General features: G+C 67.0%; 51 protein-coding genes and 1 tRNA gene (2 of these 52 only partly in view). 8 read left to right on the top strand and 44 right to left on the bottom strand.

From position 1 onward, the window contains the following. The 5 genes from WDU99_RS03655 to WDU99_RS03635 form a co-directional block, all read right to left on the bottom strand. Positions 1–549, bottom strand: the 5' portion of a protein-coding gene (locus WDU99_RS03655) for an ABC transporter ATP-binding protein (protein WP_337331076.1). 183 nt of this gene lie to the left of the window's left edge; 549 of the gene's 732 nt are visible here — the first part of the coding sequence; it begins with the start codon at positions 547–549; its stop codon lies beyond the left edge, outside the window. Further along, positions 549–1,364, bottom strand: coding sequence for an ABC transporter permease (locus tag WDU99_RS03650; protein ID WP_337331075.1), 816 nt, complete (start codon positions 1,362–1,364; stop codon positions 549–551). The genes WDU99_RS03655 and WDU99_RS03650 overlap by 1 nt, the downstream gene beginning before the upstream one ends. Before the next feature lies 1 nt (position 1,365). Continuing rightward, entirely contained in the window at positions 1,366–2,514 is a 1,149-nt protein-coding gene (gene glf / locus WDU99_RS03645) for a UDP-galactopyranose mutase (protein ID WP_337331074.1), read from the bottom strand. 49 nt (positions 2,515–2,563) lie between these two features. Further along, positions 2,564–3,859 carry a nucleotide sugar dehydrogenase gene (locus WDU99_RS03640; RefSeq protein ID WP_337331073.1) on the bottom strand — a complete coding sequence of 432 codons (1,296 nt, stop codon included), beginning with the start codon at positions 3,857–3,859 and terminating at the stop codon, positions 2,564–2,566. A 141-nt stretch (positions 3,860–4,000) separates the two neighbouring features. Further along, positions 4,001–4,402, bottom strand: coding sequence for a hypothetical protein (locus WDU99_RS03635; RefSeq protein ID WP_337331072.1), 402 nt, complete (start codon positions 4,400–4,402; stop codon positions 4,001–4,003). Positions 4,403–4,549: 147 nt separating this feature from the next. On the opposite strand from WDU99_RS03635, the gene WDU99_RS03630 reads away from it, so the two are divergent. Together WDU99_RS03630 and WDU99_RS03625 are read left to right on the top strand one after the other, a co-directional pair. After that, positions 4,550–5,746: a glycosyltransferase family protein gene (locus WDU99_RS03630; RefSeq protein ID WP_337331071.1), complete on the top strand. Its 1,197-nt coding sequence runs from the start codon at positions 4,550–4,552 to the stop codon at positions 5,744–5,746. Further along, the gene (locus WDU99_RS03625) at positions 5,743–6,195 is read left to right on the top strand and encodes a hypothetical protein (protein ID WP_337331070.1); all 453 of its coding nucleotides are present in this window, start codon (positions 5,743–5,745) and stop codon (positions 6,193–6,195) included. Before WDU99_RS03630 ends, WDU99_RS03625 begins: the two co-directional genes overlap by 4 nt. A 21-nt stretch (positions 6,196–6,216) precedes the next feature. Here the strand turns inward: WDU99_RS03625 and WDU99_RS03620 are convergent, their stop codons facing one another. Genes WDU99_RS03620 through WDU99_RS03590 form a run of 7 tightly spaced genes read right to left on the bottom strand, consistent with a single transcriptional unit; the run spans position 6,217 to position 14,214 of the window. Continuing rightward, positions 6,217–7,368, bottom strand: coding sequence for a glycosyltransferase family protein (locus WDU99_RS03620; protein ID WP_337331069.1), 1,152 nt, complete (start codon positions 7,366–7,368; stop codon positions 6,217–6,219). Further along, positions 7,365–8,591, bottom strand: a complete 1,227-nt coding sequence (locus tag WDU99_RS03615) for a glycosyltransferase (protein WP_337331068.1) — start codon at positions 8,589–8,591, stop codon at positions 7,365–7,367. Before WDU99_RS03615 ends, WDU99_RS03620 begins: the two co-directional genes overlap by 4 nt. Beyond that, positions 8,588–10,372 (bottom strand): ABC transporter ATP-binding protein, encoded by a 1,785-nt coding sequence (locus WDU99_RS03610; protein WP_337331067.1) that lies wholly within the window; start codon positions 10,370–10,372, stop codon positions 8,588–8,590. The genes WDU99_RS03615 and WDU99_RS03610 overlap by 4 nt, the downstream gene beginning before the upstream one ends. A gap of 3 nt (positions 10,373–10,375) precedes the next feature. Further along, positions 10,376–11,362: a Gfo/Idh/MocA family oxidoreductase gene (locus WDU99_RS03605; RefSeq protein WP_337331115.1), complete on the bottom strand. Its 987-nt coding sequence runs from the start codon at positions 11,360–11,362 to the stop codon at positions 10,376–10,378. After that, positions 11,359–12,456, bottom strand: a complete 1,098-nt coding sequence (locus WDU99_RS03600) for a DegT/DnrJ/EryC1/StrS family aminotransferase (RefSeq protein ID WP_337331066.1) — start codon at positions 12,454–12,456, stop codon at positions 11,359–11,361. Before WDU99_RS03600 ends, WDU99_RS03605 begins: the two co-directional genes overlap by 4 nt. Continuing rightward, entirely contained in the window at positions 12,453–13,064 is a 612-nt protein-coding gene (locus tag WDU99_RS03595; RefSeq protein WP_337331065.1) for an acyltransferase, read from the bottom strand. Before WDU99_RS03595 ends, WDU99_RS03600 begins: the two co-directional genes overlap by 4 nt. Before the next feature lie 52 nt (positions 13,065–13,116). After that, positions 13,117–14,214, bottom strand: coding sequence for a glycosyltransferase family 4 protein (locus WDU99_RS03590; protein WP_337331064.1), 1,098 nt, complete (start codon positions 14,212–14,214; stop codon positions 13,117–13,119). A gap of 136 nt (positions 14,215–14,350) precedes the next feature. Here WDU99_RS03590 and WDU99_RS03585 point away from each other — a divergent pair, with 136 nt between their 5' ends. Together WDU99_RS03585 and WDU99_RS03580 are read left to right on the top strand one after the other, a co-directional pair. After that, positions 14,351–15,049: a glycosyltransferase family 2 protein gene (locus tag WDU99_RS03585; protein ID WP_337331063.1), complete on the top strand. Its 699-nt coding sequence runs from the start codon at positions 14,351–14,353 to the stop codon at positions 15,047–15,049. A gap of 3 nt (positions 15,050–15,052) precedes the next feature. Next, the gene (locus WDU99_RS03580; protein WP_337331062.1) at positions 15,053–15,424 is read left to right on the top strand and encodes a DUF2304 domain-containing protein; all 372 of its coding nucleotides are present in this window, start codon (positions 15,053–15,055) and stop codon (positions 15,422–15,424) included. Between the two features lie 14 nt (positions 15,425–15,438). Here WDU99_RS03580 and WDU99_RS03575 read toward each other — a convergent pair whose 3' ends face one another. The 22 genes from WDU99_RS03575 to WDU99_RS03470 form a co-directional block, all read right to left on the bottom strand. Further along, on the bottom strand, positions 15,439–17,334 hold the full coding sequence (locus WDU99_RS03575) for a DUF6541 family protein (RefSeq protein WP_337331061.1): 1,896 nt from the start codon (positions 17,332–17,334) through the stop codon (positions 15,439–15,441). Continuing rightward, entirely contained in the window at positions 17,331–18,065 is a 735-nt protein-coding gene (locus WDU99_RS03570; RefSeq protein ID WP_337331060.1) for an ABC transporter ATP-binding protein, read from the bottom strand. The genes WDU99_RS03575 and WDU99_RS03570 overlap by 4 nt, the downstream gene beginning before the upstream one ends. Continuing rightward, entirely contained in the window at positions 18,062–18,997 is a 936-nt protein-coding gene (locus WDU99_RS03565; protein ID WP_337331059.1) for an ABC transporter permease, read from the bottom strand. Before WDU99_RS03565 ends, WDU99_RS03570 begins: the two co-directional genes overlap by 4 nt. A gap of 46 nt (positions 18,998–19,043) precedes the next feature. Then, positions 19,044–20,465: a hypothetical protein gene (locus WDU99_RS03560; RefSeq protein WP_337331058.1), complete on the bottom strand. Its 1,422-nt coding sequence runs from the start codon at positions 20,463–20,465 to the stop codon at positions 19,044–19,046. 41 nt (positions 20,466–20,506) lie between these two features. Continuing rightward, entirely contained in the window at positions 20,507–21,205 is a 699-nt protein-coding gene (locus WDU99_RS03555; protein ID WP_337331057.1) for an acylneuraminate cytidylyltransferase family protein, read from the bottom strand. After that, positions 21,202–22,245, bottom strand: a complete 1,044-nt coding sequence (locus tag WDU99_RS03550; RefSeq protein ID WP_337331056.1) for a nucleotidyltransferase family protein — start codon at positions 22,243–22,245, stop codon at positions 21,202–21,204. The genes WDU99_RS03555 and WDU99_RS03550 overlap by 4 nt, the downstream gene beginning before the upstream one ends. Then, positions 22,242–22,886, bottom strand: a complete 645-nt coding sequence (locus tag WDU99_RS03545) for an acetyltransferase (protein ID WP_337331055.1) — start codon at positions 22,884–22,886, stop codon at positions 22,242–22,244. The genes WDU99_RS03550 and WDU99_RS03545 overlap by 4 nt, the downstream gene beginning before the upstream one ends. After that, entirely contained in the window at positions 22,879–23,976 is a 1,098-nt protein-coding gene (gene neuB, locus WDU99_RS03540) for an N-acetylneuraminate synthase (RefSeq protein WP_337331054.1), read from the bottom strand. Before neuB ends, WDU99_RS03545 begins: the two co-directional genes overlap by 8 nt. After that, a complete protein-coding gene (gene neuC / locus WDU99_RS03535; protein ID WP_337331053.1) occupies positions 23,966–25,135 on the bottom strand; it encodes a UDP-N-acetylglucosamine 2-epimerase in 1,170 nt (389 codons plus the stop codon). The genes neuB and neuC overlap by 11 nt, the downstream gene beginning before the upstream one ends. Further along, positions 25,132–26,289 carry a LegC family aminotransferase gene (locus WDU99_RS03530; protein WP_337331052.1) on the bottom strand — a complete coding sequence of 386 codons (1,158 nt, stop codon included), beginning with the start codon at positions 26,287–26,289 and terminating at the stop codon, positions 25,132–25,134. The genes neuC and WDU99_RS03530 overlap by 4 nt, the downstream gene beginning before the upstream one ends. Continuing rightward, positions 26,286–27,281, bottom strand: coding sequence for a GDP-mannose 4,6-dehydratase (locus WDU99_RS03525; RefSeq protein ID WP_337331051.1), 996 nt, complete (start codon positions 27,279–27,281; stop codon positions 26,286–26,288). The genes WDU99_RS03530 and WDU99_RS03525 overlap by 4 nt, the downstream gene beginning before the upstream one ends. Before the next feature lie 30 nt (positions 27,282–27,311). Then, positions 27,312–30,188: a hypothetical protein gene (locus tag WDU99_RS03520; RefSeq protein ID WP_337331050.1), complete on the bottom strand. Its 2,877-nt coding sequence runs from the start codon at positions 30,186–30,188 to the stop codon at positions 27,312–27,314. A gap of 114 nt (positions 30,189–30,302) precedes the next feature. Continuing rightward, positions 30,303–31,376, bottom strand: coding sequence for a glycosyltransferase (locus tag WDU99_RS03515; protein ID WP_337331049.1), 1,074 nt, complete (start codon positions 31,374–31,376; stop codon positions 30,303–30,305). 123 nt (positions 31,377–31,499) lie between these two features. After that, positions 31,500–32,975 (bottom strand): LCP family glycopolymer transferase, encoded by a 1,476-nt coding sequence (locus tag WDU99_RS03510; RefSeq protein ID WP_337331048.1) that lies wholly within the window; start codon positions 32,973–32,975, stop codon positions 31,500–31,502. Beyond that, positions 32,972–33,439 (bottom strand): 5-(carboxyamino)imidazole ribonucleotide mutase, encoded by a 468-nt coding sequence (gene purE / locus WDU99_RS03505; protein WP_337331114.1) that lies wholly within the window; start codon positions 33,437–33,439, stop codon positions 32,972–32,974. The genes WDU99_RS03510 and purE overlap by 4 nt, the downstream gene beginning before the upstream one ends. A gap of 112 nt (positions 33,440–33,551) precedes the next feature. Next, positions 33,552–34,784, bottom strand: a complete 1,233-nt coding sequence (locus WDU99_RS03500; RefSeq protein WP_337331047.1) for a type II toxin-antitoxin system HipA family toxin — start codon at positions 34,782–34,784, stop codon at positions 33,552–33,554. Further along, the gene (locus WDU99_RS03495) at positions 34,774–35,115 is read right to left on the bottom strand and encodes a helix-turn-helix transcriptional regulator (protein ID WP_337331046.1); all 342 of its coding nucleotides are present in this window, start codon (positions 35,113–35,115) and stop codon (positions 34,774–34,776) included. The genes WDU99_RS03500 and WDU99_RS03495 overlap by 11 nt, the downstream gene beginning before the upstream one ends. Before the next feature lie 59 nt (positions 35,116–35,174). After that, positions 35,175–36,302 carry a 5-(carboxyamino)imidazole ribonucleotide synthase gene (locus WDU99_RS03490; RefSeq protein ID WP_337331045.1) on the bottom strand — a complete coding sequence of 376 codons (1,128 nt, stop codon included), beginning with the start codon at positions 36,300–36,302 and terminating at the stop codon, positions 35,175–35,177. Positions 36,303–36,359: 57 nt separating this feature from the next. Further along, positions 36,360–36,902 carry a PH domain-containing protein gene (locus WDU99_RS03485; RefSeq protein WP_337331044.1) on the bottom strand — a complete coding sequence of 181 codons (543 nt, stop codon included), beginning with the start codon at positions 36,900–36,902 and terminating at the stop codon, positions 36,360–36,362. A 61-nt stretch (positions 36,903–36,963) separates the two neighbouring features. Beyond that, the gene (locus WDU99_RS03480; RefSeq protein WP_337331043.1) at positions 36,964–37,713 is read right to left on the bottom strand and encodes a biotin--[acetyl-CoA-carboxylase] ligase; all 750 of its coding nucleotides are present in this window, start codon (positions 37,711–37,713) and stop codon (positions 36,964–36,966) included. Then, entirely contained in the window at positions 37,713–38,996 is a 1,284-nt protein-coding gene (locus WDU99_RS03475; RefSeq protein ID WP_337331042.1) for a CDP-glycerol glycerophosphotransferase family protein, read from the bottom strand. Before WDU99_RS03475 ends, WDU99_RS03480 begins: the two co-directional genes overlap by 1 nt. A 22-nt stretch (positions 38,997–39,018) precedes the next feature. Further along, positions 39,019–40,248, bottom strand: coding sequence for a CDP-glycerol glycerophosphotransferase family protein (locus tag WDU99_RS03470; protein ID WP_337331041.1), 1,230 nt, complete (start codon positions 40,246–40,248; stop codon positions 39,019–39,021). A 72-nt stretch (positions 40,249–40,320) separates the two neighbouring features. On the opposite strand from WDU99_RS03470, the gene WDU99_RS03465 reads away from it, so the two are divergent. Further along, positions 40,321–41,385 carry a glycosyltransferase family 2 protein gene (locus WDU99_RS03465; protein ID WP_337331040.1) on the top strand — a complete coding sequence of 355 codons (1,065 nt, stop codon included), beginning with the start codon at positions 40,321–40,323 and terminating at the stop codon, positions 41,383–41,385. Between the two features lie 9 nt (positions 41,386–41,394). Here the strand turns inward: WDU99_RS03465 and WDU99_RS03460 are convergent, their stop codons facing one another. The 3 genes from WDU99_RS03460 to WDU99_RS03450 are packed head-to-tail and all read right to left on the bottom strand — an operon-like array spanning position 41,395 to position 45,666. After that, positions 41,395–42,831 carry a CDP-glycerol glycerophosphotransferase family protein gene (locus WDU99_RS03460; protein WP_337331039.1) on the bottom strand — a complete coding sequence of 479 codons (1,437 nt, stop codon included), beginning with the start codon at positions 42,829–42,831 and terminating at the stop codon, positions 41,395–41,397. Further along, positions 42,828–44,081, bottom strand: coding sequence for a CDP-glycerol glycerophosphotransferase family protein (locus WDU99_RS03455; protein ID WP_337331038.1), 1,254 nt, complete (start codon positions 44,079–44,081; stop codon positions 42,828–42,830). Before WDU99_RS03455 ends, WDU99_RS03460 begins: the two co-directional genes overlap by 4 nt. A gap of 49 nt (positions 44,082–44,130) precedes the next feature. Further along, a complete protein-coding gene (locus tag WDU99_RS03450) occupies positions 44,131–45,666 on the bottom strand; it encodes a S1C family serine protease (RefSeq protein WP_337331037.1) in 1,536 nt (511 codons plus the stop codon). Between the two features lie 97 nt (positions 45,667–45,763). Between WDU99_RS03450 and WDU99_RS03445 the strand changes: the two genes are divergently transcribed. Beyond that, positions 45,764–46,966 carry a pyridoxal phosphate-dependent aminotransferase gene (locus tag WDU99_RS03445; protein WP_337331036.1) on the top strand — a complete coding sequence of 401 codons (1,203 nt, stop codon included), beginning with the start codon at positions 45,764–45,766 and terminating at the stop codon, positions 46,964–46,966. A gap of 12 nt (positions 46,967–46,978) precedes the next feature. On the opposite strand, the gene WDU99_RS03440 is transcribed toward WDU99_RS03445, so the two are convergent. The 5 genes from WDU99_RS03440 to WDU99_RS03420 all read right to left on the bottom strand — a co-directional run bounded on the left by WDU99_RS03440 (position 46,979) and on the right by WDU99_RS03420 (position 52,390). After that, a complete protein-coding gene (locus WDU99_RS03440; RefSeq protein WP_337331035.1) occupies positions 46,979–47,785 on the bottom strand; it encodes a carbon-nitrogen hydrolase family protein in 807 nt (268 codons plus the stop codon). Between the two features lie 86 nt (positions 47,786–47,871). Continuing rightward, positions 47,872–47,948, bottom strand: a tRNA-Met gene (locus WDU99_RS03435). A gap of 55 nt (positions 47,949–48,003) precedes the next feature. Further along, positions 48,004–48,237, bottom strand: a complete 234-nt coding sequence (locus WDU99_RS03430; RefSeq protein WP_337331034.1) for a DUF1918 domain-containing protein — start codon at positions 48,235–48,237, stop codon at positions 48,004–48,006. 78 nt (positions 48,238–48,315) lie between these two features. Beyond that, positions 48,316–51,240: a UPF0182 family membrane protein gene (locus WDU99_RS03425; protein WP_337331033.1), complete on the bottom strand. Its 2,925-nt coding sequence runs from the start codon at positions 51,238–51,240 to the stop codon at positions 48,316–48,318. Positions 51,241–51,301: 61 nt separating this feature from the next. Continuing rightward, positions 51,302–52,390: a YlbL family protein gene (locus WDU99_RS03420; RefSeq protein ID WP_337331032.1), complete on the bottom strand. Its 1,089-nt coding sequence runs from the start codon at positions 52,388–52,390 to the stop codon at positions 51,302–51,304. 120 nt (positions 52,391–52,510) lie between these two features. On the opposite strand from WDU99_RS03420, the gene WDU99_RS03415 reads away from it, so the two are divergent. Next, the gene (locus WDU99_RS03415) at positions 52,511–53,962 is read left to right on the top strand and encodes a zinc-dependent metalloprotease (RefSeq protein WP_337331031.1); all 1,452 of its coding nucleotides are present in this window, start codon (positions 52,511–52,513) and stop codon (positions 53,960–53,962) included. Positions 53,963–54,877: 915 nt separating this feature from the next. Here WDU99_RS03415 and WDU99_RS03410 read toward each other — a convergent pair. Next, a complete protein-coding gene (locus tag WDU99_RS03410; protein ID WP_337331030.1) occupies positions 54,878–56,599 on the bottom strand; it encodes an ATP-dependent helicase in 1,722 nt (573 codons plus the stop codon). After that, entirely contained in the window at positions 56,596–57,480 is an 885-nt protein-coding gene (nudC, locus tag WDU99_RS03405) for an NAD(+) diphosphatase (RefSeq protein WP_337331029.1), read from the bottom strand. The genes WDU99_RS03410 and nudC overlap by 4 nt, the downstream gene beginning before the upstream one ends. Before the next feature lie 113 nt (positions 57,481–57,593). On the opposite strand from nudC, the gene WDU99_RS03400 reads away from it, so the two are divergent. After that, positions 57,594–57,671 carry the 5' end (the start) of a phosphotransferase gene (locus WDU99_RS03400; protein ID WP_337331028.1) on the top strand. The gene runs 1,347 nt beyond the window's last position, so 78 of the gene's 1,425 nt are visible here — the first part of the coding sequence; it begins with the start codon at positions 57,594–57,596; the stop codon falls past the right edge of the window.

The following is a 57,671-nucleotide window of genomic DNA, read 5'->3' as shown; positions in this document are numbered from 1 at the left end:
GCGGAACGCTTTGTCACCGACGGCGAGCACCTCGTCGACGAGCATGATGGGCTCGTCGAGCTGTGACACGACGGAGAATGCCAGGCGCACCTTCATTCCGTTGGACAGGTGCTTATAGGGCGTGTCCTGGAAATCCTGCAGCTCGGCGAACTCGATCATCTCGTCGTAGCGCGAGGTGACTTCAGCCTTCGACATGCCGTGCAGGCCGGCCGTGAGGCGCACGTTCTCGCGCACGGTCAGATCGCCGACGAATCCGCCGGTGAGTTCGATCAGGGGTGCAACGCCTCCGTTGACCTGCACCTCCCCCTCGTCGGGCAGCAGCACGCCGGCGACGAGGCGCAGCAGCGTGGACTTGCCCTGTCCGTTCCTGCCGACGACGCCGATCGACTCGCCGGGCTCGACGGTGAAGGAGACATCGCGCAGTGCCCAGAACTCCCCCGGCCGTGATCTGCGGCTGACACCGGCGAACAGGTCCTTGAACGTGCGCGTGCCGCGACGGTTGCGACGGAAGAGGACGCCGAGTCCCCGCACCTCGATGGCGGCGTTCATCACAGCTCCTTCAGGACGGGGCGCTCGAGGGTGCGGAAGACCCAGATTCCCAGCACGAGGATGATCAGGCTCATGGCGACGCTGATCAGCACGACCCGTGGATCCCACTGGTCGGGGAAGAAGGCCATACGATACAGGGTCATGATGCCGGCGAGCGGGTTGAACATGCCGATGGTCTCGAACGGGCCCGGCAGGTCCTTGACGCTGTAGATGATCGGCGTCGCATAGAACAGTGCGCGAAGGATGAGTGCGGTGGTGCGCTCGAGGTCGGTGTAGAGCGCGCACAGGGGCGCCACCAGCAGGCCGAGCCCGATCAGCAGCACCGCCTGAAGCACGATGGCCACGGGGAACCACAGGATGCCCCAGCCGATGTGCGCGACCTTGGAGGGGTCGGTCTCGGTGAGCAGATTGACGACCACGAAGGTGACCAGCACGGGGATGGAGAACAGGAACTCGAGCCCCTTGCTCAGCACGATCCGGTTCACCCAGATGGACCGCGGGATGGCGGTGGAGCGCACGAGCCGCGCGTCCTTCTTGAAGGCGCGGGTGAAGTCTCCGACGGCGGCGTTGAACCATACCCACGGCAGCAGGGCGCTGATGAGGAAGATGATGTACGGCTGTTCGCCCACTGTGCGCTGGAACACCTGCGTGAAGACGAACCAGTAGATCGCGCTCATCACCAGTGGGTCGAGCACAGACCACAGGTAGCCGAGGGCGCTGGTCGAGTACCGCACTTTCAGATCGCGCGCGGAGAGCAGCCAGAGCGAATGGAAGTAGCGCCGGGCGGTTCCCGGCGCGCCCGCCGTCGTCGCCACGTCAGTCGCTCTCGCCGGAGAACTGGTTGCGCCACATCGACAGCGCGGAGCCGATGGCCATGTGCATGTCGAGGTACTGGTAGGTGCCCAGCCGTCCGCCGAAGTGCACGTCGTTCTCGCCCTTGGCGAGTTCACGATAGGCCAGCAGCCCGTCCCGGTCGGCGGGGGTGTTGACCGGGTAGTAGGGCTCGTCGTCACGGTTGGCGAATCGTGAGAACTCGCGCATGATGACGGTCTTGTCGCCGTTGAAGATGTCCTTGCGCTCGGGGTGGAAGTGCTTGAACTCGTGGATGCGGGTGTAGGGCACGTCCAGATCGGGATAGTTCATGACGCTGGTGCCCTGGAAGTCAGCGGTGTCGAGCACCTCCTGCTCGAAGTCGAGCGTGCGCCAGCTGAGTGCGCCCTCGGCGTAGTCGAAGTAGCGGTCGACCGGCCCGGTGTACACGACGGGAACCTGCCCGACTGTCGCCGACTTGTTCAGCGGCTGCGATGCGTCGAAGTAGTCGACCCCGAGCTTGACCTCGATGTTGTCGTGATCGGCCATGCGCTCGAGCCACGCGGTGTAGCCGTCGGTGGGAAGCCCCTCCCAGGTGTCGTTGAAGTAGCGGTTGTCGTACGTGTAGCGCACGGGAAGACGGCTGACGATGTCGCCCGACAGCTTGTGCGGATCGGTCTGCCACTGCTTGGCGGTGTAGTCGCGGAAGAACGCCTCGAACAGTGGGCGGCCCACCAGTGCGATGCCCTTCTCCTCGAAGTTCTGCGCGGTCTTGACGTCGAATTCCCCCGCCTGCTCGCGCACGAGCGCACGCGCCTGATCGGGGGTGTACGCGGCCTGGAAGAACTGATTGATCGTGCCGAGGTTCACCGGCATCGGGAAGACGACGCCCTTGTGTGTCGTGTAGACCCGGTGCACGTAGTTCGTGAAGGTCGTGAACCTGTTCACGTACTCCCACACGGTGGGGTTGGAGGTGTGGAACAGGTGCGCTCCGTAGCGGTGCACCTCGATGCCGGTCTGGGACTCCGCCTCGCTGTAAGCGTTTCCGCCGATGTGCGGACGGCGATCGATGACGGTCACCTTGCGGCCGGCAGCTGCGGCGCGCTCAGCGATGGTGAGGCCGAAGAAACCCGACCCTACGACGAGAAGATCCATAGTTCAATCGTATCGGCGGGATGCTGTGAGGCTCGGACGCCGTGCTCGCTCAGCCTGCGGTTCCGACGACGATGCGCGGCGTGCCGGCCCATAGGCCTGCGTCGGAGGCATTGCGGCCGTCGACGAGCAGCTTGACACCGGGGATCTGCGCCGGGCTGAGGGCGCGGTAGTCGGCGTGGTCGGTCTGCAGGATCGCGAGGTCGGCAGCGTCGCCGATCGTGTACGGCTCAAACCCGAATCCTCGCAGCTCGTCGTCGGTGTAGAGCGGATCGTGAACGACGACCTGAGCCCCGCGCGACTGCAGCGCTTTTACCGTGGGGAAGACACCGGAGAACGCCGTCTCCTTGACGCCCCCGCGGTAGGCGGCGCCGAGCACGACAGCGCGCTGACCGGTGAGGTCACCGAGGATGCCCTCGGCCTGCGCGACCAGTCGCTCCGGCATCGAGGCGTTCAGCTGGCGGGCGACGCGCACGATGTCGGCGTCGGGGTCGGTCGACAGGTAAAGACGCGGGTAGACCGGAATGCAGTGGCCACCAACGGCGATGCCGGGCCGGTGGATGTGGCTGTAGGGCTGCGAGTTGCACGCCTCGATCACCTTGTAGACGTCGATGCCGTGCGAGGCGGCGAACAGACCGAACTGGTTCGCCAGGCCGATGTTGACGTCACGGTAGGTCGTCTCCGCGAGTTTGGCCATCTCGGATGCCTCTGTGGATCCCAGATCCCACACGCCGTTCGGACGGTGCAGGTCGGGGCGCTCGTCGAACTGCAGCACCGCTTCGTAGAACTCGCGAGCCCTGCGGGTGCCCTCCGGCGAGAGCGCGCCGATCAGCTTGGGATACTTGCGCAGGTCTTCGAAGACACGGCCGGTGAGGACGCGCTCGGGCGAATAGACGACGTGGAAGTCGACCCCCTCGGTGAGGCCGGACCCATCCTCGAGCATCGGCTTCCACCGGGTGCGGCTGGTGCCCACCGGCAGCGTCGTCTCGTACGAGACGAGCGTGCCCGGGGTGAGATGCTCGGCCAGCGACTTCGTGGCCGAATCCATGTACTTGAAGTCAGGCTCCCACGTCTCGTCGTTCACGAAGACGGGTGCGACCAGCACGACAGCATCCGCGCCCGGAATCGCCTCCGCGTAGTCGGTCGTCGCCCGAAGGCGACCAGCGGGGATCAGCTCTTCGAGCCGCTCCTGCAGGTGCGCCTCACCGGGGAACGGCTCCGTCGCGGCGTTGATCAGATCGACCGTCTTCTGGTTGACATCGACACCGATCACATCGTGACCGGAGGAGGCGAACTGGACGGCGAGGGGAAGCCCGATCTTTCCGAGGGCCACGACGGCGATACGCATGAGATCCAGTCTACGGGCGCTGGCGGGCCCGCCGCTCATGAGAAGGCCCACCATGCGCGTCTCAGTTGCTCCCGCGTATCCGGACGAACCATCGATCATCCGGTTGCGGATCGTTCAGACCACGATGCCCTGATCGCGCAACTAGAATGGGCTGCCTATGGTTAGCGCAACCGTCACGAAGGCACGGACGTACCGACTGGGCTCACTGACCAGCTTTCGGTGGTGGGTCGCGCTCGCCACCTGCTTCTTCCATGTTCGAAACGTAGTCCCGCTGCCGGGCATCATCAGGGAGTGCTCGGTACGGCAGTTTGGCGTGGCGTTCTTCTTCACCCCGTCCAACACGGACCCATCGGACTGGGGTGGATCGTGATCTTTCTGGGAGTGTCGATCCTCGCTGCCTGGGCCTTGCGCATCCTCCTCGAACGGCCGGTCGAAGAGCATCTGGGATGCTTGGCAGAACACACACATTGAGCGGCGTCGGGCGCGGCTGGACCGCGCGACGGCCTCGACCACGGCGAGGATGATCGAGGAGTAGGCGAGCATGATCGAGGAGTACAAGTGACCATGAAACGGCCCCATCTGCTCTACGTCGCGTGGGGATACCCCCCGTCCCGTGGAAGCGGTGTGTACCGCGCGTGGGCGACTGCAAATGCCTTCGCTGCAGCCGGGTGGAAAGTTACCGTCCTTACCGTGCCCCGTGAAGTCTTCGAGATGTCCACAGGTGTCGACCTGACGCTGGAAGCGCAGGTAGACCCGTCGATCGAGATCGTACGTGTGCCGTTCACGTCCGGCGCCTTCGCGAACGACCTGAGCGACTGGTCCTGGCTCCGTGCTCACGCGCCGGAGGTCTGGAACACGATTCAGTCGGTACGGGAGCAACGTGCGTTCCCTGAGCGCAACTACGGCGGATGGCGCCCGGTACTCGAAGAGGCCGCGAGGCGCATACATCTCAACGCTCCGGTCGACCTGACGATCGGTACCGCCAACCCTAATGTTGATTTCATCCCCGGGTATGTATTGAGCACGGAATTCGGGGTTCCGGCGATCATGGATCACCGCGATGCCTGGTCCGTCGATATCTACTCAGGACGCCGTGTGATCGAACCCAGCAGTCGAGCCGGAAGATGGGAGCGGACACTCGTCCAGGACGCGGCCGAGGTCTGGTTCGTCAACAGACCCATCCGCGACTGGTACGCCCGGGAATATCCGGAGTTCGCCGATCGCTTGCTCGTAGTCGAGAACGGCTACGATCGGGCACTGACGTTCCCGGTGCGAGAACGCGGCGAGAGCCCTCTAGTGTTCGGGTACATCGGAACCATCTCAGGAGCTATTCCACTGCAGGAGCTGGTTGCAGGATGGGCGCTGGCGCGCGAGCGCAGTCCGCTGGTCCGCGATGCACGCATGGATCTCTACGGGTACTTGGATCACCTCGGCGTGCCAGGTGCGAATATGGTGCAAGCCATGGAGCACTTCGCCGACAACGACATCCGATACCTCGGACCAGTCGGCCGCGGCGATATCGAAGCGACGTACGCATCGTTCGATGCTCTCGTTCTGACGTTCGGAGCAGGACGATTCATCACAGGAGGCAAGGTGTACGAGTACGCGTCGACAGGACTGCCAATCGTCTCCGTGCACGACCCCGAGAATGAAACCTCCAGCACACTCGCCTCATACCCCGGTTGGCATGGCGCATCGTCCATGACGACTTCGGCGATCGCTGATGCGATCATCACCACGGCCATCGATGCGGCTGCGCAGACCGACAAGAACCGCGAGACGGCCCGCGCTTATGCCGAACGATTCTCGCGCGCGGCGCAGCTCACTCCCCGCATCGAGGATTGGACCAGCCGCCTAGCCCCCGATCTCTCCGAGGAGAAGCAATGAACATCCTGCTGTTCTCCCAGACGGGCGCGTTCACCGCGGCTCTGGAATCGTTACAGATCGATCTCGTGTGCGACCAAGCGACGCTTGTCACCGCTACGGCCACCGACGTGGACGCGGCGATGCCGACAACGATCACCCTCGGCGCGAAAGCCCTACCAGCGCGCGGACGAATGTCCGTGGCGCTCGACCGATCTGTGATCGGCCGCAACGTCAAACGTCTGACGCCCCTCGACGGCGGACGGCGGTTCACCCGCGCGGCTAGGCGAAATGCAGACCTCCGGCGCGCCGCTTCGAACGCCGACCTCATCGTCGCGCTTGAGCGCGACACGGTCCTGGCTGCGTGGACTGCCCTGCACAAATGGTCACGTCCGGGAACACGAGGTGTATACGGCCTAGCCCCCGCGCGCGCACTACTCACTTCGCGGCGCAGCCGCAGCGACACGGACTGACCCGCGAGGGTGCCGCTGCGTTCAAGACGGGGGCGGCGCCAGCCGCGTGAGGATCGCCCGCTCCACCGCGACGTCACGATCGGACGAGAGATCCTTTGCCGCGACATCCGCCGCGTTCTTGAACGCCGCGATGTCAGACCTCGACACCCCAGCGATCGCTGCGGCGACATCTTGGCCTGAATAGCCTGCTGTGACCACGCCCAGCTGTTGGGCTTCAATCAATCGGTCGGTCACCGCAGACGGTCCGAACACCAGGCCCAGCCGCGCTTGGACGAAGTCGAAGAACTTGTTCGGCAGCATGTATCGATGGTTCGCAGTGTGGGGAGGAAGGACGAATACTCCGAGATCGTGGTCATTCAGCGTGTCCGGGAGCCGATCCGGTGACACCGGCGGGTGAAGTGTCGTACGCGGGCTCTCGTCGATGCGCTTTTGTAGCTTCAGCCAATAGGAGTCCGCCTGGCGCGATGCGATCAGGTATAGGTCGAGGGTGTATCCGGCCCCTAGGATGTCTACGGCATCTATGATTGCTTCGATGTTCCGGCCCGGCACGGCTCCACCGCTGTGCACGAGGCGTACGACGCCGTCCAGCATCGGCGTCGGCTCGAGATCTGCGCGATGAGCGATCGCGTTCCGGACGATCTCCGGTTCGATGTCGAATGCGTCCTGATACATGGTCGCGATCGCATCATTGATTGTCGTCGACACGTCAACCTGCGGAAGATACTCGGCGCAGACCCAGCGCATGAACGGCGCGACGAGTATCTTCCAGGCCAGGACATGCGTCCGCTCACCCGGCGCCCACTCGTGGAGGTCACACCAGATCCGGGGAACGCCGTCGACCCGAAAAGCGATCGGCAGGGCGCGTGCTTCGTTCGCCACGACGATGTCGAACTCGCGGTCACCGAGCAGACGGCGCGACTCCGCGAGAGCCGGAGCCTGCATCTCTACTGCGCGGAACCTCCGCAGTACCAGATTTAGAATGCCCGTCGGCGTCTGCGGGAGAGAGGGGAGGCTCCGCGGGATCTCGAGATGATGTGCGGCGCCCATCGGCCGCGTGCCGTACGAGAGTGTGGTCACCTCGCCGAACTCGCGCAGCACGTCCAGTTGCCGCAGAACACGCGAATCGGAGTTAATGTCCGAGAACGAGATGCAGAGGATCCGCGGGGTGGTCATCGTGTCTCCTCCTGGTATACAGCGCCGAGAAATTCCGAGAGCGCCTGCGCGGCCATCCTGCCGTCGTGCACGGCCCGGACAAAGTCCGCCCCGGACGAACCCTGCTCCGACCACACCGCCCGGTCGGCGGCTATCTGCCTGATCGTTTCCCCGACCTCGTGAAAGCGCGATTCCACGACAGGAAGCGGCATTCCGGTGAGCTCGCGTACCCGAGAACGAACCTCGTCGTGCACGTGCCCGACCACGATTCGCCCTGCTGCCATCGCTTCGCACGCCGCGACACCGTAGTCACCGAGTCGGAACTGGTCCAGAACCACGTCAGACCCTCGGTATAGAGCAGACATCTCCCTGTACGGAACGTTCTGGACTCGCCTGTACTCGATGATCCCTTCAGCCTCCAGCTCGCTCAGCTGAGTGTCGATGCTGGGATCGCCCTTCATAGGCGAGTTGCTTGGTGCGTACGCCACGATGGGTCGCGTCCGCTGCAGAGGAGCTTCATCGACACGCCAGATCTCCGGGTCGACGACCACGGGCAGCCAGCGGGATCCCTCGAGATCGAGCAGGCCCGGAGTCGATACGAAGACGGGCATGCCGCTGTCGCTAAACATCCGGCGACGATCGTGTGAGTTGCGCTCCAGCACGCGGGTCGCTTCTGCTGGATACGCGCCGCGGGAACCGAACGGTGAGTCCCGCTCCCAGCTCGCGTGTTCGCTGGGCACGCGAATGTCGGAGCCGTGCCAGAGCAGAGCGACCGGGACTCCGCGATCCCGCACGTAATCAGCAACTCTTCGCGGAGAAGATCCCGGACGAGAGCCATACATGAACTGACCCGACTCCAGCAGGACGTGAGTAAATTCCTTGAGGATCACGTCTCGCTGGCGCCGTTGCCACGCACCAGAGAACACGAATCCGCTGTCAGGCACCATGACATCCGATGGAAAGCCGAAGAGCCGCGCCCTGGCCGTCGCGCTCATCAAGTTGACTGCCGCGACATCCGCGAGATGTGACTGCGCGGCACGCGCCCACCGGTACGCCTGGCCAGCAGAGTTCGCCGGGGTGATGAGCAACCGGATCCGGCTTCGGTTCGCCGGGCGGGCGATACCCATCTCGTCGGGGTCCCACCGAAGGGAAGGCGGCATTGATCTGGCGAGCAGGCGATCGGGGACGAACCCCAGCGCCGCGCGTGCGATTCCGACCGCGTTGGCCCGTGACAGGATGCTCACGCGAGTCCTGCAAGCCGGGCCTGGGCTGCGAAGGCCCGGTTCGATGCGACGACCTCCGAGAAGGTGCCGTTGGCCGCGACGGTACCATCCTGCATAAACAGGATCTGATCGGAGTCACGGATCGTGCTGAGCCGATGCGCGACAGCGATCACCGTGACATCACCACGGAGACCACTGATCGCGGCAGCGACATCGGCCTCTGTCTTGGTGTCGAGCGCGCTGGTCGCCTCGTCAAGCACAAGCACAAGGGGGTCGCTGTACAGCGCACGTGCTATCCCGAGCCGTTGACGCTGGCCGCCTGAGAGTGTGAGGCCCCGCTCTCCGACTCGCGCCTGCAGCCCCTCCGCGCGCCCTTCGATGACGTCCCAGAGTTGCGCGCGCCGCGCCGCGAGCTCGACCCGCACCTGATCGATGTCATCTCCCCAGGTCAGCGCAATGTTCTGGGCGATAGTCCCGTCGAACAGCGTGACCTCCTGAGGCACATAGCCAACGTGTCTGCGCCATGAGCCCAGCACATCGTCGAGCGGCTTGTCATCGATACGAATCTGCCCCACACTCGGCGTAAGCAATCCTAGTAGCAAGTCCACCAGAGTCGATTTACCGGCGCCCGAGGCTCCGGCAATGCCAACGGTCGTTCCCATCGGTATCCGGAGGCTCACATCATGGACTGCAGGGACATCGGCACCGGGGAACGTGAAGCCGACCTCGTCCAACTCAAGTAGTGATGGCGCTCCCGGCAAATCCTCGCGGCTCAGATGCTCCCTGTCAGCAAGGAACCGCTTGGAATCCTCGATGTCGGCGAGCACGACGTCAACGTATGCCGAGGACGTAATGGTGCGGGTCACGACGCCCTGAAAGCCGGTGAGTGCCGGTACCAGCCGGAAGCCGGCGATACCGAACATGGCCACGGCTGAGATCGTGGCGTTCATGTCTCCATTGGAGCTCAGCATCGCCGCTCCGCCGACGACGACGAAACCGCCGATGATCGCTGAATCGAAAATGAAGCGCGGAACGGCGGCCAGGAAGCTTGAGTTTGCGCGCGCCCTAGCCGTCTGTGCGCGGTTGCGTGCCACCACCGCGCTGACCTCGTCGGCCTTGTCGCGAAGGGTGATCTCCTTAAGCGAGGCAACCATGCCGGATATCAGCGCCGCAACGTGCAGGGCCGAATTGCGTGCGACACGCGCCGCTTGCCGGGTCTTACCACTGAGCACGTAGTACTGCAGAACAGCGATCCCCCCGAGATAGACGATCGTCACAGCAGCGGTGACCGGCTGTGAGACGACCAGCACTGCCACGACGCCGAAGGACGTTACGAGGAGGCCGGGGAGCGTCGTAATCGGGAGCAGGAATCCAGCGACGACCTGGGCGATGCCACTGTCCGACATCGACACGATCTGCGCGCTATTGCGCGACATCCGGTCGGTCCATGAAGCCCGGATGTACGCATTGAAGAGCTCCTGGCCCACACTGAGCTCGTAGCTGGCGAACCGACGGGTCGCAATCCATTGCAACCAGACGTTGGCTGCCGACTTCAGGATCACGATCGCTGCCAGCACGAGGATCAGCCATACCACGTTCTGCGAGCCCACCGCCCCGATCAGCGGGAGTACGATGCCCTCACCGGTCACACTCGAAGCGAGCGTCAATGCAAGCAACATGAGCGCCAGCACGTCGACGATCGCCAGCACCGAGGAGACGATCGCATAAACGATGAGGAATCGGCGCCCGGACGCAGGCAGGTACGGCGACAGCCGACGGAGCGTGGAGACGATGAGCTTCATGACTCAGATGAAGATGGCGCTGCCGGTTCTCGCCGACTCGAGTGCCGCTTCTACGACCGCAAGCGTACGCTGCCCCTGCTCCATAGTCACGACGTCGGTCTTCTCGCCTAGCACCGCATCGCGGAACGCCTCATGCTCGACACGCAGCGGCTCGCGCTTCGCGAACGCGTAACGGGTGACATCGCCTTCGGAGACGCCCCGGAAGCTCGACACCGACTCCCACTCGAGCGGGATAGTGCCGTTCGCGTAGAACGTCAGGTCGCCAGTGGAGGTGTCCGCGACGAAGGCGCCCTTCTCCCCCGTCACGACAGTGATCCTCTCCTTCATCGGCGAGAGCCAATTCACGATGTTGTTCACGATAACGCCCGATGCAGTGCGCCCGGTGATCGTGATCATGTCCTCATGCTCGCGGCCGCTCTTGAATGCCGTCTGAGCGAACACCCTCTCGTAGTCGGACTGCACGACCCAGGCCGTGAGGTCGACATCATGGGAGGCGAGATCCTTCGCGACCCCCACATCAGCGATCCGAGACGGGAACGGCCCCTGCCGGCGCGTCGCGACCTGATAGACGGCGCCGAGTTCGCCCGCTTCGATCCGGCGGCGCAGTTCTTGCAGCGCCGGATTGAAACGCTCGATGTGCCCGACTGCTCCCACGAGGCCCGCGTCCACGAAGGCGTCGACCATCCGCTGTCCAGCCTCCAAGCTGTGCGCGATCGGCTTCTCCACCAGCGTGTGCACCCCGGCCGCGGCGAGCTTCAGAGCGGCATCTTCGTGGAAGCGCGTCGGCACTGCAACTATCGCGATGTCGATCCCCTCACCGATCAATGCATCGATATCGGGCAGGATGTGCAGATCGCCGGCCACACCGTGTGGGTCGCCGCCGGGGTCGGCGATCGCGACCAGGTCCACGCCGTCAACCTCGCGCAGCACGCGGGCGTGATGACGGCCCATCATCCCGACGCCGAGCAGGCCGGCCCGCAGGGCCATCAGGCGCCCGCCCTGACGACGGTGTTCACCGCGGCGACGATCTGGTCGAGATCGTTCTGCGACAGCGAGGGGTGCACCGGCAGCGAGACGACCTCGCGCGCGGCGCGCTCGGTCTCGGGCAGGTCGAGTCCCGGCGCGTAGGACGCGAGCGACGGTAGGCGGTGGTTCGGGATCGGGTAGTACACGCCGGCACCCACGTTGTGCTCGGTCTTCAGCGCGGCGACGAACCCATCCCTGTCGTCGGGCACGCGGACGGTGTACTGGTGATACACGTGCACAGCTCCCTCGGCGACCGGCGGCACGACGACACCCTGCAGGTTCGCGTTGAGGAAGGTGGCGTTCGACTGGCGCTGCGCGGTCCAGGCATCCACCTTCGTCAGCTGCACGCGACCGATGGCGGCATGGATGTCGGTCATCCGCGCATTGAAACCGATGACCTCGTTCTCGTACTGGCGCTCCATACCCTGGTTGCGCAGCAGTTTGAGCATGCGGGCGATCTCGTCGTTCTCGGCGGACACCATGCCGCCCTCGCCGCTGGTCATGTTCTTCGTCGGGTAGAGGCTGAACATCGCGAACTTACCGAACGTTCCAACGGGACGGCCGTCCAACGACGCACCGTGCGCCTGCGCTGCATCCTCGTAAAGCGTGACACCGACCTTGGCGGCAAGCGCCTCGAGAGCTCGCATATGCGCCGGGTGGCCGTACAAGTGCACGGGGAGGATGCCACGGGTCTTCGGCGTGATGGCGGCAGCGACTGCCTCGGGGTCGAGTGTGAAGGTCTCCGGCTCGATGTCGACGAAGACCGGAGTCGCCCCGGTCAGTGCGACGGAGTTGCCGGTGGCGGCAAACGTGAACGATGGAACGATCACCTCGTCTCCGGGCCCTACCCCTGCCGCCAGAAGCCCCAGGTGCAGTCCCGCGGTACCACTGTTCACCGCGACCGTCGGACGTCCCTGCACGAAATGGGCGCCGAACTCACTTTCGAACGCGGCTACCTCAGGGCCTTGGGCGACCATCCCACTGCGAAGCACGCGGTCGACAGCCTCGCGCTCCTCATCGCCGATGATCGGCTTCGCCGGGGGAATGAACTCACTCACGCGGTCTCCTTCGTCAGGGTTCCATTGGTTTCGATAAAGACATCGCCCGTCGCCGGGCAGACCCATGTCATCTCGGTCTCACCTGGTGTCAACGGCATGCCAGACTCTCCCACCCAGCCAATGCGTCGCGCTGGCACACCTGCGACCAGCGCGTACGCTGGTACGTCCTTGACTACGACCGCTCCGGCCGCGACCGTGGCCCACGATCCGATGGTCACCGGGGCGACGCACGTCGCGCGCGCGCCGATGGATGCCCCCTTCTCGATTGTCACCCCAACAGGCTCCCAATCATGAGCGTTCTTGAGCGTGCTGTCGGCGTTGATCGCCCGAGGGTAGGTGTCGTTGGTGAGTACGACAGCCGGACCGATGAAGACGCCATCCGCAAGCTTTGCCGGTTCATATACGAGGGCATAGTTCTGCACCTTGCAGTTATCGCCCATAACGACACCGGTGCCGATGTAAGCGCCCCGGCCGACGATGCAGTTCCGGCCCATCTGCACGCCTTCACGCACCTGAGCGAGGTGCCAGATCGCGGATCCATCGCCGATCGCGGCTTCTGCGGAGACATCGGCGGAACCGACGATGCGCACGGTGTTTTCCACTGTCACGTGATTGACTCCTGAGAAGGGGTGGGCGGCTTTCTGATGACCTTCTGACAGTCTACTTGCGCGCTTGCACGCTGCCTGGACGCGCGACGCGGACGATCGTCTGAACGGCCCGCTCGGCGACGGCCACAGATGAGATATTCTCACCGGCCCACCGCACCAGGTCCTCGTCGGCACCCCGGGTTTCCGACAGTAGCGAACCAATCGCCTGGGCGTAGGCAGCGGGCTCGTAGTGCGTTGCCGCGCCGAGCCCCTCGTCGATGATCAAACGACGAACCGGGTCCGGCCCGGCATACGCTACAGGAGTGCCTACGGCCACCGAGGAGTACAACTTCGTCGGTACTGCAAAGTCATAGCCTTGTCCTGGAGCGAGAGTCGCGAGGCTGACTCGTGCTGTGCGGAGCCAAGCAGCGGCTTCCTCGGCCGCGACTGTTGGCAGGAAACGGATCCGCGACTGCAGCCCCAGCTCGTCCACACGCCTTTTCAACCCATCCCACTCACTACCTTGCCCGACGAACGCGGCAGTGACCGTCTCATCTGTACCCATCACCTGTGACAGCGCCTCAATTGCGAGGCCCGCACCGTGCCATTCGCTCGCCGTTCCGACATATACGATGTCGACCGGCTCTTCGACGCACGGACCGTCCGGCGCGAAGGTGTTGAGATCTACGCCGTGTCCCACCACAGATGTCGGCACATCCGGTGCGAGCGCGGTAACACGCTGACGTACTCCCTCCGACACGACGAGCACCGTGTGCGCACCGCGCAATGCGACCTGCTCAAGACCACGAACCACCCTCAGCACGATTCTCGGTGCGCCTGTGGCTGCGGACGCGTCGGACCAGATATCCGCACCGTAGTAAACATACGGCGTCCGGCGGAGCTGTGCCGCGACACGCAGGAGGAATCCGGTGGTCGGCGGCGGCTCGCATACGTACACGTCTGCCTTGCGACCAAAGAGGACCCGGAAGAACAACGGCAGGTCGAAGCTGAGATACGGCAGGTACCCGCGCACGTACCCTGATCGATTTCGCAGTACGGGCCAGCGCCGCACATCGACGCGGGGGTCATCGTCTGCCCGGCGAGCCGAGCGCGGAGGCGAGGTAGTGAGGACTCTCACGTCAGCGCCGACATCCGCGAGGGCCGAGACCATCGCGGATAGGCGCAATGAGGCCGCAGATGGTTCAGGCGAATAGATCCTCGTCACCACTGTCACACGGGGGCTATCAGACATCCTGCCTCACGGGTCGGTGCGCGGCGGCCGAATGGACACCTGACACAATGGAATCATGTCATCGAGCGTCCCCGCGCCTTCCGCGCCAGATCGGAGTACGTGGATCGTAATTCCGCTGTACAACGAAGCATCTGTCGTCGGCCCGGTCATCGCAGACCTGCGCGCCGAATTCGTGAATGTCGTTTGCATCGATGACGGGTCCAGCGATGACTCAGCAAGGGTCGCCAACGAAGCCGGAGCACACCTCGTGCAGCACCCAGTCAATCTCGGACAAGGTGCCGCACTGCAAACCGGCATCGAGTTCGCATTGGCGCACGACGAGTGCGAGTACATCGTCACGTTCGACGCCGACGGGCAGCATCGGATCATCGATGCTCTGGGGATGCTGGAACTCGCACGCGCCCAGGACTTGGCCATCGTGTTCGGTTCACGCTTCCTGGATGACAGGACGAATCCGGGCTGGATCAAGAAAGTCGTACTGAAGACCGCAGTGTGGGTGACGAATCTGACCACCAGCCTCAAGCTCACCGATGCGCACAACGGGCTGCGTGTGATCCGCCGTGACGCGGCAGAGCGGATCGAACTGAAGCAGGATCGGATGGCGCACGCCACCGAGATCGTGCTCGAGCTCGGACGGACCGGACTGCCGTGGCAGGAGTATCCCGTCGAGTTGCTCTACACGGACTATTCGAAAGCCAAGGGACAGAGCGTGCTCAATTCCGTCAACATCCTCGTCGATCTGGTGGTGAGGTGACCCATGTGGATCCAGATCCTTCTCATCGCGGCCATCGTCATCCTCGCCGTGTTCATGATGCGGCGTACAGGGGCGGACAGCCATCTGGCCATTCGACGCATCCTGATGGGCATGTTCGTGATCGTCGCAGTGCTCTCGGTGCTGTTTCCCCAGTGGCTGTCGTGGCTCGCCGGGCTCGTTGGCGTCGGCCGAGGCACCGACCTGGTGATGTACGGCATGATCGTGATGTTCTTGGCGTTCGTGTATACGCAGTACCGGCGCAACTCGCAGATGCAGCGCCAGGTGACGCTGCTGTCCCGCAAGATCGCGCTGCTCGAGGCAGCTGAAGCGGAGTCTCGTCATCGGCCGACCGGCGACGAGGAGCGCACGAACTAACGTCGGTCCGCACCTCAGCGGCAGCCGGTGACCTCATACAGAACCGCATCGCCGCCCACGCTCGCCACCTTGGTGAGAATGGGCGAGTCAGCGAGGTCGTGCAGGCCGTCGTACGTGGTGTAGTGGTTCTCGTACAGCTCGCGGTCTCCGAAGTCGAGCGCGTGGGTCACTCCGAGCCGGTCGATCGCCGCACAGACCTCGGCGGAGCCCGTGTTCAGAGAGCGTGCGAGCGTCGTGGCGTCCGCTCCGTACCTGCCCGTGACATGAGGGAAGACGACGTCGTGACCGGTGTACGCGTACAGCAGCGCCGCGCCGGTCAGGGGATCGCCGACGACGAGGTCGTCCGGTCGCAGCAGGTCTGCTGCCTCTGAGAACAGCGCCGCTTCGTCAGCCGAGAGCCCCTGAGACTCCACGTCGAATCTGAAGCTGACGTTGCGCATGAACTTGACGTCGTTGATCAGAGCGTTCAGATGTGTCAGCCCCAGCAGAATGATGATCACCCCGATTGCGACCGCCCGGCGAGTGTGCCCCCGTTCCTTCAGTGAGCGGAGCCAGTCCCAGGTGACCGCTGCACCGAGCCCGGCGAGGGGCAAGCCGATCATTGCCAGCAGTACGGCAACGCGAGTGGTGTCGTCGTACCAGAGGCCGACGATCTCACTGCGCAGCCATAGCACCGGCAGCCAGGTCGATACCAGATACAAGCAGATCGCGACCGCATGGCTGGCAAGGATCCACCAGCGACGGTTGCGCACGGTCGTCCAGATACCGACGATCGCGAGGGGCCCGACGAGGAAGCCGGTAGCACGGCCGACGGGGCTGAGGAACGCCACCTCGCCCAGTGCCTGCCCCAGCGTGTCGTTGGGAAGCCATTCGTGGGTGCTCACATTGGCCGCCCGCCAGACGGCAACGACCAGAAACAGCACGGCGACGGCGGCGATCGAGACGAAGATCCTGGTCGACCTTCCGCCGTCCTTGGCGATCGACCAGGCGCACCATGCCCCGAAGGGCAGAAGAAGTGCGATGGCACCGAGCAGGGCAGAGGGATGCCCGAGAGCTGTGGCGCTCATTGCGGCGATCGCCAACAGCGTGATGCCGATACGCTGTGGCCACGGAAGCGCACTTCGGCAGGCAAGGATCGTGAACGCGAGAACCAGCGGGATCTGCAGCGCACCGATGAGGTTGGGGTACAGCACTCCCCAGTTGAGGAACCCGATCGGGAAGACACTGAAGCCGAATGCCAGCAGCGGTGTCATCACGGCCGCTGCCCGACGCCGCGGAAACAGGACTGAAGCCAGCGCCGCCAGGGAAACAGGCCAGATCAGCGCGATGCACGTGATGGTCATGACGTTCGTCGCCGGCACCACTGCCGAGCTGAAGGGCACGATGAGCGCGACGAGCGCATGCCACAGTGTCGGGTAGAAGGTGGTGGTGGTACCCGGTAGGACCATCGTCATGTGGAACGGCGAGGCGTCGCCGTTCTTCACGATGAATTCGACGGCGTTCAGATGGAACAATCCATCGTAGAGCTGTGTGGGGTGCGCGGCACCCGCGATCCCCACGGCGATGATCAGTATCCATCCGATGGCGGCGGCGGCAACTCCTATCCACACGCCAGCGCCGAGGTCGCTGCCCAGAATCTCGGATCGGCCGCGTCGGATAAACGACAGGACGGCGGCCAACGCGGTGATGACGGCGGCGACGATGAGTACGGGAACGATCGACCAGGGCAGTCCGATGACCGGCCCGAGCAAGCTTCCGGCCCCCACGCTGGCCAGTGAGATGACAAGGGCTCCGCCGAGTGCGAGGATGCCACGCAGACGAAGCAGCAGCGCGGCCGGGAGGCCGGGAAGGATGAGAATGGCTGCGGCAACGGCGAATGCCGGGACCTGCCCGAGCCAGTCCGCGCTCATCCTTCCACCAGGGCGATCGCGCCCTCGAGCTCACCGTCGTAGATCACTTCACCCTTGCGGATGACAATGCCCCTGGTGCACAGATCACGGACCATCTCCATGTCGTGGCTGACCACGACAAGCGTCTTGCCCGCAGCGATGAGTTCTTCGAACTTCTGACGGCACTTCTCCCGGAACGGGACGTCGCCGACCGAGAGGATCTCATCCATCAGGAGCACATCGAGGTGCACATGGATCGCGACGGCGAACGCGAGCCGCAGGAACATGCCCGAGGAGTAGTGCTTGACCTCCTGGTCGATGAACTCCTCGATCTCACTGAACGCAACGATCTCGTCGTAGCGGTCCTCGATCTCGGTTTTCTTCATCCCGAGGATGGCCGCATTCAGGAAGACGTTCTCGCGCCCGGACAGCTCGGGGTGGAAGCCTGCGCCCACTTCGATGAGGCCGGCGACGCGTCCCCGCGTGAGCACCTCGCCCGCGTCAGGCTCCATTACACCGGAGATGAGCTTCAGAAGCGTCGACTTCCCGGATCCGTTCATCCCGAGGATCGCTACCGACTCACCCTCACCGATGACGATGTCGATGCCCTTGAGCGCTTCGAACGTCGAGGAGAGCTTGCGCCGTCGGATCCAGGCGACGACCGTGTCCTTCAGAGAGAACGCATGGTTGAGTGTGAACGTCTTTCGGACGCCATTGATTATGATGCTCGGACGCAAGGTGATATCACTCATAGATCCTGTGCGAACTTTCCTTCGAGGCGACGGAATACCATCTGCCCGACAAGCAGCGCAGCGACTGCGATCAATGCGGTCCACAATGTGTTCACTGCGAGGTTCGGTGACAACGGGACGAGCTCGTCACCGACATAGCCGGAGGCGTTGACCAGGTCCTGGGTCGCCGGACGCCAGAACGCGTAGTGGAACAACTGCACGCTCTGCGTTATCGGGTTCAGCAGATAGACATCGACAAGCCAGCTCGGCCACTGCAGCTTGTCCACGATGGCATCCTGCACCATCGTCCAGGAGTAGAGGACCGGGGATGCCCAGGTCGCCAGCAGCAACATTAGCTCGACGATGTTCTCCGCGTCGCGGAATCGGACGTTGATGGCGCCGAACAGCAGTCCTAGCCCGAGCGCGAACACCATCACAATGAAAATGCCCGCCAGCGCCGCGAGCATGCCCAGAATCGTGATGTGCCCGGCCCAGCCCATCAGCAGGCAGACGATCAGGAGCAAGCCGACCTGCGGCAGGAAATGCACGAAGGATACAAGGACGGCAGATACGGCGAACAGCTGTCGCGGAAGGAACACCTTGCGTACCAGAGCGGCGTTACCGACGATCGACGTGGTCGCATTCTTGAACCCCTCCGAGAAGAGGTTGATCACGACGATGCCCGAGAACAGGTAAACCGCGTAGTTCGGGACACGGTCCAGGTTCATGAAAAGGCCCAGGACGATCCAGAACACCAGGAACTGCGCCGCTGGCCGCACATACGACCACATCCAGCCGAGCACGGAGTTGCGGTAGCGGGTGGTCACCCCCGTCCGCACCAGGAGTCGCAACAGATAACGCCAGCGCACGACATCGATCAGCCCATGGCTCTTGCCCGGAATATCGAACTCGGCGCGCGGGACGACAGCAAAAATATCTCGGGTGTCGGTCACGATCCCACTCACTCAGCGGCGACGACCGGTGCCGTCGCGGACGTCCTCATCCTATGGCACCGTCCTGAGACGACGAGAGACGATCGTCCAGCCAGCGGGAGAATCTTTCGATGGATCCGGGCGCCCAGATTGCTGGGTCTGCTCTCAGCCGCAGATCGGCGTCAACATGAACGTCCATCACACGAGACACCGCCTCATCGACGTTCGCGATGCGCGTACCGAACGCGTCCCCGATCACATTCTCGGCGAATGCACTATCCCGGGCGATCACTGTGCACCCGAAGGCCCGTGCTTCAAAGAGTACCGTGCTCGCCTCGCCGATGACTATGGCCGCCCGTTTCAGCGACTCATAGACGTCAGATTCTCGATCGATCGTTACTCCAGCGTCAACTGAGAGTCGCGGGTACCGCGACCCAATCTCCTTCCTCTCGCCAGGGTGTGGGCGAAAGGCTATCGACCATTCGTTGCCCAGCGCCGCCCGAAGCTCAACCACGAAAGCATCCGTTTCATTCGGAGCCGCTCGTGATGAGACGACGAGGATCTGCTGTGAACGTCGTTCGGGAGCGAGCGCAGCCTGCCGCTCCAGGTGCGGTTTGCCGATGGCCGTCACTAGACCTGGATGTCGGATGGAGTCGGACCAAAACGGACCGAAGGTCAGGATCTCGTCCGGCAGTGCACGCCGCAGTTCCGGTTCGTCGAACGCACGACCGTAGTTGTAGGCAGCGTGCGAAGGCCCTATCCAACCATGTTGAGGTTCCACCACGTACGCGCCGGCATCCTTGAACACGGCGAGAGTCTCAGCGAGGTAGGTGTAAGAACCGTTGTCATAGAAGACGATCCTGGGACGCACACGGTCAAGCATGCGTTCCAGTTCCGCATGCTGATGCGGACGCTGTAACTCACCCCTAATAACTCCAGTTCGAATGGCGGAGAATGCCTCGACAGGCTGGCCTAACAGACGTGCGAACTTGCCGAGAAGTAGGTCCATACGGTCTGAAAAACCGGCGGTCAGCGAGGTCCCCCTGGCGCGCCAGCGCGAACGCGAGATGGCCTGCTCCATACTGAGCGTGGGCTGGAAAACCGGGCGACCAAGGGGAGACGGCAGCGGACGTATCTGCACGACTATGCCGTCGTCGGTTGCTTCCGCGAAGTCGTCGACCAACCAGTTGCGAGCATGCTCGCCGTCGGCGACCAGCGTCGCGCCAGACACGTAAAAGCAGACATCATGCGGCCTGGCACGTCGTACGGCATCCCACCTGCTCGGCAGGTAACCTCGCACGACGCGCTCAAGCTCCTTCGCACGTGTCCATTCACTCTTCGAAGACACTTCTACGCTTCCGGTGTGCTGCGCAGACATCGCCCAAAACATCTGCATCCTGACGCGTGTCCAGAACGGCACGGTCATCCCCGGCAGCACGTCGAATATGGCGTCTGGCGCTGCATCCTCAAGGTCGAGGAATCTGCGCATCGTGACCGAGGTCCTAGCTCCCAGGTCGCCCGCTCCCGAGCTCAACGATCACTCCTCTGCTCCATGAGCCATTCAACGATGCGGAAGTCGAACTCGCTGTCGACGTCGGTCGAACGCTCCGGGGGCATTTCGTAAAGGATCGTCGACGGGAAGAACACCACCTGGTCCTCGAGCAGCGCCTGCCTGCGCCAAACGTAGATGGAACCGTTCATGTCGAAGCACCGGGGTGCATCCTGCCGACGCAGCACAGCGTCGTCCGGCTGCTTGCTGACCGCGACCGTTCCGTCGCGCTGCTCTTCCACCAGGTTGAAGTACGGGTTCCTGCGGGCCTCCGTCCCGGTGATCAGCGATTCGGCCCTGGAGTCCTCGAACATCGCCACCGCGGCGCGGATGTCGTCGAGCGTGCGAAGCGGGCTCGTCGCATCCAGGTCGACGCAGGTGTCGAAGTGCCTGCCGGTGCGCTCCTCGGTCGTTCGCACGGCGTGCGCGATCGCGGGCACCTTGCCGGCGGTGTCTGTCGCCATCTCGGCGGGGCGTCGCACCACCCCGGTGGCACCGAACGTCGGCGCGAGTTCGAGGATCTCCTCGGAGTCGCTCGAGACGACGACTTCATCGAACAGCCCGGTGGCCGCGGCCTGCGCGACGGAGTGCCCGAACAGGGGGCGTCCGGCCACGACGCGCAGGTTCTTTCCCGGCACGCCCTTCGATCCGGCGCGCACGGTGATCGTGCAGATCCTCATCGGTTCCTCCGCTCCCACGCCGTCCTGGCGCGTTCGAGATCCTCCGGCCTGCCCACGTCGATCCATTCCTCGCGGATCTCGTAGGCCGCGACGGTTCGGTCGTCATCCATGAGTCGCGACAGCAGCGTGGGCATGTCGCAGTACTCGTCCTGCTCGAGCTGGTCCAGTGCGGTCGGGGCGAGGACGTAGATCCCTGCGCTGACGAGTTCGCTGTGGTACGGCTTCTCGGCCAGCCCGGTGACCCGATCCCCGTCACGTCGGATCACGCCGTACGGGATCTCGAAGCCGTACTCCCGGGCACCGATCGTGGCTTCCGCCTGCGCGCTGCGGTGGAATCCCAGCATCCGGCGGAGGTCGATGTCGGTGAGCAGATCGGAGTTCATCACCACGAACGGCGACGTCATCTCCCCGCGCAGCTGCGCCATCGCTCCGGCTGTCCCGAGCGGCATCGGCTCGTGCAGATACGTGATCTGCATCCCGTGGTCTGCACCGTCTCCCAGATGCTCCTCGATCAGGTGCCCGAGGTGATTGACGGACACATGCACCCTGCGGAACCCTTGATCGCGCAACCGTCCGAGGATGATGTCGATCATCGGCGTGTCGCCCAGCGGCACGAGCGGCTTGGGGATGTCCTTGGTGATCGGGTACAGCCGCTGTCCCCTGCCGCCTGCCATGAGCACCACCGACGTCGGCAGCGGCGTGGCGATGCGTTCACCCTCGCCCACGACGTCGACGATGCGGCCGTCGTCGACGACGGCGACGACTCGGATGCCACGCTGTGCCTTCAGCTCGTCGACGGTGTCCTGAGTCGCGTTCGGAGCCACCGTGGCTGGGTTCGCGTTCATCACGCGGTCCACGCGGTCTTCGAGTGCTGCTCCGCCGAGGAGGCCGCGGCGGATGTCACCGTCGCTGACGGCTCCGACGAGCCGTCCCTCCGCATCCTCGACGAACACCACTTGGCGACGGCTGCGATCGAGCTGCGCGAGGGCATCGCGGATGGTCGTGCCAGGGCGCACGGACAGGTCGATGTTCGAGCTCATGCCGGCCCCTTCCCCTGGACGCCGATCGCTGTGGCCGGCACGCCGACCACAACCGATCCCGCCGGGATGTCGTCGATCACGACGGCCCCGGCTCCGATGACGCTACCCGATCCGATTATGATGCCCTGAATCACGCGTGCGCCGAGGCCGACATGCGCGCCTTCGCCGATGTGCGCCCCGCCGGCGATCACAGCGCCGGGCGAGATGTGCGCATGAGCCGATACCGTGACGTCGTGCTCGACGATCGCCCCGGAGTTGATCAGGACGTTCTCCGCCACGACGGCGCCGGCGTTCACGAACGCGCCGGCGAGCACCTGCACTCCTGCGCCGAGCCGGGCGGCCGGGTCGACGAATGCCCGCGGGTGGACCACGCCGGCGGCACGAAACCCCCGTACGACGGCGCGCTCGTACAGAGCACGTCGCGCCGCGGTGGAGGCGGCCGAGCCCAACCCGTTGACGAACAGCACCTCGGCGGCGTCCATCGTGGCCAGAACGTCGTCGTCGCCGAGGTACGGACAGTCCGCTCCGAGATCGCCCCGGTCAGGGGCGAGATAACCGCGCACGCTCTGCCCCTGGGCGCGCAGGGCCGCGAGGACGGACCGCGCGTGTCCGCCGCCGCCGAGCAGGATCAGCTCAGTCATCGATGAGCTCACCACGTCGGTACGCACGCGGTGCCGCACCGCCGACGACCTCCCAGAAGTCGAAGGAGGTTCGTCCCGTCGCGGGGCGGAAGCAGGCGACGTCGTCGTCGGTGACAACGGCACCTGCCGCGATGTCGCGCGCGGCCACGAGACTGCGACGCACGACGGCCCTGTTACCCTCCTCCACGGACTGCGCCCGCTTCTCTGACGAGCCGAGCATGGTCGGCACACGCCGGAGGTCGGCGACGTAGGCGCGCAGCCCGTCCGGATCCAGCGACGCGGCGTGGTCCGGCCCGTCGGCGGTCACATCGAAGGTGAAGTGCTTCTCGAGGACGGTCGCGCCGAGACCGACCGCCAGAACGGATGCCAGCGATCCGAGCGAGTGGTCCGAGTACCCGACCCGATGGCCGAAGGTGGTCGCGATCGTCTGCATGGCGCGCAGGTTCAGGTGCTCATCTTCGGCGGGGTACTCGGTCGTGCAGTGCAGGATCGTGACGTGCTCAGCGAAGTTGACGTGTGCGTCGCGCGCCGCCCAGGCCCGTTCCAGCGCAGCCTCCGTGAGCCGCTCGGCACGGTCGAGGGAACCGTGCGCCTGGGCCAGACCTGCGGCCAGGAACCGCAGCGCCCTGGCGATCTCGGAGAGATCGGCCATGCCGGTGGACAGGATCACCGGAAGGCCGCTGCGGCCTGCCTTGACCAGCAGCGGCGCGTACGTAAGGTCACCCGATGCGATCTTGACCAGCGGGATGCCGAGCTCATCGATGAGGAAGTCCAGGCCATCCAGATCGAAGGCCGTGGACAGGAACCGGATCCCACGCTGGTCACAGTGCGTGCGCAGCGCGCGGAACTCGTCGCGCGTGAGTTCGAGCCCGCGCAGCAGATCGTGCTGGCTGCGCGCATCCTCCTCGGAGAGTCGCTGGTAGTCGGCGAGCTCCGCGGATTCCAGGGCAAGAGCATCGGCGGAGAAGGTCTGGAACTTCACCGCGTCGGCTCCGGCGTCTGCGGCCAGATCCACCAGATCCTTGGCGATGTCGAGCGAGCCGTTGTGGTTAACGCCGGCCTCTGCGATCACAAAGACGTCAGCGGTCATCGTCTTCTCCCTGTTCGAGGTCGTGGAATGTCTTCTTCGGAGGACGAGGCAGCGGCGCATCCCGCAATGTGGCGGCCGTGCGCAGGGCGAAGCCCGCAGCGCCGAAGGGGCTGTCGTCGTTCCGCGAGGGTCCGGCCGCGATCCGCCGTCGGAGAGCGGCCGCGATAGCATGCGCGTTCGGATCAGGCACCTCGACACTCGCCGCGATCGGGCGGCCTTTCTGCCTCTCCCCCACCAACACGGATGGAACGCCGAGCACTGGAGCCTCGAGAACCGTGCTCGACGAGTTCCCTGCCACGACCGCCGCCGAGCGCATCACGCTCAAATAAGCCCGCTGACCGAAGGACTCCACGTAGTCGACACGATCCGGATGGTCGGAGACGAACCGTGCGATCCGGTCGCGCACAGCCTCCGTGCCGATGTCCGAATTCGACCCGGTGATGACGATGTGCAGATCGTCGACCGCAAGCAGCCCGCCGAGAAGCTCTTCGACCAGGCGCTCAGCCGGTGCGACGTCCATGACGGCGGGATGGAACGTCACCAGTGCCGTCGGTCGCGAGAGTCGGATGCCGAACCGCTCCTCGACCTCGCGGGGCGGCATCGCCTCGAACGTGTCGAGGATGTCGACGATGGGTGCACCGTGGAAGAACACCCGGTCAGGCGCCTCCCCCAGCTGGATCACCCGACGGCGATGATCGGCCGTCGATGTGAAATGCAGGAAGGACATCTTGGTGATCGCGTGCCGCAGCGCATCATCCATCGCTCCCTCGGTGAGCTCACCGCCATGGATGTGCGCAACCGGCACAGAGAGGATGGTTGCGGCAGTGGCGACGGCGAAGGCCTCCAAGCGGTCCCCGAGCACGACGACGACGTCGGGCGCGATCTCGGACAGAGCAGCAGCAAACCCGGGCAGCGCACGGCCGACATCAGCGGCCGCGGCGAGCGGCGTGTCGTCATCCGACCAGATCGGCACGCTCGCGGCGATGGCGAACCCGTCACCCTCGATCTCGGCGACGGTCCGACCGAAGGCCTCGCTGAGGTGCGTCCCGGTGACGATCAGGCGAAGGTGAAGCGCAGGATCGGCCTCGATCGCTCTGAGCAGTCCCCGCAGCAGCCCGTAATCCGCGCGAGTCCCGGTGACGACAGCAATCGTCCTCATGCCGCCGCCAGTGCAGGCGAACTCGGAATGCACACGACCGATGCATGCAGCGCCTCCGCGACCGGGACAGCCGCGTGCGGCAGATGACGGTATGGAACCTGCGTGTGCAGCAGGTTCCAGAACGGGCGGCACTGCAGGCCCGCATCGTTCGCTGCTTCGAGCAGCCCATCGCGTGCCGAGAGACCCCCGGAGACACGTACCCCGCAGAGCCAGTAGTTGCTCTCCGTGCCGACCGGCTCAGTGAGGAACTCGACGTCCGCAGTCTCGGCGAACGCCTGCTGGTACCGCGCCGCGAGACGACGCTTGTCCGCCAGGAATCGCGGCAAGCGCTCCAACTGCGCCACACCGAGTGCCGCGTTGAGATTCGGCATCCGGTAGTTGTACGCGATCTCGTCGTGCTCGAACTCCCACCGGTGCGGCAGCTTGGCAGTGGTGGTGAGGTGTCGCGCCCTGCGAGCCAATTCGTCATCGTCAGTCAGGATCATCCCGCCGCCGCCGGTGGTCAGGATCTTATTGCCGTTGAAGCTGAGGATGCCGAGCAGACCGAAGGTACCGGTGTGGCGACCGCCAACTGTGCTGCCGAGCGACTCCGCGGCATCTTCCACGACGGGCACACCGTACTCACCCGCGACCGCCACGAGCTCGGCGATGCACATCGGATGCCCGAGCGTGTGCATCGGCACGATCGCACCGATCCGGCGGTCCGTCGCGGCGTTGACCAGTCCTTCGGGGGTCACGCGCGCAGCACGCAGCACCTCCTTGACCGCCTCCACCGACAACCCGAGCGTCGACTCATCGCTGTCGACGAAGTACGGCCGTGCACCGGCATGGGCGACCGCGTTGGCGGTCGCGACGAAGGAGAGCGTCGGAACGATGACATCGTCCCCCGCTCCCACGCCGGCGAGCCCGAGGGCGACCTGCAGGGCGGACGTACCATTGGACACCGCGATCGCATGCCCGGCTCCGGTGAAGTCGGCGATGCCCCGCTCGAACTCTGTCACGAACGCGCCGACGCTCGACACGAACGTCGAGTCGAGGCACTCCTGGACGCGCTGCTTCTCGAGATCCGCGATATGCGGAACGTGCAGGCCGACGAACGGCTCGTCACCCACGACGTCGCGGATAGTGCGGACGAAGTCTTCCGTTGCACTCATACGACGTAGGCGTCGGTGCGGTAGCGGGCCAGGTGGGCCGGCTCCGTGAACCACTCGGCCGTCGCCCGCAGACCCTCACGGAACCCGTCAACGCCATCGAACTTCGGCTGCCATCCGAGGATCTCGCGGGCTTTGGTGTTGTCGGAGAACAGCCGTTCCACCTCGGAGTTCGCCGGCCGCAGACGCGCCGGGTCCTCCGTGGCTGTTGCGTCGATCCCCATCGCTTCGGCGATGAGGTCGAAGGTCTGACCGATCGATACCTCGAAGCCGACGCCGAGGTTGATGACCTCGCCGACACCGGCTGTGCTGGTCAGCGCCGTCGTGAAACCGGCGACCGTGTCCGGCACGTAAGTGAAATCACGGGTCGGCGTGAGTGCGCCCAACTGCACTTCCCGCTTGCCGGCGGCGAGCTGGCTGATGATCGTCGGGATCACCGCACGCGCGGACTGACGCGGACCGAAGGTGTTGAACGGACGGATCGTGACCGTCGGCAGCCCGAACGACGTGTGGAACGAGTTCACCATCTGATCGGCCGCGATCTTCGACGCCGAGTATGGTGACTGACCCTGCAGCGGATGTCCTTCGTCCATCGGAACGTAACGTGCCGTCCCGTACACCTCGCTCGTCGAGGTGTGGATGAACCGCGACACGTCGGCAGCCCGCGCCGCATTCAGCAGATTCACCGTCCCCTGAATATTTGTCTGAACGTACAGATCAGGGGCCGCATACGAGTACGGGATGGCGATCAGCGCCGCCAGATGCATTACCGCGTCGCGGTCGCGCACCGCAGACATCATCAGAGCCGGATCACGGATGTCCCCGGGCAGGAATTCGATCTCGCGGGCGACGTCATCGGAGATTCCGTCGAGCCAGCCACGCGAGTCGAAGGAGTTGTACAGAACCAGTGCCCGTACCTCGTGACCATCCCTGACAACCTGCTCCGCCAGGTGCGATCCGATGAATCCGTCAGCTCCCGTGAGCAATACCTTCATGCCATCTACTTTAGCCGTCCGGCCCTGGGCTCAGCCGAACCGCGTGACGGCTTGCTTGCCGGGTGTGTACGAGATCGTGCCGCCTTCGAACGACTGCGCGCACACCGTGCCCGAGCAGGTCTCCTCACTGGTCGGCCAACCGAGCTTGCCCCGAAGCCAGCCGGCCTTGCTGTAAGCGGTCATCACCGTCGTAGACGAGACGAACGTCCCTCGATCCGAGGAATGCACCCACCCCTTGCTGAACTTCCGCGCAAGACCACTTCCGTTGGGATCCGCCACGACCTGGACGGCGGCCTGCGCACTGCCCAGCCCCTTGGTGACACTGACCTGAGCCTTCGCCGCGGCAGCGATCGCCGACGGAGTCGCCCCCACGACCGCAACCGCCGGCTTGCCCTTCACATAACCGACCACACCACCGGAGAACTGCTGGACACACGCATTCCCCGTGCAGAACTCCGCAGCCACAGGCCACCCGAGCTCACCACGCACCCAACCAGCCTTGCTGTACGCCTCCATCACCGCAGAAGACGACGAGAACGATCCCTTCGCCGAAGAGTGAATCCACCCTCCCTCGAACTGCTGAGCAACACCGTTCCCATTCGGATCCGACACCGACTGCTCAGCCGCCACAGGCCACCCCAAGAACCCACGCAACCAACCCGCAGCACTGTACGCCGACATGATCCTCGACGACGAAGAGAACGTCCCCTCATCAGACGAATGCACCCAACCACCCGCATACGCCCGAGCCAAACCGTTCCCGTTCCGATCGGACACCACCTGCACCGCACGAACCGCCTTGCCCAGAGCCCCCGCCGAGCCGGCGCGCATCGTCTTGACATCATCCGTCGAAACGCCCTGGAGCGTGACGGCTTGCTTGCCGGGTGTGTACGAGATCGTGCCGCCTTCGAACGACTGCGCGCACACCGTGCCCGAGCAGGTCTCCTCACTGGTCGGCCAACCGAGCTTGCCCCGAAGCCAGCCGGCCTTGCTGTAAGCGGTCATCACCGTCGTGGACGAGACGAACGTCCCTCGATCCGAGGAATGCACCCACCCCTTGCTGAACTTCCGCGCAAGACCACTTCCGTTGGGATCCGCCACGACCTGGACGGCGGCCTGCGCACTGCCCAGCCCCTTGGTGACACTGACCTGAGCCTTCGCCGCGGCAGCGATCGCCGACGGAGTCGCCCCCACGACCGCAACCGCCGGCTTGCCCTTCACATAACCGACCACACCACCGGAGAACTGCTGGACACACGCATTCCCCGTGCAGAACTCCGCAGCCACAGGCCACCCGAGCTCACCACGCACCCAACCAGCCTTGCTGTACGCCTCCATCACCGCAGAAGACGACGAGAACGATCCCTTCGCCGAAGAGTGAATCCACCCTCCCTCGAACTGCTGAGCAACACCGTTCCCATTCGGATCCGACACCGACTGCTCAGCCGCCACAGGCCACCCCAAGAACCCACGCAACCAACCCGCAGCACTGTACGCCGACATGATCCTCGACGACGAAGAGAACGTCCCCTCATCAGACGAATGCACCCAACCACCCGCATACGCCCGAGCCAAACCGCTTCCGTTGGGGTCAGAGACGACCGTCACCGCTGCTGCGGCTTTTCCAAGAACCGATTTGCGCGCCTGGTACTCGCGGTCGATCGCGCTCGACGAAACGCCCAGAGTCGTGACGCCAGTCGACTTTCCCTTGTACGAGATGATCCCACCGGCGAACGGCTGGGTGCAGATTCCACTCGTGCAGATCTCCCGTCCCACTGGCCAGCCGAGATCGCCGCGCAACCAGCCCGCAGCGCTGTAGGCGGTCATCACAGGGGTCAGCGAACTGTACGTGCCCGCAGCCGACGAGTGAATCCACCCGCCCGCGAACTTCTGCGCCCGCCCGTCTCCGTTCGGATCGGTCACCACCTGGACGACTGCAGCCGGGTTGCCGAGCGCACCGGATGCTCCTCCCATTCGCTTCCACTCGGTCGCGATGGCCCCCGTCGGCGTCATCGACGGCACCTGCGTCGACCCGAACCAGTCGGTGAAGTAGTTGTAGAAGTTGCGGTTGCCGTAGCTCGAGCACGAGTCGCCGGTACCATGTCCGGCCCGCATCGCGGCGGCGTTGGGCTGGTAGGGCGTGTAGTAGTACAGCGCCGAGGTGGCCTTGTTGGCGACGCGCACGGGCGCGGTGCCGCAGCTCTTGTTCGGGTGGTACTGGATGTTCCAGGTCTTGCCGGGGGCGTACCAGGTGAAGTACTTGCCCTCCATGTACAGCTGCATCTGGCGCGCTGCGCCGTAGATCTGGTGGAAGAAGCCGACGAACTTCGGGTCGCAGGGCGCCGTGTCGGGGCAGCCCTGACCCAGCGCGATGTCGTAGCGCCACTTGCTGGGCCAGGTGTGGTTGACCAGGCCCTGTTCCTTCTGCAGCATGACGATGAGCACCTGCGGATTGATACCGCACGACTGCGCCACGCGGTAGATGATGCGCGCGGCACTCTCGTTCTTCGCGCCGGTGTACCCCTTGCAGTACGAGTCGGCCGGCATCGTGACCGAGTTGATCCGGAAATCCTTCAGACAGATGATCGGCCCGTACTTGTCGCTTCCTCCGCGGCAGGTCTTGACCTTCGAGTTGAAGAACGCCTGGATCTGCGCCTCGGTCATCGTGGCATTGTTCGTGAACACCGCGTCACTGATGATGTTGCCGGCGTTGAAGCCGGCGAGCGAGGTCTTCGCGGGCCCGCCCGGCATGCCTATCACGGCCGTCGTCGACGCGGTGACAGGAGGAACGGATGCTGCCGAGACCGGTGCCGCGGTGCCGACGACGAGCCCGAGAACGGCGAGCAGCGTCAGCAGCCAGCGCACGGTTCCAGCCCCCCGCGCATCGCGGTTTCCACGATTATGCATGTGAATAGTGTGACTGAAGTTGCGCGATGATGCCACTGGTGCAGAATATTGGTTGATTTCCGCGGCGTGTCGCGGGTGTTCGCAGTCCACTCGCAGACTGTTCGCAGACGTCTCTCAGAGGTCGGCGTGCAGAGCCCAGATGCGCTCTGCTGAACTCGCCCAGGAGAAGGCGCGAGACCGGTCAGACGCCAGCACACGCAGTCGCTGCTCCCCCGCGCCGAGGGCATCCTCGAGCGCGTCGACGACCTCGGATGCCGACACGAGCATCCCACCATCGGCGATGACGTCACGATGCGCGCCGGTGTCGACCGCGATCAGCGGCACGCCCAGTGACATCGCCTCGACGGCGCGCCACGGCCAGGCCGCATGCGTCGACGTCGCGATGAGCGCTGCCGCTCCCCCGAGCACCGCCGCCCGGTCGGCATTCGCCAGCTTGCCGCGCACGTGCGCCCGCCGCTCGGGCAGGCCCACTGCCGCGGCAGCGTCGGCCCACTGCGGTTCCGCCCCGTCTGCAGCATCCAGCACGACGACGTCGATATCGGAACGTGCGGCGGCGCGGAAGCCGACCGCCGCTGACTCGACATCGCCGGTCACGACCACGTACCGCTCGGGCAGCTGCAGGTCCTGGCGGCGCACCCCAGCATCCGACGGCTGCGCGAACCCGGTCGGGGCAGCGCCGGCGACCACGCGGATGCGGTCCGAGAGTCGGGCGATGTCGGCAAGGCGCTCGGCCATCGTGTGCGTGGGCACCACGACGGCGTCCGCATGCCTGACCGCACGCTTGAGCATCGCCTTCTGCCACGCGACCGTCGTCTTGGACATACCGTTCGAGGCATCCCAGGCGTCGAGGTCCCACAGGGTGACGGTGGTCTGGTCGTTGTCGTGCACACGGTCATGGCGCACCAGCGGCGCCATCAGGCTCGGCGCATGGATCAGCCCGCCGCCGACGCCCGGCGTGATGCCCAGCTGCCAGGCACCCGCCAGCTCCCGCCGCCCCAGCGGCAGCATCCGCACGTCCTGCACCCCCGGCACCTGCAGATCCGCACCGCTCGGCACGATCGCCCCCACCACGCAGCCGCGCGGCGCAGTCTGCACGAGACCAGCCGCCAGCGCCAGGCCTGCACGGGCCTGATCCGCGTCGACGACGTGCACCGCCTGATCGAGGACGATGCGCAACTGCACACTCATGACGTCATGTTAGCCGCGGCTCGCTGTGAGCCGCCGATGCCGCACCGCCCTTCGTCTCGCTGCGCTCGCTCAGGAACCGAGGAGGGCGCCGCGCTCGCGCAGGAACCGAGGAGGGTGTCGCGCTCAGGAACCGTCCGGCGCCGGCGTCTCCGTCGGCGGGTGCAGCGCCTGCTGCACCATCTCGCGAACCAGGTCGTAGTCGGGGTCCTTCTCCAGGATGCCGTTGTCGGGCGTCAACTCGATCTCGGTGACCTGCTGCTCCTTGGCCTTCATCATCAGATCGAAGAACTCGGGCAGCTTGTCCTGCGGCAGGTCGGTCTGCACCAGCTCGGTGCCGGCCGCCGCGATCTCGTTGAAGCGCGTGACCACGGTCTGCGGCGTGAACTGCCGCAGGATCGCGACCTGCAGTTCGCGCTGGCGCTTCATGCGGTCGAAGTCGTCGGTGGTGTAGCGCGAGCGGGCGTACCACTGGGCGGTGTCGCCGTTCATGTGCTGCTCACCGGGCTCGATCCAGCCGGTCGCCCACTCCGCAGCGGGCTGGTTCGGGTATGCGGGCCCGCCGCCCTTGGGCAGCCGCTCCTTCACCGTGATGTCGACTCCACCGAGAGCGTCGATCATCGCTGCGAACGCATGCATGTCGACGAAGACGTGATACGGGATCTCGATGCCGAGAATGCCCTCGGCCGCGTCCTTGGTGGCCTCGATCTCGGGGGTCGAGCCCTGCTGCGCCGCGTCGGGGTACAGGCCGACGCCGTTGTCTTCACGGCACACCTGCACGGCGTTGGTGAGCTGATTGATCCCAGGCCCCCAGCCGCACTCGAGGTCGTCGTGGCCCTCGAAGTAGTTGCGGTAGTCGTACCCGACGAGGTCGGGGTCGCGCATGGGGCTGTCCTCTGCGAACGGGAAGTTGCGCATGTCGCGCGGGATTCCGGTGATCGTCACCGCCCCCGTGTCGGCGTTCACCGACACCACCGAGATGCTGTCGAAGCGCATCGAGTCACGCCCGTCGCCGCTGTCGGCGCCCAGCAGCAGGATGTTGTAGTAGCCCTCGCTCGGCGGCAGGCTGGGCCCGCTGCTGCCGAACAGCGAGGTGAGCGCACCACGACTGGAGGCCACGACGGTGGAGGCGTAGACCGTGCCCGACCCCACCAGCGCGAGAACGAGGATGGATGCCACCGGGAGCGCCCACCGCGAGATCTGCGGCACCTTCACCAGGCGCACCTGACGCAGCGTGTCGATGGTCAGCACCACCCACAGCACGACGTACCCGAGCAGCAGCACCTGCACGAGCGTCAGCATGATCCACGACAGCGGGCCGGTGAACAGCCACACCAGCGCCGGTCGGGCGAACAGCGCCATGCCTGCGGCGGCGATCAGCAGAAGCCATCCCGCCAGTGTCGCCCCCAGACCGAACCGGCCGAGCCGTCGGTTGCCGGCCAGCACCTGCGCCGAGCCGGGGATGAGCACGTTGAGCACGACCAGCCACCAGCCGCGCCGGCCCATCAGGGGCGCATCGGCGGCATCCGGATTGCGCAGCGGTCGCGTCTCGATCAGCGGGCGCGCGCCCGGCTCGGCGGCGCGCGGGGCCGCCAGGGTCACAGCGAGTCCTTCAACCGCTGGTTCTTCTGCTGCACCTGACCCTCGAGATCGCGGGCGTACGCCTCGACGCGATCGCCGAGTTCGGCGTCTGAGGTGCCGAGGATGCGTGCCGCGAGGATGCCCGCATTGCGGGCACCGCCGATCGACACCGTCGCGACGGGGATGCCCGCGGGCATCTGCACGATCGACAGCAGCGAGTCCATGCCGTCGAGGTACGCGAGCGGCACGGGCACACCGACCACGGGAAGCGCGGTGAGTGACGCCAGCATGCCGGGCAGGTGCGCCGCTCCCCCGGCACCGGCGATGATCACTCGGATGCCGCGGCTGCGCGCCTCACGTCCGTACGCGACGAGCTTGTCGACCGTGCGGTGCGCCGAGACGACCTCGACCTCGTGCGGGATGCCGAAGTCGGTGAGCGCCTGTGAGGCGTCGCTCATCACGCGCCAGTCGGAGTCGGAACCCATCACGACGCCGACCAGGGGCGAGCTCGAGGAATGCAGTGGCTCAGTCACCCTGACAGGCTACGGGGCGCCGCTGGGAGAACGTCGCAGCGGCACGCGCGCAGCACATCAGTGTTCAACGATGACCACGCAGCTCGGTCGTCGCCGTGCGCGCCAACAGCATCTGCTTCTCATGCGGCAGCATCATGGCTACCTCGGCAGCATCTGCGCGGTGCGCGACGACGGTCTCGATCATGCTCTCTACGATGCTCTCCGCTTCCCTTTGGTCTATGAAGTAGTGCGCACGCTGCCTCAGCAGAGCAGCCAGCGAGAACTCTCGAGAGCCACCGCCGAGATCGGTCAGTCCGACCGGAACTCCGATCAGATCCGGTGAGAGGTCGAATGCTGGCGTGAACTGCGCGTGAGCGCCATCCCAGAAGAACGCAACATTGCGCAGGTGGTCATCGTCGATGCGCATCGCAATCCTGAACGCGAGCCGGCGGAACAACTCTCGCCCGACATCGGTCGGGTTCGCGGCGATCCGACGAAGGTTGTCGACCAACAGCGGGTACGAGGCTCCGGATGAACGATGTTCTTCGGCGACTGTGAGGCCCGAGATGACCTGTCTGCGCGCAACACCGTTCGAATCCGTACCCGTAACCCGATCGAACCGCTCGGTGAGCAGCACCAACCTGCCGTCGTCAAGCGAGACGAGACGACCTGCGGGGACATCGATGCCAGCACGTTCGGCGATGTGCAAGGCAGCGCGCTCGGCTTTGATCAGCGGGGAGACACGATCGTAATCGGTCTCGAACTTCGCCAGCCACTGCCGCCCCTCGAACCTGACGAAAGCCTTGGGCTGCGAACCCCCTGCCGCCGTGAGCGTATTGCGAACAGCCCTCGTCAGTTCGGGACCTGATTCGTCGTTGTCAATCGTGACTGCGCCGCGGGCAACCTCACTGAGCCGGCCTGCGCCGGAGCGAGCGACGTAATGGGTGGGGCTCGCCTGGAAGTCGATCGCGCCGACTCTGTCACTGCCCGATTCGAGCATGTAGCGGAGATCAGGCAACTGATCTTCGAGATCGAGTCCGAGTTCCCTGTTGATGACCTGTCGCCCCCAGGTATCGGGCATCGCATCGCGGATACTTGAGGGCATGTTGTGCCCGAACGCCGGGGGAAACGTCATGGCGTCCAACGGAAGGTCCGGACCGATGCTGATCGCATCGGCGCGTGCCAGATAGCTGTTCGCATATCGGAATGAAAGCGCGACCTTGGTGGCAGACGGAGCCACGACGCCGGCGACCACCGGCTCAGCTTCACCGGGAAGAAACGCCCAGACGAACGGGGTCAGCGGGGGATCAGAAGTCACCGTCGAGTTCCCATTCTCTTCGATTGCGGACATTGGAGGGAATGAGCGTGAGCGCCTGTTCGCCCTGCTGCCTGGTGCGCGCAAGGGTCTTCGGGTCGGTGATGTCGAACAGTGGGACACCAGCGTGTACTGCGGCGTTGAGCGCGTTGCCGAAGCTTACACTGACATCTCCGCGCTCGATCAGGGTGATCACTCGAGGCGAGACATCGACAAGCTCGGCGAGGCGCGCGGCCGTCATCTGCTTCGCATGCCGAGCAAGGCGAATCTGCTGACCGAGGATGCGAGCCGCATCAGCAGCTTCTGCCGTAGGGATGATCTTCTTGCGCGCCATGTCGTTAGTTTACCCTTGAACGCGCTTCGAAGTAGATTTATCTATAGTTCACTGGATCACTATCGGTCGAAGTGCGCCGCTGCGGCGCGCGCCGTGTAGACGACGTCGTCGAGGTCGTCGCCGGCGACGTTGACGTGCCCGACCTTGCGGCCGGGGCGCGGCGCCTTGCCATAGGTGTGGATCTTCGCCTCGGGATGCTCCTGCATCGCCGCGCCGAACCGCCCGGTCAGCGTGCCCTCGGCAGGTCCTCCCAGGATGTTGACCATCACGGTCCACTCCTCGCGCGGCTCGGTGCGACCGAGCGGCAGATCTGCCACGGCGCGCAGGTGCTGCTCGAACTGCCCGGTGACCGCGCCGTCCTGGCTCCAGTGCCCGCTGTTATGAGGGCGCATCGCAAGCTCGTTGACGAGGATGCGCTCATCGTCGGTCTCGAACAGCTCCACCGCCAGCATCCCGGTCACGCCGATGCCCTCCGCGATCTGCCTGCCGATCTTCTCGGCGACCTCGACGAGACGCTGTGCGGCGTTCGGTGCGGGGGCGATGACCTCGGCGCACACGCCGCCGCGCTGCACGGTCTCGACGACCGGATAGGCGACCATCGCGCCGCTGGGACGCCGCGCGATCTGCTGGGCGAGCTCGCGGGTGAACGACACCATCTCCTCCACGAGCAGTGCCTCGCCATCGGGAACCTCGGCGAACCAGTCGGCGGCCTCCAGACCGGCGCGCACGACCCGCACGCCCTTGCCGTCGTACCCGCCGCGCGGGGTCTTGACGACCGCACGGCCGCCGTGATCATTGATGAACTGCTGCAGGTCACGGGCATCCCGCACCGCCGCCCAGTCGGGCTGCGGAACGCCGAGCTCGGCCAGGCGGGCGCGCATGACGAGCTTGTCCTGGGCGTACTGCAGAGCGTCGGGACCCGGATGCACCTGCACCCCGTCGGCCACCAGGGCGCGCAGCACCTGCTGCGGCACGTGCTCGTGATCGAAGGTGATGACGTCGACATCGCGTGCGAAGGCGCGGACCGTCTCGAGGTCACGGTAGTCACCGACCGCGGTGGCCGCCAGCTGCGCGGACATCCCCTCGTCCTCGGCCAGCACCCGCAGGTCGAGCCCCAGCTCCACCGCCGGAGCGATCATCATCCTCGCGAGCTGTCCTCCGCCGATCACACCCACGCGCACCGTCATGCAAGACCCCTTTCGTCAGTGCCATTCTCTCGCACTGCGCGAGGCCCTTCGGCAAGCTCAGGAACCCATCGGGTGCTGGGCGTCGCGGTGCGCGAGGATCTGGTTCACCTCGACCTGGTCGGCGAGCGTCTCGTGCACCAGGTTGACGCTCGGCACGTTCTGCAGTCGCAGTGGCGCATCGACGCCGTTGCTCAGGGTGATCGTGCCGGCGCCCCACAGCCGCTGCAGCGGACCGCGGCGCACGGCGATCGTGTAGCCGCGCGTGTGCGAGAACTCGCGGCGACTGCGCGAGCCCAGACCGTCGCGCAGGATCACGCGCCTCGTCGTGATCGTGTAGCTGCGCGACATCCACCGCACGAACGGGACGGCGACCAGCAGCACCAGCACCGCTCCGGCGGCGCACAGCAGCATCCAGTTCTCGTAGGGTGCGGGCAGGTTGTCGTACAGGTACGCGGTGGCGCCGCACACGCCGATCAGCACGAGCGCCGACCAGAACAGCCGCCGCGCGTGCGCGCGGAAGCGCGCGACCAGCAGCTCCTCGGCGGGCGCCCCGGGTGGCGGCATCATCGGCCGACCGCCGAGCGTCACGGGCTGGGTCATGGCTCCATTCTGCCCACCAGCCACCGACATCGCCCTGCGCGACCCGGCGTGTCAGTCTGTCCTACACCGCGCGGACATGCACCACGTCGCCCGCCGAGACGGCGTGCGACGCGCCGTCGGCCCCGACCAGCAGCCGACCATCGGCGTCCAGACCGGTCGCGACGCCGCGCAGCTCGCCGTCACCCGGCAGTTCGACGCGCACCTGCTGCCCGATCGTCAGGCAGCGAGCCGCCACGGCATCCCGCACGCGCTCTGCATCACCGGCGGCGAGCGCCACCATCCACACGTCCAGCCCCGCGATGTAGTCTGCGACCAGCCCGTCGCGGTCGGCAGCCTGTCCGAGCGCGGCGAACGATGTCGCCGTCGGCACGGGAAGTTCAGCGACCGTCATGGCCGTGTTGATCCCGGAGCCGACGATGACGGCATCCGACGTCGCCTCGGCGAGGATGCCGCAGATCTTGCGCCCGTCGACGAGCACGTCGTTGGGCCATTTCACCCCGACCTCATGCGCGGGCAGCTGCGCGGCGACCGCGTCGGCCATGGCCAGGCCCGCGACCAGCGGAATCCATCCGCGCGCGGCCGGATCGGCGGGCAGGTCGCGCAGCAGCACCGAGATGGCCAGCGCCGAGCCGGGCGGGGTGACCCAGCTGCGGTCGAGCCGTCCGCGACCGGCGGTCTGCGAATCGGTCAGCAGCACGGTCAGATGCGGGGCATCGGCGGCGAGCTCACGCAGCTGCGCATTCGTGGACGGCGACTGCTCCACCACGTCGAGCCGTGCGGCCACGGTGGCCGTGCGGGCGAATCCTGGCATCAGTCCTCGTCCTCCTTCGCTTCCTCGTCATCGTCGTCCTCGTCGTCGCCGCGGACGCCGATCTCGGCGGCGTGCCACTCATCCCACTTCTGCATGAGCTCGTCGATGGCGGCGTGGAACTTCGCGGTGGCGACGCCCTGGGTCGTGTCGCCGAAGTAGTGCTGCACCCACATGCGCAGCTTGGTGATGGCATCCTCGTCAGCGCGGACGCGCTCGACCTCGGCGACGATGTCAGCCGCGGCATCGGCTGTGAGCCACTCGCAGTCCGACAGGTAGCCCTTGGTGTCGATCGAGGCGCGTTCATCGTCGGGGCGCGTGATCAGCAGCGGTCGCCCGGCGGCCAGTCGGTCGTAGACCATCGCCGAGATGTCGACCACGGCGACGTCGGCGGAGGCGAGCTGCCAGCCGAGATCAGGACCGTCGTCGTAGACATGCTGCGCCCGCGGGTCGGCGGCGTTGGCCGCCGAGATCGCCGAGAGGATGCGACGGTGCGCGGCGCCGTACTCGGCATCGACCACACCGCTGCGCGGATGCGGCCGGTAGATCACCCGGTGCGTGCCCGTGGCGAGCAGCGCCGCCACGAGCTTCTCGCCGTGCGTGGCGATCGATCCGTAGTGCGCCGAGGGGCGATCGCCCTCCCACGTCGGCGCGTACAGCACCACGGTGCGCTCATCGGGCGTGTACGGCAGCGTGCCCGAGTAGTGGTCGGCCTGCGGCCGGCCGATCTCGATCGTGCGGCGATCGACGTCGTACTCCCACAGGGTGCGGCTGAGCCGGTCGCGCGCCGCCTGACCGGCCACCAGCGCGTAGTCGTACGCCTTGTACTGGTTCGTGGTCATGTACATCTTGTCGGACTCGCCGTGGTTGATGAACACATGCCAGCGCCGCCCGTACCGGAACATCTGGAAGTTGCGGGTGTTCTGATTCACGTACAGCACGATGCGGATGTCCTGCTTCGCGATGAACTTCTCCAGGTTGCGCACGGTCGGCACGAAGGCCACCGGAGGGGCATCCTCGGCGACCAGCCGCTCCGCGCCGGTGGCGCTGCGCGAGAGCACCACGACGGGCCAGCGCTCGGCCAGCCGTGCCAGCGGGCGGTACCACTGCCGCATCTGGTACATGTTCACGTCGCCGTCGGCGAAGTAGACCGCGATCTTGTAGTGTCCGCGGGGGTGCGGCCCCTGCGCGGAGAGGGTGCGCCTGACGCGCTGCACGGCCGCGCGCGAGGTCAGCGCCTTTCTCAGCAGCCGATACGCCTTCTTACCATCTGAGACGACACCCATCCCTCCAGGATACGGCGCCCGACTATGCGCTCCCTCGGGCGTCGTACTGCTCCCAGGCATCCGACAGCCGCTGCACGGCCGCCTCGAACCGCGCGGTGGCCGCCCCGGGGCTCGTGTCGCCGAAGTATCGTGTCGACCACCGCGCCAGTCGCGCCACCGCCGCCTCGTCGGCGCGCACGCGCTCGACCTCCGCCACGACGTAGTGCGCCGCTTCGGCGGTCAGCCATTCGCAGTCGGAGAGGTACCCGGAGCGGTCGATCTGCGCCTCGTCGCTGACCGGGCGGGTGACCAGCAGCGGCTTGCCGGTGGCGAGGCGGTCGTAGATCATCGCCGACACGTCCACGATCGCGACGTCGGATGCTGTGAGCTGCCATCCGATGTCGGGGCCGTCATCGTGCACATGCTGCGCCGTCGAGTCGGCGGCGTTGGCCGCTGAGATCATCGAGACGATGCGGTCGTTCGCCGCCCGGTACGCATCGTCCATCACGCCGGTGCGCGGGTGAGGGCGGTAGATCACGCGGTGCCGGCCCGAGTCGAGCAGCTGCCGCACGAGGGTCTCCCCGTGGCTGCGCACCGAGCCGTAGCTCATCGATGCCCGATCGCCCTCCCAGGTCGGCGCGTACAGCACGACCGTGCGGTCATCGCGGGGGTAGGGCGGCTCGCCGGTCAGATGATCGGCCTGCGGGCGTCCGATCATGCTCGTGCGTCGATCCACGTCGTAGTCCCACAGGGCATCGGCGAGCCGGTCGCGCGCGGCCTCACCGGCGATGAAGGCGTGGTCGTAGGCCTTGTACTGGTTGCTCGCCATGTACACCTTGTCGGACTCGCCGTGGTTGATGAACACGTGCCAGCGCCGCCCGTACCGGAACATGCGGAAGTTGCGGGTGTTCTGGTTCACGTACAGCACGATGCGGATCTGCTGCTCGGCGAGGAAGTCCTCGAGGTCGCCGATCCTGGGCGCGAACACGGTGGGCAGTGCATCATCGCGCAGCAGCGCCTCGGCACCCAGCGGCGAGCGCGAGAGCACGACGACGGGGAAGCGCCGGCTGAGCTGCTGCAGCGGCCCGTACCACTGCCGGATCTGGTACATGTTCACATCGGTGTCGGCGAAGTACACCGCGACCCGGAAGACACCGGGAGGGAACGCCTCGCGGGTCGCCAGCCGCCTGCGCACCCGCTCGCGAGCTGCCCTGGTCGCGAAGGCGCGCCGCAGCAGACGGTACGCCTTCTTCGCATCGTTGATCGCCTGCATCCGGCGACCCTAGCCAGCGAACCTCCACGCCGCCCGAATTCGGGTTCGACCACCGCATGACATGATCGACACGTGCCTGACACCGACCCGACCACGCCCGCAGGGGTGTCCTTCGTCATGCCCGTGCTCAACGAGCGCGACTATCTCGAGCATGCCGTGCGGTCGGTGCTCGAGCAGGACGTCGACGGTCCCACCGAGCTCGTCCTGGCGCTCGGTCCGTCGACCGATGGCACCACAGAGCTGGCGCACCGTCTCGCGGAAGAGGATGGCAGGGTGCACCTGGTGCAGAATCCGGCCGCCCACATCCCGGTGGGCCTGAACGCCGCGATCCGCGCGAGCCGCTACCCGACCGTCATCCGCGTCGACGCGCACTCCGAGCTCTCCCCCGGCTACGCCCGTCGCGCCCTTGAGACGCTCGAGCGCACCGGCGCCGCGAACGTCGGCGGGGTGATGCGCGCCGACGGGCGCACCCCGTTCCAGCGTGCCGTCGCGCGGCTGTACAACTCCCCCGTCGGCCTCGGCGGCGGCGCCTATCACGGCAGCGACCGCGAGGGCGAGGCCGAGTCGGCGTACCTCGGTGTGATGCGCCGCGAGGTGCTCGATCGGGTGGGGCTGTTCGACGAATCGATCCGTCGCGGCGAGGACTGGGAGCTGAACCTGCGCATCCGCGAGGCCGGGCACCTGGTGTGGTTCGACCCGCAGCTGTCGGTGACGTACTGGCCGCGGGAGAGCTGGTGGCGACTGGCGCGCCAGTTCCGGGCGACGGGTGCGTGGCGCGGCGAGCTGGTGCGGCGTTTCGGCCGCAGCAACGGGCTGCGCTTCTTCGCCCCGCCGGCTCTCGTGCTGGTGCTGGCGCTGGCGCTGGTCGTCGGTGTGCTGCAGCTGACCGGTGTGCTGCACGGTGTGCTCAGCATCGTGGCGTCGGCCGTGTACCTGCCGCTGATCGCCTATGCGGCGCTGGTGGTCGCGGTCGCGCTGTCGGGCCGCCGCACGCTGCGCGATCGACTGTGGACGATGGCGGTGCTGCCGACCATGCACGTCTCGTGGGGACTGGGTTTCCTCACCGGGGTGCTGCGCGGCGCCGGCGACACGGTCGATGCGTCGCGGCTCGGCAACCGCAACACCCCGCTGCCCTAGGCGTGCTGCCTAAGCCGTCAGCCAGCCCTGATCGAGGATCCGCGAGACGACGCGCTCGGCCGCGCCGCCGTCGTCGAGCCGGTTGAACTGCGCCTTCCAGGCCTCGTAGCGGCGCTGATATGCCTCCGGCACCTCCGGGTCCTCCAGCGCCCGTACGAGCTCGTCCTGTGAGTGCACCAGCGGCCCGGGCGCGCGCTCGGCGAGATCGAAGTAGAAGCCGCGCAGCTCACCGCGGTAGTGGGCCATGTCGGGTACCAGGAAGTACATCGGCCGACCCGTCACGCTGAAGTCGAACATCACCGAGGAGTAGTCGGTGATGAGCGCGTCGGCGATCAGCAGCAGACGCCCCGTCTCGGGGTAGCCGGTCACGTCGATGACCCGCGCGCCGGAGTGATCTCTGCCGGGCTTGAGGGTGCGAGAGTGCCCGCGCACCAGAACGACCGACTCGGTTTCGGCGGCGAGCTGCTGCGGATCGATGAAGTCGACCATCTCGCTGCGGTCGTCGCGCCAGGTCGGCGCGTACAGCAGCACACGCTCGTCGGGCGCGATGCCCAGCGCCTCGCGGATCGGTGCCGGGTCGCCGCCGGTGAGCAGATCGTTGCGCGGGTAGCCCTCGACCCAGATCGGCTTGCCGAAGAACGCGTAGGCCTTCTTCAGGATGCGCGAGGCGTACACGTTCTGTGCCAGCAGCACGTCCCAGCGGCGGGACTCCTTGATGACAGCGGCCATCCGGCGCGGGTCGAAGCCGGGCCTGTGCAGGGCGAGACGCTTGAGCGGCGTGCCGTGCCAGGTCTGCAGCACCCGCTGGCCGGGCTTGCGCACGAAGCGCCTGCGCAGCCAGTCGTTGACGATCAGCATCCGGCTCTCTGCGCGCGCCCGCCACCACTCCGGCCCGCCCTCGACCACGGCGACAGCACCCTCGGGCACCTCCACGGACAGATCGGTGACGCTCCAGTACCGGGTGACCGCGGGCGCGCGCTCGGCGAGCACCCGGTCGATCGCGCGCGGGTTGCATCCGGAGGTCTGCCCGTAGAAGCTCTCGAAGAACACCGCGTTCTCGCCCGCGCCGATCTGCGAGGCGTAGCGCTCCTCGAGCGTGCGCTGCCCCTCGGGCGTCTCGTAGATGGGCGCGATCGGCGCGGCGACCGTCACCTCGGATCCGTGCACCGCGATGCGCAGCGACGGCAGCAGCACGGGCTCCGCTTCGAGCTCGTCCAGTGCGACGTCGTCGATGCTCAGGGTGTAGGTGCCCGACGGCAGCGGCAACTCCGCACCGCCCCAGCGTGCGGTGCGCAGTGGGAAGGTCGCCTTCCAGGTCTTGCCTCCGCCGGTGAGCCGCGCCGCGACGCGGGCACGCGGCCCATCGAGGCGGGCCGATGCCGGGCGCGCTCCGGTTCCGGCGATGATCAGCGTCTGCGCTTCCTCATCGATTCGAACGGTCGTCATCGTGCTCCCTTCGGCGCGGGGATGCCCCGCGCGCGGATGGCCTGGTACACCCGCCGGGCGTTGCGCCCGTCACGGAATGCGTGCATGTGCGCGCTGAGCGCGGCGGAGCGGTCGGATGCCGCCGCGTACGCGCCCTGATCGCCGAGCACCTCGTCGATGCGGTCGATCGCGGCTTCCCAGTCGTGCGCGTAATCGGCGCCGGCCACATCCTCATAGCGCCCGTAGAACCCGCGTTCGCGGCCGTACTCGGCCACATCCGGGGCGAGGTACACCACCGGCATCGCCAGCAGTCCGACGTCGTACGCCATCGACGAGTAGTCGGTGATGAGCACATCGATGCGCGGCAGCGCGGGAGTGGCGTCGGGCAGCAGCTCGGCGTTCAGCATCCGCACCCGTCCACTCGACCACGGCGGTGCGTAGGCTCCCTCGCCGAGCGGATGCGAGCGGATGAACAGCACGGCGTCGTGCTGCTCGAGCAGTCGCACGATCCGCACCCACTGCTCCGCGGTCGGCACGGCAGGGTCGACGGCGCCGTCGCGCCAGGTGGGGGCGTACAGCAGCGCGCTCTGGTCGGAAAGCAGGGGGCCGGTTCGCGTGAGCAGGGTGGTCGCGCGGGCGACGCGCTGCTCGGCGGTGCCGGTGGAGAGCACGTCGACGCGCGGCTCACCGGTGACGACCACGCGGTCGTCACCCAGCCCGAACGCCGATTCGAGGCGCCCGCGCGAGCGGTGCGAGGCGGCCGGCAGCACGCGGATGCGCTGCGCCGCACCCCGGTAGAGCGCGGTGAGCAGGCGGCGCAGGATGCCGGCTCCGGGCAGTCCGCGGGGAACCTGCGCGGTCACCGGCGAGTCGAGGCCGATCCGCTTGAGCGGGATGCCGTGCCACAGCTGCACCACGAACCCGTCGCTGCTGCCGTAACGGTTCACATCCCCCAGTCCGTGCGTGACCACGAGCACGCGGGCGCGGGCGGTCGCCCACCAGCCCCGCAGTCCGTCACGGCGGCGCGTGCGGATGCCGAGCGCCTGCGCATCGGCCTGCTCGCGATCGGAACCCACCAGCCAGAGGGTGCGGTGTCCGGCATCCGATGCCTCGCGGTACATCGCGAGCGCTCCGTCGCCGATTCCGGCGCCGCAGCCGAACACCCACGTGTCGCCGCGCGGCACGATGAGCGTGCCTATGCGCCCTGCGGCATACAACGGCAATCGGAGCAGTTTGGCCGCATTGCCGGTTCCGAACGAGAAGGACGCCACCCCGCGAGCCTATCGCGGGGTGGCGTCCTGTCCTGAGAGCGAATCGGGCTCAGAGGGCCAATTCGCCCAGCGTGACCTCGGCGGTGTATGTCTTGCCGGAGCGGACGTAGGTGAGCTCGGCGGTGCTGCCGGCGGCCGCCGCGCGCACCTGCGCGGTCAGATCGCTGGCGCTGGTGATGGGGGCGCCGTTGAACTGGGTGACGATGTCTCCCGCGCGCAGGTCGGCCTCCTGCGCCGCACCGCCCGGCGTCGGCTCCACGATCACCGCGCCGGCGACCGCAGCGCCTTCCACGGTGGATGCGTCGCGCACCGTCGCACCGAGCAGACCGTGCGTTGCCTCGCCGTCTTCGATGAGCTCGCCGGCGACACGCTGCGCGATGTCCGACGGGATCGCGAAGCCGAGCCCGATCGAACCCGACTCCCCGCCCTGCGAGGAGTTGCCCGCTGTGGCGATGGCGACGTTGATGCCGATCAGGCGTCCCTTGCTGTCGACGAGCGCGCCACCGGAGTTGCCGGGGTTGATGGCGGCGTCGGTCTGGATGACGGCGATCGAGATGGACTGCTGCGCCTGCTGGGCGCCGAGACCCGGGATGTCGAACTGGAACGGCCCGCCCTCGGAGTCCTCGCCCTCGGAACCTTCACCGGGAGCCTGCTCGGAGTCGGGTGCATTGTCGGGGATTGCCGACGATGCGACCTGGATGCTGCGGTTGAGCGCGCTGACGATGCCGGTGGTCACCGAGTTCGACAGGCCCAGCGGTGCACCGACCGCGACGGCCGTGTCACCGACGTTGAGCTTGCCCGAGTCGGCGAACTCGATCGGCGTGAGGTCCTCTGCACCCTCGAGCTTGAGCACCGCGAGGTCGTAGATCGGGTCGGTGCCGACGATGGTCGCCGAGTAGATGCGTCCGTCGGAGGTGGTCACCCTGATCGTCGGATCGGCGGCGGCGCCGCCGAGAGTGGCGACGTGGGCATTAGTAAGCACGTGACCCTCCTTGTCGAGGACCACGCCGGATCCGCTGCCGCCCTCCTGCTGCCCGGCGACCTCGATCGTGACGACGGACGGCAGCACCTGCGTGGCGATCGCGGTGGTCTCGTTGACGGATCCGGGGTTGTTGACGGTGACCGTCTCGGGTCCGGATGCCGACTGCGAGACCGGCTGGTTGAGCACGGCCGATCCGAGCGCACTGCCGCCGAATCCGGCGACGCCGCCGACGATCGCGGCGGCGAGCAGCAGGCCGGCGATCTTGACCGTGCCACCGCCCTTGCGAGGCTCGGCGGTGGAGGCGCCCCGCAGCTCAGTCACGGGCTGGGTGCCCGCATAGCCCTGCGGGCCGTGCGGAGCCTGCGGGGCCATGCCGAACGCCGCACCCGTCTGCGGGCCCGCCTGCGGGGCCCCGCCCGCCTGCGGTGCGGCGCCCGATGGAGCGCCGTACGGCGGCTGCCAGCCCTGGGGCTGCTGGTGCGAGCCGAAGGTCGGGGGGATGCTGTGCCCGCCGGCCTGCTCGTGGTTCTGGGGCGTCGGGGTCGCACCGACATTCGGCACCTCGGGGTTCGAAGCCTCGCCGTGGTTGTTGTTGTCGTTCATCATCTGCTCCTTCACAACGCCCTATCAGCGTGACAATCGAGTCTGTGCGTTTGGTATGGCGACGATGGATGTCCCCTATGGTCTTAGCCTGTTCTGCATGGATGTCATTCCCGGTGCATGGCGACGGACGGCCGCGGGGGCGGGCCTGCTCTCCCCGAAGGGCGAGGTGGCGCCCACCATCTTCGCAGAGATGTCGGCGCTTGCGGTGAGAACCGGCGCGATCAATCTCGGTCAGGGCTTCCCCGACGAAGACGGCCCCGGCGAGGTGCTCAGCGCGGCCCGCGACGCGATCGCGGCAGGCGCCAATCAGTATCCGCCCGGCCGCGGAGCTCCCGAGCTGCGCGCGGCGATCAGCGCGCATCAGCGGCGGTTCTACGGCCTGGACGTCGACCCCGACACCGAGGTGCTCGTCACCGCCGGTGCCACCGAGGCACTCAGTGCGACGCTGCTCGCCCTGATCGACGGCCCCGACGACGAGGTGGTCGTCTTCGAGCCGTATTACGACTCCTACGCTGCCGCCGTCGCCCTGGCGGGTGCCCGGTTGCGCACCGTGCCGCTGCGCGCGCCCGGCTTCCAGCCCGACCTCGACGAGCTCGCCGCCGCCGTCACCGACCGCACGCGGATCATCCTGGTGAACGACCCGCACAATCCGACCGGTGCAGTCTTCTCGCCGCAGCTGCAGACCGAGATCGTGCGCCTGGCGCACGCGCACGACGCGGTGATCGTGACCGACGAGGTGTACGAGCATCTCGCGTTCGACGCCGGCCATGTGCCCATCGCGACGCTGCCCGGGGCCGCCGAGCGCACGCTGACGATCTCGTCGGCCGGCAAGACGTTCTCGGTCACCGGGTGGAAGGTCGGCTGGGTGCACGGGCCCGCGGCGCTGATCACCGCGGTGCTGACGGTCAAGCAGTATCTGACCTATTCGGGTGGTGCGCCCTTCCAGCCCGCGATCGCGGTGGGGCTGGGTCTGCCGGATGCCTTCTTCACGGGCATCCGAGATGACCTGCGCGCCCGGCAGGCGCTGCTGAGCGCGGCGCTGAGCTCGGCGGGCTTCGCGGTGCACGCGCCGCAGGGCGGCTACTTCACGGTCGCCGACGCGACCACCCTGGGCGGGACGGACGCTGCGGCATTCTGCCGCGCGCTTCCCGAGCGCGCCGGTGTCGTGGCGATCCCGATCAGCGCGTTCGTGTCTCCCGGCAGCCAGGACGCGTACGCCGGCCTCGTGCGGTTCGCCGCCTGCAAGCGCACCGAGGTGATCGAAGAGGCCGCCCGGCGCCTGGCATCCCTGCACGACTGACCAGGAAAACGGTCAGTGGACAGGCACCACCCGGTAGCGCCGCAGGGCGAGTGCCGGGTTCGTCTCGCGGGTGCGGGCGATCAGGTCGGCGTCGACGGATGCCAGGGCGATGCCCTCCCCAGAGCTCACGCCCGCCACCACCACGCCCTGCGGGTCGATCACCTGTGACAGGCCGACACCGATCGGGCCGGGGTGATCAGCCGCGATGACGTACGCGGTGTTCTCGATCGCGCGTGTTGTCAGCAGCGCTGTCCAGTGGTGCTCCTTGAGCGGGCCGCGCACCCACTCGGCCGGCACGACCATCGCGTCGACCCCGGCATCCGCCAGCGTGCGGCCCACCTCGGGGAAGCGCAGGTCGTAACAGGTCATCAGGCCGAAGCGCAGACCGTCCAGCTCGAACACGGCCGCCTCCCCCAGGTCTCCTGGGGCGACCCAGTCGGACTCCTTCTGCCCGAAGGCGTCGTACAGGTGCTGCTTGCGGTAGACGGCCAGCACACCGGCATCCGACACCGCGACGAGGGTGTTGTGCACGCGATTCGCGTCCGCCGGTTCCAGCATCCCGGCGACGACGACCACCCCGTGCTCGGTCGCCGAGGCGCGCAGCGCGGCGACGAAGGCGCCGTCGAGCGTCTCCGCGTGTGCGGTGAGCGTCTCATCGAAGGGGTTCACGAAGTACCCGGAGTACTCCGGCAGCACCACGACACGAGCGCCCCGGCCCGCCGCCTCGGCGACGAGCGCGGCGACCCGCGCGCGGTTCGCGACGGGGTCGGCCTCCGGCGCGAACTGGCAGACGGCGACGAGCGGGGCGGATGCTGGCATGCGCCCATCCTGACACGAGCGACCCTGCCCGGGATCGTGAGCGGGAAAGCCGAAGGCCCCTGATCTTTCGATCAGGGGCCTTCTCTTGGTTGCGGGGGCAGGATTTGAACCTACGACCTCCGGGTTATGAGCCCGGCGAGCTACCGAACTGCTCCACCCCGCGGCACGTAGAACAGCCTAACACGCGGGTGAAGCACAGGGCCAATCGAGCCCGGCCCTCACGACGGGCCGGGCGTGTCCCCACGGTGCTCGAGCTCGAGATCCGGTCCGGGGAAGATCAACGACTCGCCTCCGTCATCGAAGCGCACCAGATACGGCGGACCACCGTCGTCGCCGCGCACCTCGAGCACTTCGCCGTGCCGCTCCGCGTCACCCACCCGCGTGCCATGGATCACGATCCGCGATCCGGTTGCGATCTGCATCTCGACCACCTCCAGACGTGATGACTTCATTCTGCGATGGGGCGTGCCGAACAGCAAGAGGTGGGCACCCCGTGCGGGATGCCCACCTCTCTGAGATCGGGTCGGATGCTACTGTCCCTGCTCCTCCAGAGCCAGCAGCTGCTCGATTGCTCGCGTCAGCTTCTTGTCCTCGACAGCGAACTGCTCGAGGTCGCCGGCCTTCAGCGCGGCCTCACGCGCGGCGAGCGCATTGCGGGCATCCTCCATCGCCGCCGCCATCGCATCGGACGGCGGTGTCGGCGTGCTGCCCTCATCGGGATCGGTGGGCTCGGTCGGCTCGGTCGGTTCGGTGGGGGCATCCGGATCCGTCGGCGTGACGTCCTCATCGCCTCCGGTCGCACCGGCATCGCCGCCGAACAGCACATCGAGCGCCTCGGTCAGCGTGTTCTCGAACGCGACCCGGTCGCCGAACGCGACCAGCACCTTGCGCAGGTTGGGCAGCTTGGTGCCCTCCGACGACTGCACGAACACCGGCTGCACGTACAGCAGGCCACCGCCGACGGGAAGCGTCAGCAGGTTGCCGTACTTGACCTCGGAGTTACCCAGCGTCAGCACGTTGAGCTGGTCGGCGATCTGGGTGTCCGAGTCGAAGGTGTTCTGCACCTGACCGGGGCCGGGCACCGTGGTGGCGGCGTCGATCTCCAGCAACCGCAGGGTGCCGTAGCTGTCGGCCTTCACGCCGGCCTCGGAGCCGGCATCCGAGTCGACGGCGAGGTATCCCATCAGCACCTCTCGGCTCTCACCCTGCTGCGCGGCGGGAATGAACGTCGAGAACATCGAGAAGCTCGGCTGCTCCTGCCCCGGCATCTGCATCGACAGGTAGTACGGCGGCTGCAGTCGGTTCTCCGCGCGCGGGTCGTCGGGCGTCTGCCAGCGGTTGACCTCCTGCGCGAAGGCGTTGGCGTTGTCGATGTGGTACACACCGAGCACGTCGCGCTGCACCTTGAACAGGTCGGTCGGGTAGCGCACGTGGCTCATCAGCTCGCCCGACATCTCGCTGATCGGCTTGACCGTGGTCGGGTAGATGTTCTGCCACGCCTCGAGGATCGGATCCTCTTCGTCCCAGGCGTAGAGCGTCACCGAGCCGTCGTACGCGTCGACGGTGGCCTTGACCGAGTTGCGGATGTAGTTGATGTTGTCGAATGCGACGACGGATGCCGGGGTGCGCGAATCCGCGATGGCGTCCTGCAGGCTGACGGTCGTGGAGTACGGGTAGGTCGCACTCGTCGTGAAGCCGTCGACGATCCAGACGATCTTGCCGTCGACGACGCTGGGGTACGGGTCGTTGTCGAGCGTCAGGTACGGGGCGACCTTCTGCACGCGCTCCTTCGGGTCGCGGTCGTAGAGGATCTGCGACTCGTCGTTGACCAGGTTCGAGAACAGGATCTGCTCCGACTGGAACTTCATCGCGTACAGCAGCTTGCGGAAGGTGTCGCCGATGCGCGGCCCGCCGTCACCTTCGAAGGTCGTCTTCGTGTCACTCGCGCCGTCCTGGCCACGCGGGAAGTCGATCTCGACGGGGTCGGTGCCTTCTGGGGCCCCGACGATCGAGTATTCGGGCGACGATTCGCCGAAGTACACGCGGGGCTCGTACTCCTGCGTCTCGGTCAGCACGCCCTGCGTGGGGATGCCGCGCTCGAGGAAGACGGGCTCACCGTCGTCGGTGCGCTGGTTGCCGGCCATCGCGACCAGGCCGTATCCGTGGGTGTACACCGCGGCACGGTTGTTCCAGCTGTCACCGCCGCCGAGACGCGTCATGTCGAGATCGCGCACCGACACCACGGTGTCCTGCATCTGACCGTCGATCTCGTAGCGGTCCACGTCGAGCTCGGGGGCGAACTGGTAGTACTGGCGGTACTGCTCGAGCTGACGCACCGTGGGACCGATTACGGCCGGATCCATGATGCGCACCGACGCCGTCGTCTCGGCATCCTCACGCAGCTGACCGGGTTCGGTGTCGGTGGTCGCCTCGAAGGAGGTGACCTCCATGTCGGCGACGCCGTACGCCTCCTTGGTGCTCGCGATGTTGCGCTCGTAGAACTCGGCCTGGTAGGCGTTCTCGTTCGGTGCGACCTGGAAGGTGGTGACCACCCACGGGTAGCCGACGCCGACCACGAGCGAGGCGACGATGAGCAGCGCGGTGCCCACCAGCGGGAAGCGCCAGCGTCCGATGATCGCGGTGACGAAGAACAGCACGGCGACGACCGCGGCGATGATCGACAGGATCGCAAGACCGGGGATGGTGGCGTTCACGCCGGTGTACGCGGCACCGGTGATGCGGCCCTCCTGCTGCACGAGCGTCAGATACTGGTCGAGCCACAGGCTGACCGCCTGCACGAGCAGGTACAGGCCGGCGAGCACGGCCAGCTGGATGCGGGCGGGCTTCGAGATGCGCAGCTCGCGCTGGCCGATCTGCACCGAGCCGTACAGGTACGACACCAGCGCGGTGATCACCAGGCTGAGCAGCAGCACCGCTGAGACGAAGGCGAGCAGCATCGAGTAGAACGGCATCGCGAACAGGTAGAACCCGGTGTCGACGCCGAACTGCGGGTCGAGCGTGTCGGTCGTGACGCCGTTGGCCCACAGCCACACGGTCTCCCAGTTGCCCGCGGCGGCGAACCCGGCGAACACGCCGAAGAACACCGGCAGACCCCACATGGCCAGGCGCCGCAGCGGCTCGATGACCTCCTGATAGCGGTCGAGCTGCGAGCTGAGCCGCACATACACCGGCCGCAGGCGGTACGCCAGCTGGATGCACAGGAAGATCGGCACCGCCATCCCGAGGAAACCGATGACGAACATCGTCGCCGTGGCGATCCACTGCGTCGTCAGCACCGAGGCGAAGTCGAGCTGGTCGAACCAGAGGAACTCGGTGTACAACGAGGCGAAGACGAAGAAGCCCGCGATCAGGGCGGCGATCACCGCCACCGAGATCACGATGATTCGGCGTGAAGTGCTGGGTGTGGCCGGCGGGGGCGCTGAGGTGGTGGTCACCAGACCATCCTAGGCAGGCGCTCCTATGCGGCGGCCGCGAGTACGCTCAGCGCGGACAGGGTCAGGAGGTCGCGCACACGGGCAGGTCCGAGGTGTCGCCGCCGTCGGCGATCACCTCGAGGATCTCCAGCGACTGCTCGAGCGTCGACGTGCTGTACACGTCCAGACCGGCCGGCACGTGTCCGACCACCTCGTCGCAGTTGCTCTCGGGGGCGAGGAAGACGGTGGCGCCGCCGTCGCGCGCGCCGAACAGCTTCTGTCGGATGCCCCCGATCGGCCCCACGGCGCCGGAGGCCTCGATGGTGCCGGTCCCCGCGACGTTCTCGCCGCCGTTGAGCTTGCCCGGCGTCATGGTGTCGATGATCCCGAGCGCGAACATCATGCCGGCGCTGGGCCCGCCGACGTTGTCGAGCTGCAGGCGCACGTCGACGGGGAAGTCGTAGTCGGTCGTCAGCGAGATGCCGATCAGCCAGAACGGCTCGCCCGCGGCATCCGTCGTCTCCTCCGGAGTGAGCGTGAGCTCCTTCTCCTCGCCATCGCGCTCGATGACCAGCTCGATGTCTTCGCCGCCGAGCTTCTGGATCTCGTCGCGCAGCATGCTCGCCGAATCGACGGCGATGCCGTCGACCGAGAGAACCGTGTCGCCCGCCTCGAGCACGCCGTCGGCCGGGGTGTCCTCGATGGGCTCGATGACCTTGACTTCGGCGCCGACGTCGTAGCCGAGCTCCTTCAGCGCCGCCGCGGTCGCCTCGTGCTGGGAGTCGACCATGAGCTCGGCGTTGCGGTTGTCGCGCTGCTCGGAGGTGACCCCTTCGGGGAAGTAGGTGTCCAGTGGCACGACCGCCCGCGACGGGTCGAACCACGCCAGTGCGAGTTCGAACCAGGTGGGGGTGCGCTCGCGGTTGCCGACGACCTGCAGCGTCGTGAGGTCGAGGGTGCCGCCGGTCGCGTAGGTGGGTGCGCCGTCGACCTCGATCAGCGGCACCTCCTCGCCGTCGGCGCTGAGCGCCGTGCCGAGGGTGTCGTAGATCGGGCCCGGACGCTGGATCACGTACTGCGTCGGCATGAAGGTGAGTCCGACCAGCGCCACCAGCGCGACGCTCAGCGCGACCACGCCCGTGACGGTGCCGTTCGTGCGGCGTGATGACACAGGACCTCCGGGGGCGTTCGCGAGCGGCGTACAGGGATCCGAGCCCTCAGGGTCCGAGCACAGGATCGTATGACTAGCGTAGAACTCACACGCTAGGGGCATGCTGAAAGGGCGATCCGCATGGCAGATGACGACCGGGATCCATCGGACTTCGAAGAGATGCTCCGCCGCATGATGTCGGGCGGCGACATCGATCCCGACGCGCTCCGCGACGCCCTCTCGAACATGGGTGGCCCCGGCGGCATGCAGATCGATCCCGCCCAGATGGCCGGCTTCATGTCCCAGATGCAGGGCATGTTCGGCGGCGACCCGTGGCAGGGCGCCGAGCGACAGGCTCTGCACATCGCCAATCGCGATGGTCAGGGCATCACCTCCGGCTCGCGCTCGTCGCTGGCCGAGGCCTTCGGTCTGGCGAATCTGTGGCTGAGCGAGGCCACCACGATCTCGGATCTCGGGTCGACACCGCAGGCGATGACGCGCGGCGAGTGGGTCGAGCGCACCCTTCCGGTGTGGAAGGAGATCGCCTCCCCTGTCTCGACGTCGATCGCCGATGCGCTGACCGATGCCCTCGAGACGCAGGTGCCCGAAGACATGCAGGGAATGGTGCAGGGCGCGGGGCAGCTGATGCGCGGCCTGGGCGGATCGCTGTTCGCCGCGCAGTTCGGTCAGGTGCTCGGTCGCCTCTCGCTCGAGGTCGTCTCGGGCGGCGACGTCGGCATTCCGGTGCTGCCGGCCGGCACCGCCGCCGTGATCCCACAGAACATCGCCGCGTTCGGCGAGGGCCTCGAGGTGCCCGAAGACCAGATCGCCCTGTACCTCGCGGTGCGCGAACTGGCCTACGCCCGCCTGTACCGCCATGCCAAGTGGCTGCACCTGCACGTGCTCTCGCAGATCACCGAGTTCGCACGCGGCGTGACCGTCGACATCGAAGCCCTCGAGGACGTCGCCTCGCGCCTGGATCCGTCGAACCCGGAGGAGCTGCGCGCGGCGATCGAGGGCGGCGCACTGCTCCCGGCGCAGACCGACACGCAGCGTGAGGCACTGACCAGGCTCGAGAATCTGATCGCCACGATCGACGGCTGGGTCGACGTCGTCACCGAGCAGGCGATCGCGCGGCTGCCCGACGGCGTGCGCCTGGCCGAGGCGGCACGGCGACGTCGTGCGGTCGGCGGTCCGGCCGAAGACGCCCTGGGCGCTCTTGTCGGGCTCAAGCTGCGACCGCGCCGGCTGCGTGAGGCATCGGCGATGTGGCGCGCCGTGACCGATGCGGTCGGCATCGCAGCGCGTGACGCCCTGTGGGATTACCCCGACATCATGCCGCAGTCGTCCGACATTGACGACCCGTCAGCGCTGATCGAGCGGCTCCAGGCCGTGCAGCGCGGCGAGGCGCCGGCGGCGGACGAGTTCGACGAGGCGCTCGCGCGCCTGCTCGACGGCGACGACTTCAGCGAGTCGCCCGACGACGCTGACACTGAGGACGACTCCCCCAGCGACGCACCCTCTGATGACGAGTCCTCCGACGACGAGCCCTCCGACGACGATTCACGTCCCGACGGAGACCGCCCCGTCTGATCTCTGATCCCCCACCCCCGCCGAGGCCCCCTCAGGCCGTCCACGCCCCCTCTCGTTCGCGCAACTGAGTGGGGGCGTCGACGATCAGAGGGGGCGTCGGCGTGAGAGAGGGGAACTCGCGTCGTTGTCCACAAGTGCGCGGGCGTCCCGATTCATCCACAGATCGCGCGACGGCACCCCACGAGGGGTCGCGCGCGGTGAGAATCGGGGGCATGAGTCCCCTCATCCCGCCGACGCTCACCCGCCTCGACCCCCGGTATCCCCTGCTGTGGCGTGACGAGCACACCGTGCAGTTCGGCCTGGAGGGCGCTGTACGGGTGTCCATCGACGAGCCGTGGGTCGAACCGCTGCTGCAGCACCTGCGCACGGGCATCCGACATGGCTCGTTCGATCTCGTCGCGCACGGCGTCGGCGCGCCCCGCGCGGCGGCGCGACGGATGCTCGAGACTCTGCGGCCTGTGCTGCTGCGCGACTCGCCCACCGCGCCACCGGTGTGGATCGACGATCTGAACATCCCCGACGGCCGGGTCGTCGAGCGCCTTCGCCAGGCACTCGAGGATGAGGGGATCGACGACGCCCCGCGCGGCACCGCCGATGCTGTCGCGGTGGTCGTGGTCGGCGGTGCGGCCGCCGCCCTGCAGCTCGCGCCCTACCTGCGCGCGGACATCCCGCATCTGGCGGTCGGATTCGAACCCGAGGCCGCGACGATCGGGCCGCTGGTGGTGCCCGGCCGCTCCCCCTGCCTCAGCTGCCGCGACGTGCACGAGCAGCAGCGCGACCCGGCGTGGCCGACGCTGCACGCCCAGCTGGTGGGACGCACGGTGACCATCGGCGCCGCCCGCATCGCGCACGCCGCCACGCTGATCGCACGGGTGCTGCGCACGCCGACTCCCGAGACCGGCGTGATGGCCAGGGTCAGTCCTGACGGACGGGTCGTCTGGCGCTCGGTGCGGCATCACGAAGAATGCCGGTGCCGCGGGATGTCGTCCCGATCTCCGCGAGGAAGCGCGACGGCGACCGCTCCCCCCGGCCCGCCGATCGAGACCACGACACGGCCAGCGTTCGCGCGGCCCGCGTGATGCCGACGTAGGCGAGTCGGCGCTCCTCATCGACCTGCTCGAAGGTCGAGGCGTACGAGATCGGAAGCGCCCCCTCGGCCCAACCGGCCAGCAGCACGTGCGGCCACTCCAGCCCCTTCGCGGCATGCAGGGTCGACAGGGTGACGGTGTGCAGCACCGGTTCGTGCTGATCCTGCGCGCGGGCCATCAGATCGTCGGCGAACACCCTCAGGGTCGTGCCGACCGGAGCCTCCTCGGCCAGCCGCAGGATCGCCCTGCGCGCCTCCCACCCGTCGCGCTGCGCGCCGCCGGCGGCTGGCGGCTCTTCGGTGAGCCCGAGTCCGCGCAGCACGTCGCGCACGGTCGGCAGGAACCCGACATCGCTCGGTGCGACGGCCGCACCGCGCAGGCCGAGAATCGCCTGGCGCACCTCGGGCATGTCGAAGAACCGGGTGCCGCCGAGCACGCTGGTGGCGATCCCCCGCGCGGCGAGCGCCTGCTGCAGCACGGCCGACTGCGAGTGCGCGCGGTACAGCACGGCGATCTCGGCCGGCGATGCTCCTGCGGCGATCCGCTTCACGATGGCCTCGGCGATGCCCTCCGCCTCTTCGCGCTCGCTGTCGTACCCCGTGAGCGTGGGGGTCTCGCTGCCGAGGCCCGCTCCGGTGGGCACCAGGGCCAGTGCCCCTGGTCGCCCGCGCATCAGCGCGTTCGCGATCTCGAGGATCGGCGCCTGCGACCGGTAGTTCCTCTCGAGGCGCACGACCGTGGCATCGGGGAACCGACGCTCGAACTCCAGAAGGTAGCGCTGCTGCGCGCCGGCGAACGAGTAGATGGTCTGGCTGGCATCGCCCACCACGCAGAGATCGCGTCGTTCACCGAGCCACAGCTCGAGCAGCCGGTTCTGCAGCGGGGACACATCCTGGAACTCGTCGACGGTGAAGTGCCGGTACTGCTCGTGCACCGCGGCGGCGACGCGCGGCTCGGCCTCGAGCATGCCGGCGCAGGCCAGCAGCACGTCTTCGAAGTCGAGCTGGCGGCGATCGTCCTTCAGCGCCTCGTAGGCGGCTTGCAGCTCGATGAGCTGCTCAGGTCGGATGCCCGAGATCGGGCGACCCTGCTCGGCGTACTGCTCGATCGACAGCATCGACACCTTGCGCCACTCGATCTCGGAGGCGATGTCGCGCAGGGTGGCCGTGCTGGGGCGCAGGCGCATGGCGTCTGCGGCCTGCCCCAGCATCCGCACCTTGCTGTCGATGATGCTGGGAGCGGTGTCGCCGGTGAGGGTGGGCCAGAAGAAGTTGAGCTGCTTGAGCGCGGCCGAGTGGAACGTGCGGGCGGCGACCCCGCCGACGCCGAGGGCGCGCAGGCGTCCGCGCAGCTCTCCGGCCGCCTTCGCCGTGAACGTCACCGCCATCACGCGCGACGGCGAGTACGCGCCGGTGTCGACGCCGTGCGCGATGCGGTGCGTGATGACGCGGGTCTTGCCGGTGCCGGCACCGGCGAGCACGGCGACGGGGCCGCGCAGCACGGAGGCCGCCTCACGCTGCCGGTCGTCGAGGGCGTCGAGGGCGCTCACGGGGCGTACCAGTCCATGATCAGCCGTCGCGCGATGGAGGCCTCACCCGGCAGTCCGACCGGGCCGTCGCCCGCCAGGGCCGTGCCGATCTCGCTCCTGGTCAGCCAGCGCACGTCGATGATCTCCTCCCCGTCGGGGACGGCGTTCTCATCGGTCGCGGTGGCGTGGAAGCCGATCATCAGCGACCGGGGGAACGGCCACGGCTGCGAGCCCGCGTAGCGCACGTCGGCGAGCCGCACGCCGGCTTCCTCCTCGATCTCGCGGTGCACCGTGCTCTCGAGCGACTCCCCGGCCTCGACGAATCCCGCGAAGCACGAGTACATGCGTCCCCGCCAGTTCGCGTTGGCGCCGAGCAGCAGCTTCTCGCCGTCCGGGCTCTCGACGGCGACGATGACCGCGGGGTCGGTGCGGGGGAAGTGCTCTCGATCGCACGGGGTGCAGCGTCGTGACCAGCCGGCCTGCGCGAGGTCGAGTGCCGTGCCGCACGTCGGGCAGTGCCGCGCTTCGACCAGCCAGCCGGCGAGCGCGATGGCGCTGACGAACAGTTCGGACTCGTAGGACGACAGCGCGCCGCCGACATCCCGCAGCCCCAGCCAGACCTCGTCGGGAGCGGCGTCGATGCTGTCGGCCTCGGCGGGCGCGGAGGCCAGCAGCAGCGGCACCCCGTCGGCATCGCGACCGAGCAGCGCCCAGTCGGCCTCGCCGACGTCGCTCGGTGCGACGCGCAGCACGCGGGGTCGGCCCGAGTCGGATGCCACACGCAGGCGCCCTTCGCGCGCGACCACGACGCGTGTGCTCGGCTCGGCGCGAAGCCGGTCGATCACACCGGGCTCGGTGCGCAATTCGGCTGCCCTGTCGAGGGCGCCCTGCGATGCGATCATGCGATCCCCCTGGTCTCGTGCTGTTTCTCTCGGGCGCCATATGCCCGTGCGTATACCGCGGCCAGGGCGTGGCGCGGGCGCACCGACCGGGGTGCAGACCTACCCTGGGGAACATGGCACGCTCACCTTTCACTCTAGTGGCGGCGGTCACTGCGGCACTGCCCGGAGCAGAGGTCGTCGGCGCCCGCACC

The sequence above is a fragment of the Microbacterium bandirmense genome (genome assembly GCF_037204185.1).
Lineage (GTDB): Bacteria > Actinomycetota > Actinomycetes > Actinomycetales > Microbacteriaceae > Microbacterium > Microbacterium bandirmense.
Note: the sequence above shows the minus strand (reverse complement) of the source record. Positions and strands in the feature narration are given on the sequence as shown.

Excerpts from the sequence above, each read along its gene's own strand:
- glf (WP_337331074.1), bottom strand. The coding sequence starts at position 2,514 with ATGGATCTTCTCGTCGTAGGGTCGGGTTTCTTCGGCCTCACCATCGCT.
- WDU99_RS03640 (WP_337331073.1), bottom strand. The coding sequence starts at position 3,859 with ATGCGTATCGCCGTCGTGGCCCTCGGAAAGATCGGGCTTCCCCTCGCC.
- WDU99_RS03635 (WP_337331072.1), bottom strand. The coding sequence starts at position 4,402 with ATGCTCGCCTACTCCTCGATCATCCTCGCCGTGGTCGAGGCCGTCGCG.
- WDU99_RS03625 (WP_337331070.1), top strand. The coding sequence starts at position 5,743 with ATGAACATCCTGCTGTTCTCCCAGACGGGCGCGTTCACCGCGGCTCTG.
- WDU99_RS03620 (WP_337331069.1), bottom strand. The coding sequence starts at position 7,368 with ATGACCACCCCGCGGATCCTCTGCATCTCGTTCTCGGACATTAACTCC.
- WDU99_RS03610 (WP_337331067.1), bottom strand. The coding sequence starts at position 10,372 with ATGAAGCTCATCGTCTCCACGCTCCGTCGGCTGTCGCCGTACCTGCCT.
- WDU99_RS03590 (WP_337331064.1), bottom strand. The coding sequence starts at position 14,214 with ATGGTCTCGGCCCTCGCGGATGTCGGCGCTGACGTGAGAGTCCTCACT.
- WDU99_RS03585 (WP_337331063.1), top strand. The coding sequence starts at position 14,351 with ATGTCATCGAGCGTCCCCGCGCCTTCCGCGCCAGATCGGAGTACGTGG.
- WDU99_RS03580 (WP_337331062.1), top strand. The coding sequence starts at position 15,053 with ATGTGGATCCAGATCCTTCTCATCGCGGCCATCGTCATCCTCGCCGTG.
- WDU99_RS03575 (WP_337331061.1), bottom strand. The coding sequence starts at position 17,334 with ATGAGCGCGGACTGGCTCGGGCAGGTCCCGGCATTCGCCGTTGCCGCA.
- WDU99_RS03570 (WP_337331060.1), bottom strand. The coding sequence starts at position 18,065 with ATGAGTGATATCACCTTGCGTCCGAGCATCATAATCAATGGCGTCCGA.
- WDU99_RS03560 (WP_337331058.1), bottom strand. The coding sequence starts at position 20,465 with ATGCGCAGATTCCTCGACCTTGAGGATGCAGCGCCAGACGCCATATTC.
- WDU99_RS03555 (WP_337331057.1), bottom strand. The coding sequence starts at position 21,205 with ATGAGGATCTGCACGATCACCGTGCGCGCCGGATCGAAGGGCGTGCCG.
- WDU99_RS03550 (WP_337331056.1), bottom strand. The coding sequence starts at position 22,245 with ATGAGCTCGAACATCGACCTGTCCGTGCGCCCTGGCACGACCATCCGC.
- WDU99_RS03545 (WP_337331055.1), bottom strand. The coding sequence starts at position 22,886 with ATGACTGAGCTGATCCTGCTCGGCGGCGGCGGACACGCGCGGTCCGTC.
- neuB (WP_337331054.1), bottom strand. The coding sequence starts at position 23,976 with ATGACCGCTGACGTCTTTGTGATCGCAGAGGCCGGCGTTAACCACAAC.
- neuC (WP_337331053.1), bottom strand. The coding sequence starts at position 25,135 with ATGAGGACGATTGCTGTCGTCACCGGGACTCGCGCGGATTACGGGCTG.
- WDU99_RS03530 (WP_337331052.1), bottom strand. The coding sequence starts at position 26,289 with ATGAGTGCAACGGAAGACTTCGTCCGCACTATCCGCGACGTCGTGGGT.
- WDU99_RS03525 (WP_337331051.1), bottom strand. The coding sequence starts at position 27,281 with ATGAAGGTATTGCTCACGGGAGCTGACGGATTCATCGGATCGCACCTG.
- WDU99_RS03520 (WP_337331050.1), bottom strand. The coding sequence starts at position 30,188 with ATGCATAATCGTGGAAACCGCGATGCGCGGGGGGCTGGAACCGTGCGC.
- WDU99_RS03515 (WP_337331049.1), bottom strand. The coding sequence starts at position 31,376 with ATGAGTGTGCAGTTGCGCATCGTCCTCGATCAGGCGGTGCACGTCGTC.
- purE (WP_337331114.1), bottom strand. The coding sequence starts at position 33,439 with ATGGGTTCCGACTCCGACTGGCGCGTGATGAGCGACGCCTCACAGGCG.
- WDU99_RS03495 (WP_337331046.1), bottom strand. The coding sequence starts at position 35,115 with ATGGCGCGCAAGAAGATCATCCCTACGGCAGAAGCTGCTGATGCGGCT.
- WDU99_RS03490 (WP_337331045.1), bottom strand. The coding sequence starts at position 36,302 with ATGACGGTGCGCGTGGGTGTGATCGGCGGAGGACAGCTCGCGAGGATG.
- WDU99_RS03485 (WP_337331044.1), bottom strand. The coding sequence starts at position 36,902 with ATGACCCAGCCCGTGACGCTCGGCGGTCGGCCGATGATGCCGCCACCC.
- WDU99_RS03480 (WP_337331043.1), bottom strand. The coding sequence starts at position 37,713 with ATGCCAGGATTCGCCCGCACGGCCACCGTGGCCGCACGGCTCGACGTG.
- WDU99_RS03475 (WP_337331042.1), bottom strand. The coding sequence starts at position 38,996 with ATGGGTGTCGTCTCAGATGGTAAGAAGGCGTATCGGCTGCTGAGAAAG.
- WDU99_RS03470 (WP_337331041.1), bottom strand. The coding sequence starts at position 40,248 with ATGCAGGCGATCAACGATGCGAAGAAGGCGTACCGTCTGCTGCGGCGC.
- WDU99_RS03460 (WP_337331039.1), bottom strand. The coding sequence starts at position 42,831 with ATGACGACCGTTCGAATCGATGAGGAAGCGCAGACGCTGATCATCGCC.
- WDU99_RS03450 (WP_337331037.1), bottom strand. The coding sequence starts at position 45,666 with ATGAACGACAACAACAACCACGGCGAGGCTTCGAACCCCGAGGTGCCG.
- WDU99_RS03445 (WP_337331036.1), top strand. The coding sequence starts at position 45,764 with ATGGATGTCATTCCCGGTGCATGGCGACGGACGGCCGCGGGGGCGGGC.
- WDU99_RS03440 (WP_337331035.1), bottom strand. The coding sequence starts at position 47,785 with ATGCCAGCATCCGCCCCGCTCGTCGCCGTCTGCCAGTTCGCGCCGGAG.
- WDU99_RS03430 (WP_337331034.1), bottom strand. The coding sequence starts at position 48,237 with ATGAAGTCATCACGTCTGGAGGTGGTCGAGATGCAGATCGCAACCGGA.
- WDU99_RS03415 (WP_337331031.1), top strand. The coding sequence starts at position 52,511 with ATGGCAGATGACGACCGGGATCCATCGGACTTCGAAGAGATGCTCCGC.
- nudC (WP_337331029.1), bottom strand. The coding sequence starts at position 57,480 with ATGATCGCATCGCAGGGCGCCCTCGACAGGGCAGCCGAATTGCGCACC.